We start from the raw sequence: 57,671 nt of genomic DNA on the forward strand, positions 1-57,671 counted from the left end.
CAGCTCGACTTAACCGGCCCGTGGGAGGTATTTGCGCGCACGCCTGGTGTCGAATGCCATCTCATCTGGAAAGATCTTCAGCCGGTGCGTTCCGATCGCGGCCTGTCGATATTGCCGACCACTACGTTTGCAGGTTGTCCGCCACTGGATGTGATCTGTGTGCCTGGCGGGCCGGGACAGATCGCCCTGATGTCGGATGACGTCACGCTGAATTTCCTTCGTCAGCAGGCCGAACAGGCGAAGTGGGTTACGTCGGTCTGTACCGGTTCGCTGGTGCTGGGGGGCCGCCGGACTGCTAAAGGGATATCGTGCGACCTCGCACTGGAGTTCCATCGATCAGCTGGCACTGCTGGGCGCGGAGCCGGTCAGTCAGCGGGTGGTGCGCGACCGCAATCGTATCAGCGGCGCAGGCGTGACCTCTGGTATCGATTTTGCCCTGACGCTGGTGGCAGAAATTGCGGGTGACGCGGTGGCGAAATCGGTTCAGCTGCAGATGGAATATGATCCTGAACCGCCGTTTACCAGCGGTTCGCCGCATACCGCATCGCCACAGGAAGTGGAGCAGGCGCGGGCGAAAATGGCTGAGTTTCTTGCCACTCGTCGTGCGGCAACCGAACGAGCCGCCCTGCGACTACAGGCTGATTAGCTTACTGACGCCGGGGATGCGCAACAGCAGCAGTGACAGCGCCATTGAGAAGATTAACGTCAGGGCGATGACCAGCAGTTTATCGCCCAGCGTCTGGATGCGGATTGCCGCCGCCAGCAGGCCAAAAATCAGATAGTGCAGGATATAGACGCCGGTCATGGTCTTCCCCAGGGTCGTCAGAAACGGCGTCAGCCACTGGACTTTTTCCGGCAGGCGAATGGCGTTAATGCTGATCACAATCAGCACCACCAGCAGATAAACCTGCGAGCCCGTCAGCACCACATCGTTATGGGTCGCCAGAAAGCGCGCAAGAAAGTAATGACGCTCATACAGCCACGTAAAGAGATAAACCGCGGGCAGCAGCAGCAGGCTGATCTTTATCACTCTGGGTGATGTCAGCAACTGCATCACGCGCGGCGCGGCCATCAGCCGACCCGTGAGGTAGTAGAGCACCCAGGTCCAGATTCGGTATTGCGGCAGCAGCGAAAAGGCCCGCTGGCCCGGGTAGAGGCTGGCGAGCAGGTCATAGGCAAAAGCTAACACCAGCAGCAGTAAAATCCCCGATGCCATCAGCCCAGGCCGCTGAATGAGTCGGTCAATCAGCGGATGCGACACATAAATCACAATCAACGCAATTACAAACCACGGCTGAATCAGATAGCCCTTATGATGCATCCCGGCAAACCAGAAAAAGCTGAACCAGAAGATAAAAATCAGCAGAATGCGGCGAATTTTGCCGAGCTGCCACGCGGGCGTATGCAGCTCACCGGCGTCGATATAACCGCTGAGCAGAAAATAGAGCGGCGTGGCGATCGTCGAAACAAAACTCAGCACGTTCAGCGTCAGATTAATGTCGTAATGGTAGCTGTCGTAGCTCTGGTAAAGCGTGAAAAACGAGACGGCGGTGATACAGGCCAGCGTCTTCAGCATTGCCAGTCCGCTCTTATTCACCGTGCGCCTCCCGACCATGGAAGCAACGATAGATGACCGGCAGCACCAGCAGGGTCAATACTGTCGCGAACCCGAGGCCAAAAATAATGACCACCGCCATGCTCTGGAAAAAGACGTCGCGCAGCAGCGGCAGCAGGCCCAGCACCGTGGTGAAGGCGGTCAGCAGAATAGGACGCAGACGTGAGGTCGCCGCATCAATAATCGCCAGCTGCAGCGATTTCTCCTGCCGGAACAGCCTGATCTCCTCAATCAGCACGATCCCGTTACGGATCAGCATGCCCGACAGGCTCAGCAGCCCAATCAGCGCCATAAAGCCAAACGGAATACCGGTGAACAAAAAGCCACAGGTGACGCCAATCAGCGCCAGCGGCACGGTGATCCAGATAGCGACGGCGTCGCGCAGCGAGTTAAACATCAGCACGGTAATGATGAACATCGCCAGGAATCCCACCGGCAGCGAACTCAGCAGCCCGCTCTGCGCTTCACGTGAACTCTCCAGCTCACCTCCCCATTCAAGCCGGTAGCCCGCCGGGAGTTTAAGCTGGTCGATCTGTGGCTGAACCCGTGCCACCACCTGTGCGGAGGTTAACCCTGAAGCGGGATCGGGATCGGTCTGCACTGTCAGCACGCGCGTACGATCGCGGCGCATAATCAGCGGATTCTCCCACTCCAGCCGGAAGTCAGAAATCACATTGCTCAGTGGCACAAAGTGCTGCAGGGCGGCGCTCCACAGCTGAATATTCTCGATGTGATCGACACTCTGCCGCTCTTCATCAGCCGGATAGAGCATCACCGGCATCAGCCGCGAACCGTCACGGAAAATGCCCACCGCGTCACCGCTGAAATTCATTCTCAGCGCCTGATCGATGTCACGTTTATCGATACCCAGTTCCTGACCACGCAGCGCCGAATAGGCCGGGCGGATCACTTTGCTGCGCTCCTGCCAGTCATTGCGAACCGGAAACGTTGAGCCATCCGCCAGGAAAATGGCATCCAGCTGGCTGCCGATGTGGCGCAGCACTTCGGGATCGGGGCCGATCACCCGCAGGGCAATGGCGCTGTCACTGGCGCTGCCAAACTGGATACGTTTGATGCGCTGATTCACCTGTGGGAAGTTCTGCTCAATATAGGCCTCGGTTTTCAGCGCCAGCGCATCAAGCTGTCGGCCATCCTTAACCCGCACCATAATCTGGGCGAAGTTGCTGTACTGCCGTGCCGCGTCGTAGGTCAGGGTAAAGCGCAGAGCGCCCTGGCCCACCGTCGTGACCGTGGCTGCGACCTCAGGATCCTGATTAATAAACCGGGCAATGTCCGCCGCCGTATTCGCGGTGTAATGAATATCGGTGCCATAGGGCAGCCAGAGATCGGTGAAAAAGACCGGCGTGCTGGAGGAGGGGAAAAAGTTCTGCTTCACGAGTGTAAAGCCATATAGCGACAGAGCCAGCAGTGCCACCATTACCGTCAGCGTGGTCAGGCGGAAACGCAGCAGGCCGCCCAGCGCCTGACGATAGAGCCGGAATACGATGCCCTGATAAGGCGTGGAGGGTTCGGTTTGCTCAGGCTGAGCCGTGCTGCGGCGCTTCTCACTCCAGTTGATAAACACCGGCGTTAAGGTCAGCGCCGTGACCCAGCTCAGCATCAGTGAAATCAGCAGCACCTGGAACAGCGATTTACAGTATTCGCCGGTCGAATCCTGCGACAGGCCAATCGGTGCAAAGGCGAGAATCGCAATCACCGTGGCACCCAGCAGCGGCAGGGCAGTGCGCCGCACCATGCGGGTAATGGCCTGCTGTAAAGGGTGCCCGCGCTGATGATCGATTTTGACCCCTTCGACCACCACAATGGCATTATCCACCAGCATACTGAGCGAAATAATCAGCGCGCCCAGCGACACCCGCTGCAGCTCAAGTTTAAACAGGTACATGATCAGGAGTGTGCCAAGCACGTTAAGCGCCAGCGAGGCGGCAATCACCATGCCGCTGCGCAGGCCCATAAACAGCAGCAGCGTTCCCACCACAATCGCCAGCGCCATCAGGAAATTGAGGATAAAGCCATCAACCGACTGTTTCACCTCATGGGCCTGGTTATAGAACACCTTCAGGCTGATACCGGCGGGCGTATCCTGCTGGTAGTGCGCCATTCGGGCGGAAAGCGCGTCGCCAACATCAATCACATTGACGCCGGGCGCGAACGAAATGCCGATAGCCAGAGCCGCTTCACCGTCTGCAAAGTAGATATTGGCGGGATTGTCGGTAACGCCACGCGTCAGGGTGGCGATATCGCGCAGATGCACGTTCTGTGGGTTGCCAGCGGGCAGAATCGGCAGATTAGCCAGATCGTCCAGCGTCTGCAGTTCGCCGGTGGGATGAAAACGGATCGATTCGCTGTCGACCCTCAGCGTTCCGGCACTGGCAACGCTGTTATTCCGGCTCAGCAGATCGGCGACGCGCTGCGGCGTCATACCATAGGCGGTCATTTTGCTGGCGGAGAGAGCGATGCGGATCTCCTCCTGCTCGACGCCCGCTACTGCAACTTTAGCCACACCCGGCACCAGCACCAGATCGCGCCGCAGCTGATCGGCATAGTTGCGCAGTTCGCTGTTGGTAAAGTCTTTACCGTGAATGACGAAGAAGTAGCCGTAAACATCGCCGAAATCATCGTTAACCAGCGGGGCCTGAACGCCAGGCGGGAACTGCCGGGCCGCATCGCCGACCCGACGACGTAACTCATCCCAGATTTGCGGCAGCTGATCGGCCAGATAGCGGGTATGAATATTAACGGTAATCTGCGACAGGCCATTGCCAGAAATGGAGGTGACATTGTCCAGCGACGGCAGGCGCTGCAGCGCATTCTCCAGCGGCAGCGTTACCTCCTCTTCAACCTGCTGTGCGGACGCGCCGGGATAGTGGGTGACAATAACCGCCGACTTAATGGTAAACAGCGGATCTTCGAGGCGGCCAATGTTGAGCAGCGCATAGATGCCGCCCACGCCCAGCAGCAGAATGACCATCCAGATGCGAATGGGTTTATCAAGAAAATGCTCCTGAATACGCATTATAAACCCCGCTCGCGCTGCCAGATGCGCACCGCTTCACCGTCGCGCAACTCACCCACACCGGCGGCAACGATACGGTCGCCCGGCTTCAGCCCGCTGATGATTTCTATGCCCTGGGCGGTGAGACGGCCCACTTCGACAGGTCGATCTTTGATGCGCAGCGCCTCACCATCCTGCTCAACCAGCCAGACGTGCGGTTGATTGGTGGGGCTGCGATCGGGATTGAACACTGCCGCCGCAGGCACGACCAGACGCGGCTGGGCAGGGGCATTCGGCAGGTTATGCAGCCTGACGCGCACCGATCCGCTGAGGCCGGCAACGCCAGGGAGATCAGCCGGACGCGGCATGGTCAGCACCACCTGATAGGTCAGCGTGGCGGCATCCGTCTGGCTGGTATGCTCTTTATATTGTGCGGTGAAAAAGCGGCCTGGCAGGGCGTTAAACTGCACCTCAGGCTGATAGTCAATATTCTGGATATCGAGGCTGGTGAAGAGGGTTTCGGGCAGCGTAAAGATGACGTCGAGCAGATCGGCACGGGTCAGCAGCGCAATGGGCTGTCCGGCGGCCACGACCTGATGATTACGCGCCTGTACCCTTGCAATCACGCCATCAAACGGCGCGCGAAGGCTAAGAAACTGTAACTCCTCCTGTGCGATTTTCAGCGCAGTCGCGGCGGCATCGCGATTAGCACGCTGCACATCCATTTCAGACTTTGAAACGGCGCTGCGCTGGGCCAGCGTATTGAAGCGCTGAAATTGTCGCTCCGCCAGTTGCAGTGCAGTCTGGCGGTCGCGTACCCGTAGTTTCGCATCTGCATCATTCAGGGTAGCGAGAAGCTGTCCCGCTTTCACGGGCGTTCCGTCACGAATATCAAGCTGTACCAGCTGGCCTGCCCGTTTAAACGCAAGATCGGTATTATCACCCGCCTGAATACGCGCAGGAAATATCCGGATATTTTGAGCGATGTCCGACTCAAGGGTGAAAACTTTAATTACGCGGGGCGGGGGGAGCATCCGGTTCTTTTTTTTCATCGCACGCTGTCATAAAAAAACAACAGAGCAAAATGAGGATAACCTTGCGTTTAATCATTTTCTTCGCCTTAACATCAGCTTTTAAACTGCGGTTTGATAAGCATTAAGGCGTAATAAACCCTGATGCTTATCGCGACCGGGATAAACTTATTTTTAATCTTCGTCATATAAGTTTAACGAAGCGGCAGGGCCGCTTCGCCTGAATCGGCTTACGCCGCCATCTGAGAGACCACCAGCCAGGTCAGTAAGCCCACCAGAGTCGTTGCGGCGACCGCGAGAATAACGAAACCGCAAAGCATGATAATGCTCTGTTTTTTCATCAGAGTTTCCTTTTGCGAGCCAGAGTATAAACCGATGCACACTGCATCAGCATACTTAAACCTTAGCTAAACAAAAACAACGTTGTCATTCTCATAATATAGGTTAGATTTAATTTAGCCATTTTATGTTATTCGTCAGACGTTTCTTACGTAAATATGATATCGGTCATTACCTGCAGGAGGGGCTGCCTGCAAAATGCATGTCTTTTAATTGCGCCTTTATTTCATCGCTAAATGGCACGAGGTTTATATATGCTAAATAATGATAAGCAGGATAAAGCGTTAGCTTTATCTGAGCGCCCCTGGTATCAGCGTAGTGTGGCAGAGATATTCTCCGAACTGCAGAGCTCATCAGCAGGATTATCCACCGCCACTGCGCAGGAACGCCTGCAGAAACACGGTCCCAATGCCCTTCCGCAAAAAGCTGAGAAATCGGCTCTGCTCAAATTCATCGCGCATTTTAAAGATGTGCTGATCTATATTCTGCTGGCCGCGGCGGTGATCACCGCGATCATGGGTCACTGGGTCGATACCTTTGTCATTATCGGCGTGGCCGTCATTAACGCCCTGATCGGCTTTATTCAGGAGAATAATGCCGAGAAGTCACTGAAAAGTATTCAGAACATGCTCGCCAGTGAAGCGATGCTGGTGCGGGATGGCAAACAGGTCACGGTCGCGACGCGCGATATTGTGGTTGGTGACGTGGTGATGTTACGCCCCGGCGACAAAATCCCGGCTGATTTGCGACTGTTTGAGGTCAATAATCTTCGGGTTGAAGAGGCGATTCTCACCGGGGAGTCGACGGTGGTGTCGAAGAACACCGATACGCTGAGCGGTGAAAAATCGCTGGGCGATCGTCTGAACCTGGCTTTTTCAGGCACTACCGTCAGCTCCGGCACCGCCGCAGGCGTGGTGATCGCCAGCGGCGGTGATACTGAGCTGGGCCATATCAACGAAATGATCAGCGGCATAAAAGAGGTTAAAACCCCGCTGCTGGTGCAGATCGACAAACTCGGTAAAGCGATCTTTTTCATCATCCTGCTGATGATGGTCGCCCTGTTTATCTTCGGCTATCTGCTGCGTGACATTCCACTGGGCGAGCTCTCGCTGTCCGTCATCAGCCTGGCGGTTGCTGCGGTTCCGGAAGGTCTGCCTGCCATTATCTCTATCATCCTGTCGCTGGGCGTGCAGTCGATGGCGCGGACCCAGGCGATTATCCGTAAGCTGCCGACTGTTGAAACCCTGGGCGCGATGTCGGTGATCTGCTCCGATAAAACCGGCACGCTCACCATGAATGAGATGACGGTGAAAGCGGTGGTGCTGGCGAAGAGCCGCTGGCGCGTCAGCGGAAACAGCTATGAACCCAAAGGGGAGATTGTTGCTGAGAAGGGCGACGCAAGTGGACTCTCTGCGGCACAGGATCCGCTGTTTCAGCAGTTCCTGCATGCGGTAGACACCTGTAATGAAAGCCACTGCGTCAGGAAAGTCAGGGACACTGGACGATTGTTGGCGGCCCGACTGAAGGCGCGCTGAAGGTGCTGGCGGCGAAGGGTCAGACGACACCTCAGCCGGTTGAGGTGGTGAGCAAGCTGCCGTTCGATTCCCTCTATAAATATATGTCGGTCAGCTGTGTTGCAAACGGCGAATCTTATGTGCTGCTGACCGGTGCGCCAGACGTGCTGCTGACGCTATGTCAGCAGCAGCAAACACCGGAGGGTGCAGAGCCGATAGACCGTACGTACTGGGATGCCGCCATCACCACCTACGCCAGCGAAGGGCTGCGCACCGTTGCCGCCGCCTGGAAGAGAACCTCTGCACCCGTTACCGCGCTGGATCATGCCGATCTGAGAAGTGACATGGTGCTGCTGGGTCTGGCCTGTATGATGGATCCCCCACGTCCCGAGGCCATTGCCGCCATTGACGAGTGCCAGAAAGCGGGCATTCGCGTCAAAATGATCACCGGCGACCATCAGGAAACCGCTATGGCGATTGGTCAGATGCTGGGAATCGGCAACAGCCAGGCTGCTATCACTGGCTACCAGCTTGAACACATGAGTGACGCCGAACTGGCGGACGCGGCAAAAACCTATGACATTTTTGCCCGCACCAGCCCGGAACACAAACTGCGTCTGGTGAAAGCGCTGGAAGCGAGCGGCGAGATCGTCGGCATGACCGGCGACGGCGTCAATGATGCTCCGGCGCTGAAACAGGCCAACGTCGGTATTGCGATGGGTATCAAAGGCACCGAGGTGACAAAAGAGGCGGCCGATATGATTCTGGCCGACGATAACTTTGCCACCATCGCTGCGGCAGTCAAAGAGGGACGTCGGGTTTACGACAACCTCAAGAAAACCATCCTGTTTATTATGCCCACCAACCTGGCACAGGGTCTGCTGATTATTATCGCGATTCTGATGGGCAATCTGCTGCCGTTAACCCCGGTACAGATTCTGTGGATGAACATGGCAACATCCGCCACGCTGTCGTTTGGTCTGGCGTTCGAGCCTGCTGAAGCCAATGCGATGCGCCGGCCACCGCGCAATGTTAAAGCGCACGTGATGGACGCTTACGCTATCTGGCGCGTGGTGTTTGTCGGTCTGCTGATTTCAATCAGTGCCTTTGTGCTGGAAGCCTGGCTGCAACCGCGTGGCTACACTGCCGAGTTTATCCGTACCGTGCTGCTGCAGATGCTGGTGACTGCGCAGTGGGCCTACATGCTTAACTGCCGTAACTCTGATGGCTTCTCACTGGATCGCGGTCTGCTGAAAAATCGCGGTATCTGGCTGGTGACGCTGGTACTGATTGTCCTTCAGGCGATCATTATTTATGTGCCATTAATGAACACGCTGTTTGGTACCCGTCCACTGCCGATCAACTACTGGCTGATTTCGCTGATTGTCAGTATCGCGATCTTCATCATAGTTGAGATTGAAAAACGCCTCACCCGCGCATGGCGGGTGAAGACGCCATCACTGAGTTAATTCTGTCTCCGGGTCCTGCTGCGGATAGCTCGCCAGTAGGACCTTTTTTAATCAGATAGGTCAGTGGAATAGCCAGTATCCCGCCCGTAATCCCCAGTAACGCCTGCCAGAACAGAAACGCCAGCAACTGCGTGGTCAGCGCCAGATTGAGTCGCTTCCCAATCAGCAATGGTTCGATCACCGAACTCAGGCAGAGGTTCAGCACCACAAAGAAACCTGCTACCGCCAGCGCGATCTGTAAATCAAACATGATGTAACTCTGGATCACCGGCGGAATCGCGGCCAGAAAGGAGCCAAGCACCGGCACGTAATTAAAGATGAACATCAGTACGCCCCAGAAAAAGGCAAACTTCAGCCCGATCAGATGCGCGCCGACGCCCACGATTAACCCGCCCAGAATACTGGTCAGCGTTTTCACTCTGGCATACACAATCACGCTTTGAATTCCCTCCTGCAGCGCCAGATAAAAGGCCTGATGTTTTCCCTTTACCCGCTGTTGCAGTGCAGCTTTCAGCAGCGGCATCTCATAGAGCATAAACAGCAGCATCAGGAACACCATGATCCACCATGAGATGACGCCAGGGATTTGCGTCAGAAATGCAGTGACAATGCGCACTATCGCACCCGCATCCACAAAGGTCAGCAACTGGTCGGGCGTCATACCGATATCAAGCCGGGCAAAGGCCAGCGTCAGCTGTTCAAGCCGTGCCGCCAGCAGCACGGGCGCCTGGCGGCTGAGTTGCATCAAATCGGGCGTCAGCACGGTTAACTTGAGGATAGTGACCACCATGATCAACAGCATCAGCATAATCACCAGCAGTGACGAGACGATGCGCGGTATGCGTTTGTTTTCCAGCCGGGTAATCAGGGGATCAAGCATGATGGCCAGTAACATCGCCAGCAGAACCTGATTGATCAGCGGTGCTGCCAGATAAAGGCCGGTCAGAATAATGGTCAGACAGGCGAGGATAAACAGCACGCGTGCCAGTGGCAGCCAGAGGGTGAACCAGCTCAGTCCCATGATTGGGCTCCTTCAGCAAAGATAAGCTGCAGTATAGATGAGGCTTAAGCTTCAGTGCCTTGCGTCAGGTCAGATGGGGAAAGGCTTCTCGCAGGGCTTAAGAGACGATCATCGGTGGCTTCCGGCCCTTGTTCAACGCACGAATGCGCGACCAAAAGCTATCCGGATAGTTTATGTACGATCCGGTTTCAGCCGACGATCAAACCGGAACGGAATGGCCTCAGCCTGTTGAACTATCCGGAAGAACTCGGGATGTTCAGGATTTAACAGATAGTTATATTCTACAGGGGAGAGGGCACTGGGAACACGCAACGCAACCGCATCGCAGGCAGAGCACCAGGCGTCTCCATAGTCAGCCAGTTCTGCCGGTGCGTCTTCATCGGCCCAGTTTGCAGGCAACTCAGTGATATCAGCGGTCTGAATCAGCACATCGGGAACATCGATGCGCAGAAGTGTGAAAGCATCCAGGATGTGTGCTGAGTGCAGATGGACCAGTGTTTCCAGCAAAGTCAGCGATGCTGTTTCAGAAACATAAACCATGGATATGCCGATGCTGTTCCAGCGGCCGCCCGCCTCTTTTTGCGCCAAATCCCGTCCAGGCTGTCGAAAGATACTTTGTCTTGGTCAGCCTGTAGAGAATCAAGAGTAAACTCCGTGCTCCAGGCGCGTGATTAATTTCATGACCTCGTAAGCCCCGGTTTCAGACGCCATCAGTTCTGCGGGCATTTTCCAGCTCAGCGCCCTGTTAGGCTCATTCAACCATTTTAGCGCTTCATCCTTATCACCTTCGAACAGTTCAACTGCGCGATCAATGACACGGATAATACGTACCAGTCGTTCACTTTGTTCAGCGCTGAATTTCGCTTTGACGCTTCGGCTGAACGTCGTGGAGGGAATACCGGACATTTTGCGCAGATCGTTTTGCGTAATCTTCGCCCAGTTGACGATCAGGTGAGCTACGTTGCCATCAAGGCCTTCATTAATCTGGGCAAGCAGGGCGACACCATCAGCGTTGTTCAGGCCTGCGACCTGCCATAAGCGTGGCGGCCTGGTTTTATTCGCAGAAAAACTGAATGTCTTCATCTGTCACCTCCAATTGGTCATTTAACTATAACCATTTGGTGGGTGGTGGCGCAAATTTCAGGCTCTGATAAATCAGGAAAACCGGTCACTCTGAACCATTCAGAGTCATGTGTCAGAGCAAGTCGCGACTCACACATATTCATGAGTTTCATTCATATCGCGTTATTGATCTGAATAATGTGCAGATTGTCGATCTCATCAGCCAGTTTCTTAAAGAGCGAAATCTGCAATAGCGGGCAGGCAAAGATCAGGATTAATCATCATTGATGAATAAAAGTAATAAGCCCTAGCTAATTACCCTACTTAATCCAATAAATTATTTTACGTTATGATTTTCACACACAACGGCTGAAGGATAACGCCATGCCAACTGTAAAACTCAACAATGGTAGAGAACATCAATATCCTCGTTTTTGAACGCAGTTCTGAGGATATGTTGCAAATTGCGGCGCTTGATTCCGCAACCAGCACATTCTTCTCTCATTCCTATCCGGCGATGATGGAGTGGCTGACTGGCCGCAAACCTGACGTTTAAAACGCAACAGAAGAGGCTTTCAATAATGCAAAAACGCTATCTCGGAAAATCAGGGCTTGAAGTGTCAGCACTCGGTTTGGGCTGTATGGGCCTGAGTCATGGCTATGGTCCGGCGACCGACACCCGTCAGGCTGTTGAGCTGATTCGCGCCGCGGTTGAACGTGGGGTGACATTTTTCGACACAGCCGAAGTTTATGGCCCATATCTTAATGAAGACGTGGTGGGTGAAGCGTTACAACCCTTACGCGACCGGGTGGTTATCGCTACCAAATTTGGTTTTACCTTTGGTGAGGACAATAAACAGCAGATTTTAAACAGCCGCCCGGAACATATTCGCAAAGCGGTTGAAGGCTCGTTGCGTCGTCTGAAAACCGATGTGATTGATTTGCTGTATCAGCACCGCGTCGATCCGGAAGTCCCTATCGAAGATGTTGCGGGAACCGTGAAAGACCTGATTTCAGAAGGTAAGGTCAAACATTTCGGCCTTTCTGAAGCGGGTGCACAAACCATTCGTCGTGCACATGCCGTACAACCTGTTACTGCACTGCAAAGCGAATACTCAATGTGGTGGCGCGAGCCCGAGCAGGAGATCCTGCCATTGCTGGAGGAGTTGGGGATTGGTTTTGTGCCATTCAGTCCATTAGGCAAAGGATTTCTGACGGGCGCGATTAAGTCAGGAACGACGTTTGGCAGTGACGATTTCCGTAGTAAGGTGCCGCGTTTTGCCGCTGAAGCAATTGAAGCTAACGAAAAGCTGGTCACATTACTGGGTGAACTGGCTGCCGGAAAAGGGGTTACGTCTGCACAAATAGCACTGGCATGGTTGCTGGCACAAAAACCGTGGATTGTTCCCATCCCCGGGACTACTAAACTGCACCGGCTGGATGAAAACCTGGGTGCTGCCGACATCACTCTTTCACAGGACGACGTGCGGCAGATAGAAGAGGCGCTTGAAACGATAGAAATCGTCGGCGAGCGTTACTCCCCTGAGCATCAGGCTCGTGTGGGCCGTTAAGATTCAGGCGGGTCTGCATCGAATTGCAGACCCGCTATTCCAGGTGCCGAAGCGCATCTATCATCAGCACAAAAGCGGGCGGATGCTGTTTACGGCTCGGGTAACAGAGATAATAACCGGGAAATGCAGGGCACCTATCCTGCAGAATCTGAATTAGCTTTCCGGATTTTACATGCTCCCTGATCGTATCTTCAGGAACACAGGCAATACCAAAACCCGATAATACGGCATCGATTCTTTCTGACAGAAAATTAAACGTGACCTGTCCTTCAACTCTGACACGTAACGATTTTCCTTCCTTCTCAACCTTCCAATGATAAAAGTTTTAATTTCGGCCATACGAGAGTTTGAGCTGCATGCTCCCCTGCGGATAAGCGGATATTGCCAGAGAGCGTTCCATTAAGTTGAACCTGAAATTCATGCTCCTGCTCAAGATCGGCAATACGTGGCTCAGATAGGCCTGATTACATAACGCGAGATTAAAACGGCGTACCTGACGTGCCGAACATGTCTGGGCCTATGCCTTTCACGCGCCGTCGAAACGGTGTTTTATCTGAAAAGGTCATGGTGAGGGGCGGGTTCCATTTTAAGGCGAGCCCCAGGCATAAGAAAGCCTTTATCTGGCGGACAAATCAGTCTATCTTTAAGGAAATGATCATTCTCTAATGGTGTTTGCGATGAACGATAACCGTTATAAAGAGCGGGGACGACCGCGGGCGTTTGATACCGATGCGGCACTGGACAGCGCAATGCTGGTATTCCGGCAAAAAGGGCTATCACGCCACCTCGATCGGCGATTTGGGCCAGGCTATGCAGCTCACTACCGGCAGCATCTATAAAGCTTTTACCGACAAGCGCACGCTGTTTGCAAATGTCTTCGCTCGCTATCTCTCAATGCGTAACAGCAGTTTAGCTGCGCGGCTGGCGCAATGTGAAAATGGCCGTGAGCAACTGGCGGCGCTACTCAATTTTTATGTGGATTCAGTGCGCGATGTCGAAGGTGAGCGCGGCTGTCTGGTGGCTGTCAGCGCCTTAGAGCTGCAAACTCTGGATGAGGAACTTGCCGGAGCCGTCAGCGCGGCGCTGATACGCAACCAGCAGAATCTGCAGCAGATAATCAGCCTGGGTCAGCAGGATGGTTCGGTCAATCCTGCACTGGACAGAGAGGCCACCGCTTCGCTGATGCTATGCATTGTTCTGGGGATGCGGGTAGCCGGTAAAGTTGCTGCTACCCGGCCCGATGCCAGCATCATCCCCCTGGCGCTAAAGATACTCGACTAAATTTTTTACACATTAAGGAATCGATCGTTTCCTTATTATCCGGAGGTTATATGCGCGTATATCCACTCTACCAGCACCACTTTATTAACATTGACTCGCAGCGGCTGCACTACCTCAGCGCAGGCAGTGAACACGCTGAGACTGTGGTTCTGCTCGCGGGTTTCCCGCAAAGCAGTTATGCCTGGCGGGAGGTTATTCCCTTGCTTGCCAGCCGCTTTCATGTGATCGCACCCGACCTGCCAGGGCAGGGTGATTCTGACTTTCCAGCCAGTGGTTACGACACTGACAGCGTGGCAGAGCGCATACTGGCGCTGCTGAACCAGCTGGGTATCGAACGCTTTCATCTGGCCGGGCATGATATCGGGGCGTGGGTCGCCTGGTCACTGGCGGCAGGCCATCCCGAAAAGGTCAACCGTCTCGCGCTGCTGGATGGCGGCATTCCCGGTATCACGCTGCCTGACTTACTGCCAATGGTGGGTGATAGCGCCTGGAAAACCTGGCATTTTGGATTTCACTGTGTGGATGATTTACCGGAAGCGCTGATCACTGGCAGAGAGGCGATCTACCTGGACTGGTTTTTTAACCGTAAGTCAGCCAATCCACATCGCATAGATGCGGCGGCCCGTCATGAATATCTGCGCGTTTTTCAGCAGCCCGGGGCCCTGCGGGCCGGACTGGCTTTTTACCGCGCTTTTGCACAGTCGGCAGAGCAGAATCGACAGCGCGCGTTAAAAGGCAAACTGGCTTTACCGCTGCTGGCTGTCAGTGCCGACCAGGGATCGATACCCGATATGGCCACCCCGCTGCGCACCGTAGCGCATCAGGTAAGCATTGAAACTGTTCTCAACTGCGGTCATTTTATTCCCGACGAACAACCCGAGAAATTAGCGGAAATACTGGCAGACTTCTTTATTACCTCTCCGGATAAAAGCGAAATATCACCTCAGTGACAGTAGGGAAAGTAATGTCGTGTGGCGGATTATTAATATTATTGCTGATCCGCTGTTATCTCATACAGGTTTCCAATAAATAACACTATCTTATTGATTTTTAAGTATGTAGAGCAGGCTGTTGCGCGTTGCTTTCTGTCGCGTGCTGTGAATAAATAAACGGTCATCAACGTCCGCCATCAGGATGAGATTAAAATAGCGGTCGGCAGCAGAGTGCCGATCGCATATTGCCGGGGCTGCTATGAATCAGGAAAAAGCACGACTGGCCGGGGAAATAAAAGCCAGAGTTAATGAACTTGAATCGCAGTTAGTGGCGATTCGACGTGATATCCATGCGCATCCGGAATTAGGCTTTGATACGCTGCGCACCGCCAGTCTGGTCACAGAGTATCTGCAGGCGCTGGGACTTAATCCCCGCACCGGCGTTGGCCGCAGCGGTGTTGTGGTGGATATCGACGGCGCAGAGCCGGGTAAGACGCTGCTGTTGCGCGCCGACATGGACGCGTTGCCGATACATGAGCAGACCGGTTTACCGTTTGCCAGCCGCTATCCCGGAAAAATGCACGCCTGTGGGCATGATATTCACACCGCAACGATGCTGGGTGTCGCAACGATCCTGCCGCACTATCGTCAGCAGCTCAAAGGTCGGGTCCGGCTGATATTCCAGCCCGCGGAGGAGACGCCAGAAAGTGGCGCTGAGGCGATGATCGCGGACGGCGCGGCAGATGGCATCGACTGGGCCGTGACCCTGCATAACAAGCCTGAACTGGCTGCGGGGGGAAGTCGCCCTGACGCGCGGGGCCAGCACTGCCTCCAGCGATGAATTCGACGTTACAGTGCATGGTGTTTCGACCCACGCGGCACGTCCGCACATGGGCACCGATCCGATCATCGCGACCGTGCATCTCATCAGCCAGCTACAGACCCTCATCTCGCGTGAACGCGATCCCGCTCACTCCGCCGTATTAACCATCGGGCACATTCAGGGTGGTACCACCCACAATATCATTCCCGATAGCTGCCTGTTTCAGGGCACCATCCGTACTAAGTCGCCGGAAGTACGCGCTGCTATGGAAACCTCGTTTAAACGGATGTGCGAAGGGGTGGCGCTGGCGCAAAACGTGCGGGTGGAGGTTAACTTCCAGCGTGGCGTGCCGCCTCTGATGAATGACGATCGTCTGATCGATTCACTGGAACAGATTCTGTCGCATCAGTTTGATAAGCCCATCATCGCGCAGCCCAGCGCCAGCTTTGGAGCCGAAGATTTTTCACTGTTCACGGAACGGGTACCGGGCTGCCAGATTCATATTGGATCGGCCACGCCGGGCCGTGACGATCACCTGCATAACTCCGACTATCAGCCGGACGAACGCAGCATTACCGCCGGGACGCAGGCGCTGACCCGCCTTGCAATTGATTTACTCTCTTAATAATAAATAAATGAGGTTTATATGATGATGCGTAACCGCCTGTTCACGGCTTCTCTGACCGTGGCACTGCTCGCCACTTCCGCGTTCAGCCAGGCGAAAGATTTCGGCACCCTGAAGTTTGCGACTGAAGCGGCTTATCCTCCGTTCAACCAGACCACACCGAGCGGCAAAATCGTCGGCTATGAGCCGGATATGGTGGCGGAGCTGGCTAAACGTGCAGGTTTTAAATATGAAATCATCGCCCAGAAATGGTCGGGCATGATCCCGGGTCTTATCGACGGTAAATATGATGCGGTGATCGATGCGGTGACCGTAACGCCAAAACGTGCTGAAGCGATCGATTTTACCCATCAGTACACCGTCAGCGTCTCCAGCTTTGTGACTGCGAAAAAAAGCCCGCTGGCCACGCTGCCAGGCAGCGGCACGATTGTGACGGCGGATGATGACGCCGGCATGAAAAAAGCGATCGACGATCTGAAAACCACCTTCAAAGGGAAAACCATCGCGGTGCAGGTCGCCACCATTCAGGCGGATTTCCTGCAGAAATACCTGGGCGACGTTGCCACTATCCGCACCTATCAGGCGGGTCCTGAAACCTTCGCCGACCTGATGAATGGCCGGGTGGATGCTGTCATGGCGTCTCGTACCAACCTCAACGCCTTTGTGAAAAAACATGCTGAGGCGATCAGCAGCAGCGGCTATGGCTTCTCCGGTGGCGTGCTGGGCGCAGGCTCGGCGATTGGTCTGCGTAAAGGCAACAGTGAGCTGCAGCAGGTGCTGAATCAGGCGCTGGACTCCATGATCAAAGATGGGACGCTGAGCAAACTGTCGATCAAATGGTTTGGCGAAGATGTCGCGCCGAAAGCGTAACCGCTGATGCTGATGAATATTGACTGGCAGATACTGGGCTTCGGGGATGAGGGCTGGGGTGGCGTGCTGCTTAACGCCGCCGCCGTCACCGTCAGCGTGTCGTTATGCGCCTGGCTGCTGGGTGCGTTGCTGGGCAGCGTGCTCTGCTGGATGCAGATTGCCGGTTCACGCTGGCAGCAGCGACTGGCGGCGGGCTATATCACACTGTTTCGCGGCGTGCCGGAACTGCTGGTGATCTACCTCTTCTACTTCGGTGGACGACAGGTGGTTTCCACCGTGGGCACCGCGCTGGGCTTCCAGGGACCGTTTGATGTGAACGGTTTTGTGGCGGGCGCGATTGCCATCGGGCTGATCTCCGGTGCCTATCAGAGCGGGGTATTCCGTGGCGCTTTCTACGCCATTCCCGGCGGAACGCTGGAAGCGGCGACCGTGACCGGCATGGGACGGCTGATGATGTTTCGCCGCATTATCGTGCCGCAGGCGTTACGCACTGCGCTGCCCGGCATGGGCAACCAGTGGCAATCGGTGATCAAAGAGTCGGCGCTGGTCTCGGTAACCGGACTGGTGGAAACGATGAACCAGGTCTCCACCGCAGCCAACTCCACCCAGATGTCCTTTTTCTTCTACAGCGTGGGTGCGGTGATCTACCTGATTATCACCACATGTTCCGATATGGTTTTCCGCTACGTGGAAAAGTTTGCGATGCGCGGTCAACAGCGCGTAAAGGGGTAAGGAGACCACGTGGATATCATGTTTTTACAGCAGACGCTGCTGGCGCTGCTGAAAGGATTGCCGCTGACCATCAACCTGGCGCTGCTCTCACTCTTTGGCGGCGGCGTGCTGGCGCTGCTGCTTAACCTGCTGCGCATGACGCGTGTCGGCAGCGTTTTCTGTCGCTTCTACGTCTGGCTATTTCGCGGTACGCCACTGCTGATCCAGATCTTTATGGTCTATTACGGCCTGGGCAGTCTACCGGCGGTGCGGGAAAGCTTGTTCTGGCCGCTGCTGCGCGATCCCTACTGGTGCGGCTTACTGGCGCTGATTCTCAATGATGCCGCCTATACCTCGGAGATCCTGCGCGGCGGGCTGCGTGCCGTCAGTCAGCAGTCGCTGGAAGCCGCTAAAGTCTCAGGCATGTCGTCGTATAAGATCTTTACCCGCATCACCTTACCGATTGCGATTCGACAGGCATTGCCGGCCTACAGCAATGAGATCATCTCGATGATCAAAGCAACGTCGCTGGTCAGCACTATCAGCCTGATGGAGATGACCGGCATTGCCGACTCGATAGTCTCTTCCACTTTCCGGGCGCTGGAGGTGTTCCTGAGCGCGGCGGTGATCTACCTGATACTCACCATGCTGGTCAGCAAAGGCGTATCGATGCTGGAACGACGCTTATCACCTTACTATTTTGGAGCACGCTCATGACCGCACCTACCATCATGCTGAGTCATCTCAGAAAGAGTTATGCGGGACACGAAGTGCTGCACGACATCAGCCTGACCGCGCAGGATGGCGATGTGATATCGCTGATTGGTGCCAGTGGGTCGGGAAAAAGTACGCTGTTACGCTGCATTCCGTTTCTTGAAGTGCCGCAGGCAGGCGAAATTGCGGTAGGCGAGGTGAACGTCACCCTGGATAACGCCGACGAAAAACTGAGCCGCGAGCAGCGCCGTCGCATCAAGCTGATGCGAATGCAGCTCGGCTTTGTATTTCAGAGCTTCAACCTGTGGCCGCATAAAACGGTGATGCAGAACATCATTGAAGCGCCGGTTCATGTGCAGAAGCGCAGCCATAAAGAAGCGATTGAAGAAGCAGAAGCGCTGCTCCATAAAGTGGGACTCTATGCAAAACGCGACGCCTGGCCGTCGCAGCTTTCCGGCGGACAGCAGCAGCGTGTGGCGATTGCACGGGCGCTGGCGCAGCAGCCGAAAGCGATACTGTTCGATGAGCCAACTTCAGCGCTGGATCCGGAGCTGGTGGGCGAAGTATTGCGGGTGATCCGCAGTCTGGCGGAAGAGGGACGTACCATGATTATCGTCACCCATGAAATGGGCTTTGCGCGCGACGTGTCGAACAAAGCGGTGTTTCTGCACCAGGGCATGATTGAGGAGTCCGGTTCGCCGGAGCAGGTGTTTCTCGATCCGATCTCGCCACGCTGCCGCGCCTTTGTAAATAGCCACTTTGAGCGCAATGCAGGCTGAAGCGTCGTTCTGATAAGGCTGACGCACTGAGATTTCGTGTTTTGAGATCAGAAAACCCCGGAAGATTTTCCGGGGTTTTTTTTACATCAGCCAGACCACGTTATGCAGAACTATCAGCGCGATCTCACGCCCGGTCCTGAGACTACGCATCCGCTGTTACACTGAATTAAAACGACACCGCGCCTGAAAGAGTTGCATGCGTCAGCACTCGGAGCTTCAGGGCTATCAGTGAAAGCAGCAGTGATCATTCAGGATTAAATCGCACTATGGCGCAAGCCGCCTGCCAGTTGTGTGAACACGTCGATCATCTTTGGCAGCGCCTTTTCCGGCTCGCTGCTGGAAGCGACCCACAGTGCGGCATTCAGCGCCGCGCTGTTCAGCAGATGAGCGGCGGCATCGGCGTCGACCGGCTTCATTATCCCGCTGTCGATAAGGCGGGTAATCGTTTCACGCGTGGCTTCCAGGCAGCTGTTCTGGCTGGGCCATTGCGAAGGATCTCCCAGAAAAGCCGGGCCATCGCGCAGCACAATACGTTGCACTTCGGCATCCATTGCCATGCGGATATAGGCGATGCCTTCAGCCACCAGCTTCTCCCACGCATCGCTCACCCCAGACGCTGCCGCTTTAGCCTGCTGGGCCATTTCGCCATCAACCTGTGCGACGACCGCCGCAAGCAGCCCCTTTTTTGTCACCAAAATTGTGGTAGAGCGCCCCGCGTGTCAGACCTACGCTGGCCGTCAGTTCATCCATTGATGAGGCGGCAAAGCCTTTTTCGGCAAAGGCTGTGCGTGCTGCTGCAATCAGTTTTGCCCGGTTCTCTTCCATTGTTTCAGCGCGACGTTTAGCGGCCATACACTCTCCTTTCACATACGCGAGGTATATTAATTGACATACGCGGCGTATGTGTGATTAATGTGACATACGCCGCGTATATTAAATCAAACTCGTGTGCGCTGCATCCTGCAATCCCCTAAAGGCTATTGAGGAAATTCTATGATCACACGCGAACCCATTTTTCCTGCCAATCGTCACGCTCTCTATGAGCAGCATGGTTATTCAGCGGCTATCCGCTCAGGCGATCTGCTGTTTGTCTCAGGTCAGGTGGGCAGCCGTGCCGACGGCACGCCGGAGCCTGATTTTGCTGCTCAGGTAGAACGGGCATTTGAGAATCTGGCAGCCACGCTCGCTGCGGCAGGGTGTACCTTTGACGATCTGATCGATGTCACCACATTTCACACCGATCCGGAGCATCAGTTCGAAACCATCATGCAGATAAAGCAGCGCGTTTTTCCGCAGCCTCCTTATCCTAACTGGACAGCGGTGGGTGTGACGTGGCTGGCGGGATTTGATTTTGAAATCAAGGTGATTGCACGCATTCCCGATCAACGGGACCAACGGAGCCTGTCACAGAGTGCATAAAGCATGAGTGGCAATCTGCCTGTCAGGTACTTTACACCGGAGACGGGCGCTGCGATGACATGCCGGACGTTAAATAAGCTGGCATCACAGACAGGGATGTCCCGCGCTGCATTTGCAAAACACTTTGGTCAGACGGTTGGAATTACGCCCATAGAATCTCTGACGCAATGGAGGATGCTGCTCGCCAGCGATCGTCTGCAAAATTCAGGCGAAACGATTTCAGGCGTTTCTGCCGCACTGGGATATGAGTCTGAGAGCGCCTTCAGAAAAGCATTTAAGCGTGTTACTGGCGCTCCACCAGGAAAGTAAATTCGTTCGAAAAAGTTTTGAAGGTTAATCGAAAACCCCATTAATTACGGCGGTCACGACAGCGGTGCTCAGGGCTATCAGCACAAGATTATCTCCGACAGCTCGCCATTCGTAACCAGGGTAATAGGGCAGCTCATTTAGCATTGATGCTGGCAAACTTTTTTTGGCGATACCCGGAGGCAAAGGTTTACCACGCGCAACTTTTTTAGCTATTCCTGGCGGCAAAGACTGATAGCCGACAAGGCCATAATTGACGGCAAGTTTACGTGCAAGAGAGTAGTTGATATCTGACTCGACGTGATCGGGCCGTCCAGCGTTCTTACGATTTCCATGTTTTTCTTTCGGACCCGCATTACCATGCCCCTTGTTTCCGTGCTCTCCGCTTTTGCCGTTATTACCCGGGTTTCCGCTATTACCATTACCCTGACCGCCACCACCGTTGCCGTTGCCCGGATTTGCGAAAACGGGCGCAGCAAGCACGGTACAAGATATCACCACCGCAAATGCGGCTTTTAAAGCGCGAGATTTGAGCATGTGATCTTTCCTTAATATTATTCAGTAATCTGAACCAGAAAATATAAAGCGATGTAAGGAGGTAACATGAGCTCAACCTCTTCACATTATTATGTCACCTGTTAGTTATTACCCAGCATTAAACGGCCGACAACCACATAGCAACCTTAAGAATTATCTCAAACTAATCAAAGAAAAGCTGTACGATGTTTTGATATTTCGTATAAATTTAATGCTGAAGCCCTTGCTAACAATAGATAAATTTTCGGCTTTAAGCGAGGCGGAATACATTTTCGTTATTTTTATGCTGCTGCAATGCATTGTTTATACTTGCGATTACCTGACATTACTACAACGCTTAATAACTCTGCTACGTAAGGTACCTTAAGCGAGACAGAAACCATGTCGACTCATGAGACGGAGCAGGTAATTTTGAGCAGAACTTTTCTGATATCGGTCTTCCCATAATATTCAGGATTACAAAATGAAAAATAATAAAAGCTATAAAGGATGGCTGGCTATATCAGCCGTCGTCGCTCTGTGCAGCACTGCCACCGTACAGGCTGAGACGCAGACAAGCGCCCCGCAGGGCGGGAATACACCGCAGACCGTAAAGAATGACAAGCTCAGCCCTGGTGATGAAAAAGCACTGAAGGATATGGCGCAGGCCAATATCAATGAAATTGCCGCCGCCAAAATTGCGCTGAACAAAACACAAAGCGCAGAAGTTAAAACCTTTGCACAGAAGATGGTCGAAGATCATGGCAGTGCTCTGACAAAAGTTCAGGCGGTTGCTAAGCAAAAAGAGGTGACATTACCGACTGCGCCAGACGCTAAACATAAGGCCATGGCAGACAAGCTGGAAAAGCAGAGCGGCGCTGCCTTTGACAAAATGTATATGGAAAATGCCGGAATAATGGATCATAAGAAGGTGCTGTCGACGCTGAAGAGTGACGCGACGAAGATAAAGGATGCGGATGTGAAGGCGCTGGCCGACGCGCATACCCCTGTTGTAGAACAGCATCTGAAATCCGCCCAGCACATGGCGATGTAACCGGGCTGGCCGGTTCCGAATTATCCGCAAGCGCTGTTACGGGATCATCGGGACCAGCCAGAAACGACATAATCCACCATCAGCTGGAGTTTCTCTCTCGTTACGCCAGCCTTGGCCTGAACAGCCATGCCCTGCACTCAGCCACATCGGTATAACTGGGTTGAAATGCGAGCTTCAGTCGCCATCAAGCCCCAGCGTTTCACGACGTAGTAAGGCCCAGTCAATCAGAGCAGTCATTGATGGCCCAAGCGCTTTACCCAGATCGGTAAGTGAGTACTCAACACGCGGAGGGACTTCGGGATAAACCGTGCGAGTCACGATGCCATCCTGTTCCAGTTGTTTAAGCTGCTGGATCAGCATTTTTTGATTTACGCCCTCAATCCGGCGCTCCAGCTCTGAAAAGCGCAGCGGGCCTTTAGCAGCGAAAAGCTGACAGATGATAATTGTCTTCCATTTTCCTTCAATAATCTTCAGCGCCTCAGTAGTAGCCTGAGCCCACACCATTCGCTGCTCCGGAATATCACAACGCCAGTCTCTTTCCATACTTACCTTCAGGTTAGTAACCCACTATTTTGTCGGTTCTTGTTGTTTATTCAGTGAATATGTAGGGTATCTCACTCACCACAGAATCAGGAGCGAAATATGAAAATCGGCGTAATTGGCACAGGTAATATCGGTAGCACCCTGGCACGGAAGCTCAGTGAAGCGGGGCACAAGGTAAAAATCGCTAATTCACGCGGAGTTGATGGCGTGCGTGGTTTTGCGGGTGAAATTAATGCAGAACCCACAGACATCAGGGGAGCGGTTACAGACGTCGAAGCCGTGATTCTCTCCATTCCGCTGCCGGCACTTAGCAGCCTGCCTGATGGGCTTTTCGATCACCTGCCACCCCATGTCCCGGTGATCGACACCAGCAACTACTATCCTGGCCTGCGTGACGCACCGATTACTGCACTGGATAATGGGCAGACCGAAAGCGAATGGGTTCAGGAGCAAATCGGACACCCTGTGGTTAAAGCTTTTAATAATATCCTTGCCGACTCGCTCGCCGATCTGGGCCAGCCGCAGGGAAGTCGGGGTCGTCTGGCGGTTGCCGTAGCGGGAGATCATCCTGATGCTGTGCAGACGGCCATGTCACTGGTTAACGACACCGGTTTTGATCCTGTGTTCTCTGGGACTATCGCTGAATCATGGCGTCAGCAGCCCTGCACACCTTGTTACTGCTGTGACTGGGAAGCGCCCGTGATGCTGCGAGCTCTGGCGTTGGCCAGAAAGGGAGAAGGCCAGGCTCGGTTGCCACAGCTTTATGCCAGTTTCGCGACGCTGGGTGATGCACCCTCTCATCAGGATATTATCGAAAACAACCGTGCCATAAACTGGCCGGTTTAAATCGCTACGCAAGGATAATCTGTCTGCATTGAAGTTCTGGATAAAGATTGTTCTGAGAATATTTTTGCATAGTGGCTCTGGCTCAGGCTCAGGCATCTGGTCCACGGTATTGCTCTGCAGGCTTGTCCTTAAGCCTGAGAGATCCAGATTACTCTCCGGGAAGTGTGCTAATAAAGTCACGATAGGTATGCAGTGGGCGGCCAGGCAGGGTGACCAGACGTTCCCGGTCGCCCTCTTGTGGAATCATCCCATCACTGACGTAACGTTCAGCCATCAGCCGCATTTCATACGCCATTCAGCGCGGCATAAACTCCGCCATATTGGCTTCGAATGCATCCGGATTATCTCCTCCATAAATTACCGGACGGCCCAGAAGCTGTTGCCAGGCTGCTGCTGCCTCTTCTCCGTTGAGCGTATCCGGCCCCACGAGATTGAGCGTTTCGACCGGTAATTCTTCGCTGGCCTGGTCGCGCCTTATCAGTTCAATTGCCGCCACTTCAGCAATATCCAGTGTGTCGACCATTACAGTTACGGATTATCAGACCTCTTTACGGCCCAGATAACGCTCTTTAATCAGTGACAGTTTTATGCCGATATCCAGCGCCGGCGATGGCGGCATGAAACTGGCCTTGCCCAGCGACAGCATATCCGCGATATGCGGGTTGTCCTGTTTCATCATGTAATCTGCCAGCAGACTGCCCGCTACGGTCTGTTTTGAAACACCTGCGCCGTTACAGCCACCCGCCGTACAGATAAATTTGTTCAGCATGCCCCATTCAGGCGCGCTGTTTCGCGTAACGCTGATGGTGCCGGACCAGGTGTGGGTTATCTTTACGCTGCTGAGGGTCGGATAGACTTTATGAAATAAGCGCTGATGCAGCTGGGTTGCCTGCCAGGTCTCTGCGGCATTTACCTGACCGCTGAGTGCGGGTATCACGTGCTGGCGAATCAGGAAACGGCGGTCTGAGGTAAAACGGAAGGTAGCACCGGCAATCGCATTAACCGGCGTAAGCCCCCAGCTCTGCATGAGGGGCAGAGTAGCCAGTTGTTCATCGGTCAGCGGATCGGTAATGCTGGCGAAGGTCGCCATTGCAGCCTGCCGCGAAAGTCCTGGTCGCAACTCTGGCGATAATGCGTTGGTGGCCAGCATCACCTTTGGCGTTTTGATGATGCCAAACGGTGTCAGCACTTCAGCCATGCTGCCGTAGCGAATCCCCAGCACTGGCGTGTTATCGAAGCGTTGAACATTTTCAGGTAAAGAGTGGTTTAGCCCGGCGATCAACTGCGCCGGATTAACCAGCACACAGCCAGGCGTATATATCCCTTTACTGTAAAAGCGCGTGCCGAGTTTAAGGTAAAGCTCCTCGCTGTCTGACATCTGCCATGGCTCATCCATTAAATCGAGCTGGCTGGCGTACTCTTTTAAAATACGATCACTGCCACGTTCAGCCTGGCAGTGATATTTACCGACCTGTTCCCAGTCGCAATGAAGATGATGCTGAGAAATAACCTGCTCCAGCTGACGAATGCCTTCCTGAAGCAGGTTACGGTAAGCGTTGGCCTTTTTTAATTCAGCGGTCGAACTGCCAATATTATGAGGCAGACCGATAACAAACCCGGAATTACGTGCCGATGCGCTTTCCCGTGTGCTGTGCGCGTCGACGATGATAATTTTCAGGCCAGGATTAATTTCAGCCAGGCGGCGCGCAAAGGCAACACCTGCAAATCCCGCGCCGACGATAACCCAGTCGGCAGTGATATCCTCTCGCAGCATGGGCTGCGGTGTAAAACAATGCTCACCCGCAGGCCAGCCCAGTTGATTGTGATTAAATGGTATCGATGCGTAGCGCAATTCCCTGTGCCCTTATCTGAAAAATAAAGCAATTTTATAAGTTAAAGCGGGATATCTGTGCCAGCGGTAATCTGATTATTGTTGATTTCAGACAAGTAAAATTCAGGTGGATGATTTTTGAGTTAACAACCAAAGGTGGCACGAATTTTCGAAGAAGAGATGATAACGCGACTGTTATGTGTTTTATTTGCTGGTGTCAAAGACCGAAACCAGTGATATGCAAAGCGGTACTCATAAAGCGCGAGCATGGGAGAGCGAAACGGAACAGGTCGCGCTGTTAACTGGCAATTTCGAGTAGGAATCAGCCCCTGAAACGGATAACTGTAGGGCATCAAAGCGTTTTATAGATTTCAGCAATGACCTGCATCGTTGCCTCTTCTATGGTTCCTTCATTGCGACATAAAAACCAGCCGTGGTTAGTCATCTCCTGCTCGAACGCTCTGGTGCAAGCGACATGCTCTTCCAGCCTGTGAATCACTGTACTCCCCAGCCCACGCGATCGTGCCGCGGCTCGTTCCCATGAAACTTCAGGTGCCGTGACCACCCCGACATGCAGATCTGGCGCTCGCACATTGAGCTTAATGTTTCGCTGCAAAATCTCTGCAAAGGGCATCATCCGCCGAAATGCGGCATCAGACGGATACCAGCGATCCATCAGGATAATGCAGTTCCCGGGCTGTTTAGTGAGTACATTCTGTGAAATCCAGGCTCGGCTAACGGCAAAACGTTCACAAATTTCCCGCTCCAGTTCGACGGAGGGATTTCTGGCGAGCCTGTTAACCAGCGCCATTGTTTCCGACCTGAAGGGATCGCTTTTTTTGCTCGCTAAGTCGGATCACCTTCCTGTTATCTGCTCTTAGCACTTGCGTAATGGACTCCAGCAGGGTGGTTTTACCGGTTCCCTTGGGCCCATCCAGAGAAACAAACAGCTGACAACTCATGCCTGGAATGAGAAGTGAGGAAAGATTTTTGTGAATCGTGCATCCGGTAAAAACATCTTATTTTCCTGGTTTAATAGCTGAAGTTACATCGTTCTCTGTAGCAGTATGGCATGTCAGCGTGAGCATGATTTTAAACAAACACTGATAAACACGCTGGTAACGGTTCTGACTCACGAGTTTATAGAACAGGATGTTAGTCAGATAAGCTTAATAGTTGAGGCCTGTGCGGTGTAGTTTAAGGGAAGCGTCTGGAAAACGGAAAAGATCGTGCCTGTTCTGCCATTCACCCATTCAAACGCATGTCCTTAATCGCAATAACGAGCCCTCAAAGGCAATCCTCCGGTACGTGCAGGAATCTGGCGAGTAGAAATTATCTGTATTATGCTCATAAGCCCTTGTTAAATTGATCCTAATCCAATCCTGCCTAAGGTGGTTAAATGTCTGATGAAAAGGCAATCAAACTGGAGACTGCTTTAAAACTGGCGGCCGATCATCCAGCAGAACGACCTGAGTTTTACCGGGTACTGTTAGATTCATCGCTTTACGTCCTGGGTAGTTCCGGAGGGGCAACGGGTGATGGTGAGGTCGAACTAAAGGCGGGTGAGAATATCTCGATTCAGCACTGGGAAAAACCGGATGGAACGCCTGTCATTCCGGTATTCAGCTCGCTTGCCACCCTGCAGCGCGCCATCAGCCAGGAAAGTAAATACATGAAGTTGCCTGCCAGAGCCTTTTTTGAAATGACGCGGGGAGAGGGTGTGTTTCTTAATCCAGGGTCGGATTACGGAAAGGAGTTTGTGCCGGAAGAAATAGAAGCCATGCTGGCGGAAGGAACGGGTCGCCTGCCGCAGACCAGGGTGGTTGAGGAAGAAACACAGGTATTAGTGGGAGTACCTGCCGTTGTTCCGGACAGGCTTCTGAAAGAGTTATCTGCCTGGTTTGCAAAATGTCCCGGGGTCAGCCGTGCATTCCTGGTTTTAATGCACGACCCGTCAGTCGATGATAAACCGCATTATCTGGTGGGGGGTGGAAATGAGCGGTGATGTGCAAGAGGTGATGCGTGGTGCGGGTCTTGTCGCAGCGGATACCTCTCCGGATGGGGAGGCGGTGGATCTGATGCGCCTTGGCCAGAACGACAAAGGTCTGGACTCACATATCAGGTCGCAGTTTACGCCATTCTATGTTCGGAGCATGAAGCAAAAACTAAAGGGCATGTTTGGACGCTGAGCGCTGAACGGCTTCTGAATGTTGTCTTGTAACCAGCGTAGTAAATCGGGGGGTGACTTTGATCTCCGGTTTCAACAGTGCCGGTGATAGTGACTGAAATACGTGATCCAGGGCGGATTTATCTATGTCCGCTATGAGTGAGAAGGGGACTTTATGCTTCGGGCTTAATCAGGCGTAACAGAGCGGCCCTGCACATGCGCCTCGTCTATCTAAGTACGTGCGTGAAAGCTCACGCATCAAAGGCTCAGGCCTCGTTAAACCCCTCAATTCGTAAAAATTCTTATCAGCAGTTACCGATCACCGGGTAAATGAAAATCAAAAAGACCCACATTAATTGACGATTAGTGCGCTTAAGCACAGGATAATCCCTTTATAACTATACGGTGATTAAACAACATTAATCTTTCTTAATACATTCAAGTATCTTTACTATTTGCGTGAAAATTGCACTCTTTCCACAGTGTTACAAAGTTGTTTTTCCCTCCGCATTCAGCCCGTTTATAACTTTATGGCGGTAACAAAAATAATACCGTTTATAAAAGATTCTTAAGAGGGATGAATATGAAAACACTGACAAGAAGACATTTTATGGCTTTTGCTGCAGGAGGAACGGTCGCGCTTGCGGCGGGTCAGGCCATGGCACATGACAACGGCGTAAAGACGTTTCCGGCAGGGAGCGGAGGACGAGATCCCGGACCACATGATCCTATTCGTGAGGCTGAAAGTCCGGACATCGTAAATCCGCCCGTTACCGACAGCGGAACGCTGCCAAACCTTCACTTTTCTTTCAGTGATGCGCACGTACGCAAGGGAAGCGGTGGCTGGACGCGTCAGGTGACGCAGCGGGAGCTGGGCATATCTACGACGATTGCGGGTGTGGACATGCGCCTCAATGCCGGAGGTATTCGCGAACTGCACTGGCATAAAGAGGGGGGAGTGGGCTTACATGACTTATGGCAACGCGCGGATTACCGCTTTTGACGCCAGCGGAGGATGGTTTGTTGATGATATCGCTGCAGGTGACCTATGGTATTTTCCGCCCGGTATTCCCCATTCGATTCAGGGTCTCGGTCCCGACGGCTGTGAATTTTTACTGGCTTTTGACGACGGAAATTTTGATGAGGATAGCACTTTTCTGCTGTCAGACTGGTTCAGGCATATTCCCCCGGAAATTCTCGCCAAAAACTTCAGGGTTCCGGTATCTTCATTTTCTCACCTGCCTTCACCTGATGATGAGTACATTTTTGCCGGCAACGTTCCGGGCAGCCTGGAATCAGACAGTATAAAAGGCGGGGTGAAGTCGAAAATCCGCTTTACCCACAAGATGCTGGCTCAGGATCCGGTACGCGCGCCGGGAGGAACCGTCAGGATTACGGATTCATCCAATTTTCCGGTTTCAAAAACGATTGCTGCCGCACTGGTAGAAATTGAGCCAGGCGGACTGCGCGAGCTGCACTGGCATCCTAACAATGATGAATGGCAGTATTACCTTGAAGGAGAGGGACGGATGGGGGTCTTTGCATCATCCGGTCAGGCAAGGACTTTTGACTACCGCGCCGGCGATGTGGGATATGTTCCTTTTGCTATGGGACACTACATCGAAAACACCGGTAAGGGACCACTGCGTTTTCTTGAGCTTTTTAAAAGTGATTACTATGCCGATATTTCGCTTAACCAGTGGCTCGCCAGTACACCACCTGAACTTGTCCGGCAACACCTGCATCTGGATGAAGAGTTTATGAACATGCTTTCACTTAAAAAGAACCCGGTGGTGAAGTAACTGGTTCAGTCGTTACCTGATTAATAAGGATTGACGCTGACTTATTCCTGTTTAAATTAAAGTGTCCGCTTTTAGCATAAAGCGGACACGTATATCGGTAATGCAATTTCCCACCTGCCACTTAAAATGGTGCAATAGCATCATCATTGCTCTTACAGGGATGGGGAAGTCGTTACTAAACTGAGACAGCAGGGCAGTTAAATCATCAGGAAGCATCTGCTATTAACAGGGGACATTTCCAGATTTTACCTGGTAGCCAGACATGAAAACGAAGTTTAGCTTATGTCTATCCAGCATCAACTATTCACTTTTCCTGACGATACGTCGTTGAAGTCAGTAAAGGTTAATTGAGCCGATGCCCGGACTCTTGCAAAGAATGGTACTTTTTTATTTTGCCAGCAGAAATAATCTGTTTTCAAAAACGAATATTTAATCTGGCTGTGGTTATGCCCTTTATTGTTGCTACGAATTGCGTTTAATGCGTTGAGTGCCGGCTCTGCCTCAGCACCTTTATTGGCGCTGGCCGTTGCGTGCCTGAAATAAGTAAAGCGTCGCTTTATTTCCAACGGCATTGCCTACTTAATAACTGGTATATAAGGAGATTTCCATGGCATTTTCAGGAACGGGCCGCGCCACGGTCATATCGCTGAAAAGCGGTCACCCATTGTCTCAGTCCACTGAAGGAAAATCACAATCTATTCTGAGCGAACCCGCTCTTATCACGCTGCAAAGCTCACCTTCTCAGATTTCTTCTTTTCAGAAACAGGGTGACGATCTCATTCTTAACCTGCACGAGAGCGATACGCTTCGCTATCAGAATTTCTTTACTGAGGTTGCAGGCCAGCAGAGTAAAATGCTTTTCCAGCAGGGAAGTTTATTTCAGGAGGCACAGTTCAGCACAGACGTTTCCGGCGATGCTCAGACTGTCACCACGCTGACACCTGTCTGGCAATCTCCAGCTTCTGCAACATCTCCAATGCCATTCCCTGCGAGTCCAGAGTCAGATCCCGCGTTATCAGTCGTAGAGTCTTCCCAAAGCAAGATTCTGATCCCGTCAGGCACGCCGTTAAACGGAGCAGCTGTCGCCCTGAGGGCGACGACCAGCGAAGCCGATTCAACCTTAACGCTTACGCCCCAGGTTGAGTCAGCAACAGCTTCAGATGCCCCCGCCACCTCCGACGCTATGAAGGCCAGCGCCATTCCATTACCGGCGCTGACTCTTGATCCGGTTACCGGCGACAATGCGGTCAGTTACCAGGAGGGGATATACGGCATTATCTTCACCGGCTCCGCCGCCCATCTCCCCTCCGGCACGCCGGTTGAACTGACCCTTGACGGCAGAACCTGGCAGGGCAGCGTCTACCAGGATCAGTGGCAGGTTCAGCTCTCTGACAGCGACGTGAAAACTATCAAGGACGGCAACCACACCATTCAGGTCAGTGCAACGGATCTGAATGGAAACAGTACCAGCCTCAGCCAGAATCTGCTGCTGATTACCCACTACAACAGCAGCAACCCAAAAGTCACCGTTAACGACATCACACTGGCGGATGCGGTCCAGCATGACGGTCAGACCTGGTACGTTATCAGCGGCACGCTTGAAGCGCCGCTGCCGCTTAAGACTTTTGCGGTGCAGGTTTCTGATACCTTCCACTGGAATTATGCCGTGGTAGAGGCAGATGGCAGCTGGCGCGCGGAAATCAGCGCGTCGGAGCTTTCCCAGGGCGGCAACTTCCTGTCGTTTGGCGTGCTGGATGGTGCCGAAAACTGGTTTGAGCAGAGTGGCAATGTCACAGCCGACCTTATTACGCCCGTTGAAGGCGGCAATGGGGTTCCGCCGGTTATCGATGACAATCCAACGGATGGTGGCAATACGCCACCCGCCGATGGTGGCACGCCGATTCCGCCTGTCAGCACGCCCCCTTCTTTAACCATTAACAGTTTTACTGGTGACGGCGTGTTAAGCGCTGAGGAAAAGCTCTCCCCACAGACGTTCAGCGGCACCACAGCGAACCTCGCCGCAGAGAGCACGCTGACCATAATGCTGAACGGTCAGACCTATACCACAACCCTGGCCGCTGACGGCAGCTGGAGTGTTACCCTGCCGTCTGCCGATCTGCAGGTGCTGCCGGTAGGGTCTAACCACATCAGCGTAACCTTTGAAAACAGCGTTGGCGGTACGACCACCGCAAACAAAGTCATTACCGTAGAGGCGTCAGCACCGCCATCAGACGCTATCCCGCCACAGCCGACTATAGACACGCCGTTTGTCGACGGGTTTATGAACGCACATGAACGCTTCGAGCCTGTTACGCTGAGCGGCTCCACTGGTGTGACCGGGGCGGGCCAGAAGATCGATCTGATCGTAGATGGTGTTCACTATGCGGGCGCTGTGGACAGTCTGGGCAACTGGCTTGTCTCACTCTCCACCGGGCAGCTGATGGAAGCAGATTTAGCCGAGGGGAGTCATTCCGTTACGCTAACCGCCACCGATCGCTGGGGCCAGTCCGGTATCACGGAGACGACGTTTATTACCGATACGCAGGATCCTCTTGTCACGATTAATACCCTGGCAGGGGACGGGGTGATCGACAGTCATGAAATCAGCAGCCCGCTGGTGATCTCCGGCAGAGGCGAAGCCGGCAGCACGATTGAGGTTAGTTTTGGGGCCTCCCACTGGAGCGGCATCGTCGATCAAAATGGCCAGTGGCAGTTCTCAGTTCCCGCGGAAACGCTGCAGGGAATGGAGGAAGGGAGCTACCGTGCCATTGCTGAAACAACCGACGAAGCGGGCAACAAAGGTTATGCCTCAGCAGGTGTGCAAATCTTCGCTACTGAGGCGTTGCCGCAGCTGACCCTTGATCCGATCACCGGCGACAATGCGGTCAGTTACCAGGAGGGGATATACGGCATTATCTTCACCGGTACCGCCGCTCATCTTCCCTCCGGCACGCCGGTTGAACTGACCCTTGACGGCAGAACCTGGCAGGGCAGTGTCTATCAGAATCAGTGGCAGGTTCAGCTCTCTGACAGCGACGTGAAAACTATCAAGGACGGCAACCACACCATTCAGGTCAGCGCAACGGATCTGAATGGAAACAGTACCAGCCTCAGCCAGAATCTGCTGCTGATTACCCACTACAACAGCAGCAACCCGAAAGTCACCGTTAACGACATTACGCTGGCGGATGCGGTACAGCATGACGGTCAGACCTGGTACGTTATCAGCGGCACGCTTGAAGCGCCGCTGCCGCTTAAGACTTTTGCGGTGCAGGTTTCTGATACCTTCCACTGGAATTATGCCGTGGTAGAGGCAGATGGCAGCTGGCGCGCGGAAATCAGCGCGTCGGAGCTTTCCCAGGGCGGCAACTTCCTGTCGTTTGGCGTGCTGGATGGCGCCGGAAACTGGTTTGAACAGAGTGGTTACGTCACAGCGGATCTGACTTCTCCGGTCAGTGATAACAGCGGCGATCCGTTGCCACCGGTCACCCCCGATAATCCCACCGATGGAAGCAATACTACGCCAGTGGTCGATATTCCAGGTCAGCCTGCACCTGAAATTGATACGCCATTTGGTGACGGCTGGCTGAACCGTGCGGAGAAAAAAGAGGGCTCGATGCTGACCGGCACAACGGGCGTCACCGGCAGCGGTCAGACGGTATCGGTGATTATTGGTGGTAAACATCACAATGCGGCAGTAAGCGACGATGGTCACTGGAGCCTGCCACTGGCGCCGGGGACGATGAAAACAGGTTTCGGCAAGGGGCAGCATGACATTGTCGTGACTGCTAGCGACGCGGCTGGCCATACGGCTACGATAACGACCAGCTATCAGGTGGATGTCTGCGCACCCAAAATCGCTTTTACTCACCTCACAGAGGGGCAGCAAATCAACCTTGCCTCCAGCCATGATCAGCATGTATCAGGTACGGGTGAAGCCGGTGATATTGTTACTGTCAGGCTTGGCGACCACCAGTGGCAAACCAGTGTGACCAGCAAAGGCACGTGGGCCGTGCAGCTTGAAACGCTGGACGCACTCACGCCTGAACCGGGCGAGCACAGGATAACCGCAACTATTCGTGATGCTGCCGGAAACGTTAACCACGTTTCGCAAAACGTCGAGCTTTATATGGCCGAGCCGCAACCGAAGCTGAGTATTGCAACCGCAGCGCAGGACAACCTGATCAATGCCACAACTGTGATCAGCAGCAACACAGAAGATGGCAGCAATTCGGAAAGCCATAGTGCTATCACACTGGAGCACGCGTCTCTTCATCCTGATATGGCTGACAATCTCCATCTCTCTGAAACAGTAAACATTGAAACGCTCTCGCTTTTATATTCAAATCTGCACACCAGCCTGAACGGTGCTGCCGATGACGATTCGTTTCAGCTGAATGGTGCGCATGAGGCGTTTGATTTTGCCACGCTTGGGCTGAGATCAGGCAACGCTGAGGTCATTAATCTGGGCGCTTTCAGCAGTAATAGCGTCAATCTGGGGCAAAAAAGAGCCGTTGCCAATGAACGACAATGCGAGTGAGGCGCCGACGATAAAAGACGCGGACGGCAATGTGGTTACGCTAAGTAACATTGAAGGCGGCGTCTGGAGCGAGGATGGGCAGCGTATTAGTAACGTTCAGCAGTACGACCTGTATCACAATGCCTCTGCCAGCCATGAAGGTTCGCTGGCTGATATCCTGATGCAACATAATCTTCACTTACAACTGGCTTAAATCAGATGGCCGGGGCGGATTTTCTTCCCTGGCCATTTTCCGCAATTAAGATTGCCAGTGAAGCGCATACGAGTGCCCAGCGTAGCTATTCTCTAATGGCGTGCGAACCTACGCTGCTGGTATAGGGAAGACTGACGTCAGGCTAATTTCCGCTATGAGCGAAAAGCGGACATTATGGCCAGATAAAATTCTGCTATCCCAATACATTGATAACTACCAGATATGTTGAACGATGCAGTTCAGATCTTTAGGTAAATAATCAAAAGCATAACCTGTTGAGAATCGATACTATATCTCGGTATCACTTTCTTAAGATGTTGATAGATGGGCGCGTGTAAACAGGAGAAGGATGATGATTTCAAAGGAAAATGCAGAGCATTATTTCTGGGGCGACAATTGCGATGGTTGGTATCTGGTAAACCGTCAGGATATGCTGGTTATTCATGAGAAAATGCCTGCCGGCACTTCTGAAAAGCGACACTTTCACTCCGTTTCCAGACAATTTTTCTTTGTTCTCGATGGTGTTCTTTCAATGGAACTGGAGGGTAAGATGCATAATATTAAAGCCCTGCAGGGGCTAGAAATTCCACCGGGGTCAAAGCATCAAGCCAGAAACGACACTGAGTTTCCTGTAGAATTTATTGTAATTTCGCACCCAACGACGCGAGGAGATCGTTCTGACCTTCCTTCATCCTGCTGACGAATTATGAACACCGCTATGGCTTGTCTTAAGGTAAGGACTGCGCGCCAGATGTTAACTTAACTGAGTATTTGCAACGCCTGCTTCAGGCACAAACCTGACCTGCATTCCGGTAGGTCCGCTATGAGCGAAAAGCGGAACATTAAAAATAATGACATTATTCAGACCCCATATCCGCAGTTGACTAAAGTGAAAATAAAATGAACAAAAGCAGTCTTAAAGCGTTTTCCCTGTTACGTGTTCTGACGTTGACGTGTGTGCCCATGTTTTTACTGGGTTGCGCCAGTGCACTTTGCCCTTTTGGCACCACCGAAGGCACGATTCCGGACTTGAAAAATAGTTACTGGAGATCTACTGAAAAAAATCCGGCTAAGACTAATGAACAAGTCCTGGAGGAATGCACCCATGCTGCCGATGCTGAGGAGCAACGCCTTTCGCAGATCTATATGCAGATGTGTAAAACCGGACGTTTAACCGCAGAAAATCAACGATTTGCACAGAAATTACTCGGCAATCCAGTCTATTCTGGCCTGGAACCAGTAAAAGCCGTCCCCCCAGCATCAATCAGATGATTCAGTTGAAGCTCAGCTGAAATGGTCGATGTCTTATAGCGATAATCCTCAGGAGTTCAAAGAAAATTGTGGCTCTTACATTGAAAATAACGCAGCGGAGCGGTCCAGCACCATGCTGGGTTTGCAGGCGGGCCGTTACAAAGAGCAGGTTTTTAAACAGTGCATGGCAGAAAACCATATGGCGCTCATTGTACCAAGGACTGAATTCAGTCAGTGCAAGTTGATAGGGTGGTAATTTACTGGACGAGTAAAAGTAATTATGAGTACGCTCTTTGCATCTGTGGCACGGAAGATACTATAGGTTTAATTTATACTATTATCTTCTGGGGTTTTTTAACGGAAAAGCCGATGTAAATGGGGTGAATAGAAAAGCGCTATCTTTATTCAGTGGCAAAATACTCCTCAAGTTGGGAATGGTGTCATCTTTTTTACAGTCCGAAGTGATAAGTCGCTTCTCAAATATGGCTTCACCAGACATGTTTATGTTTGCGTCATCCGAGCGTATTTATCTGTATACTTACAGTAAATTTTACGAAGTGGCTGAAGGGGAGTCAGGATTACAAAAGAAATTTGTCGAGATGGATAAACAGTATTTCGAGCAGAATCCATGATTATCTGGCAGGCAAAATGTGATCACGTGCTGTCACGTAAACATTATCTAATTAACATCCAGGTGAGTCTGTAATTGAAACTGCTCTCAGGGGGGGGGGAACATCCGTATTCCGACACTCTGGACTCACCTGTTTCTATATGTCTGGCTGAAAAGTGATACCATTAGCTCTTTTCATTAACGGTCCTTCTGCCCAGTTGCTGATTGATATGATACGCATTAATCCCAGTAAACCAGATAAGCAAGTGCGGCAGCTGAACAGAAAGCATAGGGGCTTAAAAGCAAAATATCCGAATAAGGCGTTTCACATATTCTGATAACAGGCCATGCCAGTACAACCAGCCACATGAAGAGCGCAGAGCACACGATAAAAAAGCTCCCCTTAAGGGCAGCGTCAGGATAAAATCGCTTTGAAATCATCGCTAATGGCATGCCGATTAACATTGAGGCCATCGTGGTGCCAATAATACTCACCATAACAATGAAAAAATAAGTAAAAATTAAACCCACTACGGGTGTACTGCTTTTTCCCAAGGAAAGATAGGTTAAAACCAGTAATGAACCCACGACACTACTAAATAGTGCTGATATCACAGATATCCTAATCCAGTTGTCGTCAATAATGTTCGGCATAATTTTCTCTATGTCTGAGCAGCTATATTGATGTAGCTTACTCGCTTAAATTTTCGGCACGAGGCTTGATCGCAAAACAGGCTTCCGGCACAGCATCCTTTTGCTGACCTGTGACGGGCATCCGGCAATAAGGACATTAAGGCCGCCTGTCAGGGTATTTAGCGCCAGGCCAGTGAGCGTCTCGCATCCTTAAGGCTGAATCGCTTTACCCTGCTCATCAAGCAGATCCGTCAGGAGTGCTGTGCCATCGCTTCCCACCCGAAATGCCCCATAACGTGCCTGCGCGAATCTGTCGGCATGACCTTCCTGAAAGAAATAAGCGTTGGTGCCGACGGTCAGCGAGCCATAATGTTGATGGTATTTTACCCGCAGCTGATTCGGCTGCAGAGGTTCACCCTGATCAAAACGGGCCTGAGTCGCATGACGCTGCGCATCGAGGTCAACAATCAGGGTTCCGCTGGTGGGCAGGCATGGCGCTGACAGGGTCGCGCCACAGGACTCAGCCTGTTGATACAACGCCAGTTCCAGTGGGCGGGTGAGGGCATAATTCAGCGCCATGTAATCACCCTGCATCAGGGATCGCGGGTCAACCGGGGCAAGAGGTAAAATCATGACCGCGCCTTGCTTCAGCAACTGCTCTTTTTGCCAGATACTGACATTGACGGCTATCAGCGCCAGCGCTATCACAGCGCCAGCCAGCCATCGGCTCTGTTTATGCATTTTCACTGGCACCTCCGATTTGTGCAGGTAATACTTTTTTGACTCCCCATGCCAGCCCCAGTAAAACCAGACCGCTGACCAGCAGCAGCAGGGATTTCTGCAGCAGAATTACCTCCAGGAAGTAATACCAGCCAATGACATACAGCACCATGAAACCGCCACTGGCCACCAGCAACCCCAGACTTCCCTGATAACGTGCCATCAGAATTAACCACAATCCCAGCCCTATACCTGGTGCATAGAGGGCGGCAGCCCCGCAGATAAGTGCAGCGGGCAGAGTGATAATCGAAAACAGCGACTTGCTGTGTCTTTTCTGACTGAGTGCACTCAGCACTAAGCCAGCCGCGATCCCTGTGCCTGTCCCAGACTGCAGCGTGGAAAATTGCGATGCTGACCAGAGGAAATCCGTGAGATAAGCCGCGTTTATCCCAAGGAAACTCAGCAACATCAGACCACACGGGATGCCATGCTGCAGAGGATGTACCGCGTCAGCATACGGCCCTGCCTGTAACCTCAACTGATGACTGACAGTCCACATCCACAAAAATATAACCGCCGCCACCAGTACGGACACAGCAAGTCGTGCAGCCATCGGAGACAGGCAGATCCGGGCCAGAGAGTAGCCCGCCAGCACCAGGAAAAAGGTCAGGGCAGTGATGGCCATAAACCGATAAGTGCGGTCGGGCATCGCCATCGCCATTGCGGCCAGAATCGGCAAGGCAGTCAGTGAACTCAGCATAATAAAGCTGGCATCATTGCTCTGGATTTGCAGCAGAACGCCAGTTATCAGCCCGCACGTTGCCGCAATCGCCCATGCCAGCCCGAGGTGATGTTTACCGTCACGCTGACTGCTTAACAGGCCACGCGCAATGGAGGCAAGCAGCAGCGAAGGAATAATAAGGGTGGCAGCATTCGGGTCTTCCAGCAGATCAGTGGCATAGAGCATCAGTATCATCAGTAACAGAATGATGATCGCTGCCACCCAGCCTCCGACGCTTAGCGCCAGCCTGAGATACCAGGGCAGGTCGGATGCGTGACCGCGTTGCTTAATTTCCTCAACCTGCGAGGCGCTCAGCAAACCCTGCTGACGCAAAGTGTCTGTCAGTAAGGTCAGCCTGGCCGGAACCAGATCGATTGGCCCCTTTTCAACCAGTTTGCGTTGCCACTTCAGCAGAATTGAACCATTTACCGCCACCCAGAATGCCAACAGGATGCCAGTCAAAAACAGATCACCCGTATCGTAGGCTAAAAGAAATAACTGCATAATTAGCGCACAGCCAACCACGGCCAGGCTGGCGATGCCCAGCGTCAGCATGCAGAGATCCGGATAGCGGTAACGGTACAGGTAATAACCTGCCAGCAGGGTGATCACCCAACCGCCCGTGATATTAGGAAGGTGGTCACCGCCACCCCAGTCAGAGAGGTTCCCGGCCACAATGGCGGTTAGCTGAAGCAGTAAAAATCCCGCCATGACTCGCGAGAACCAGCGGCTTGCCAGCCAGCTCTCGGGATGATGCGTTATCGCGCGCCACGCCAGCGCTTCCCTGACAATCAGGCAGGCTGCCAGCAACGCCAGATATGCGTAGAGCACAGTGGTCGGGAGCCTGGCTAAACTGTCAGACGCGGCGAGATCCAGCAGTGACGACGGCAGGGTGTTGTAATAGAGCTGGAACGCCAGGTTAGCGACCAGCCAGCTGCAAAACCACAGGCTGTTTTGCCGGGCAATCAGCGCCAGCGGCAGAAGAACGTATAACCAGGCCCGGAATAGCTCCCAGCTGTCAGCACCGGTCTGATAGATCTGTCCATACAGCGCAAAAAGGGCACCGAAGCTTAGCCCTGTCGCCAGTAATGCGTTGCGTGCCAGCGTGCTGTACCAGCGCCACCAGACAATCACCGCTAGCGCGACGATCAACAGCTCAGCCAGGGCAAATTTCGCCATTTTCGGCAGCCAGGCCCAGTTCCAGGCAATAAAGAACACCGCTCCGGCAACCAGAGACAGTAATCCCAGACAGGAAAGAACCGGGATAAGAAACTGACGCCACTGAGCATCTGACGGTCTGATTCCACAGAAAGCAAAGATACGCTGGCAGGTTTCCGGGGTCAGGCTTCCTCCTTTCAGCAGGCGTGCAATCTGGCGACAAAGATACTCTGCCGTCCGTGACGGCATCCCGGTGATGCCATCGGGTGCAAGCTCCCTCATTCTTTCCCTGCCTCTGTTAGCGGTATGACTTTGATGATGAAGTTAACGGCTGTTCTTCCCTGCGTTCAATCCGCGTGTCGGTCAGTGACGCTCTGCTAAGCGGCCGATAATTTTGCTGAACAAATGTAAACATCTTTTCCTGGATATAACAGCGTAAATCAAAGGCGAGGGGGGGGAACTCTGCGCAATCTGCCGCATTATTGTGATCAAGTAGTGTCGCGGCCGTATTTGTGCTGCATGAACATGACATCCGCCCCCGATGAACGCGATCCCCGTAGCCAGGCTTTACTGCTGTACTCTCAGGGGTACCGCATCACCCGCATTGCTGAAAGGTAAGAAGCGTAAAGATTATCGGGTGACCGAGCAGGGGACGCTTACGGTTGATGATAAGCTGATTGCCACGACTATTGGCCTGAAGCCGCTAAAGAAACCGCAGTCGGACAGCAAATTGTGGATTGTTAGCTGCCTGAACCGCTGAAATAAACGCTTTCCTGAACCGAGGTTTCACTCCTTTATCGCAGGTGATGATGAGACACGGCGTAATACTTTTACCCTGGCCCGTCGCGCATTGATTCAAAGGGGTGAGTTCCTGAGTGGAAAAGCACATACGCTACCGGACGCCGCGCCGCATTGGGCGCGCGTGCAGAAAACCGCCCATTCATTGAATCGGATTGCGTGCAGTTGCTATGCTGGCAGAGGTCCGAAGGCGCGGTATGAATCCACCAGTGAATCAAAAAGCGAGATATCTGAGCGACTTCTGGCGATAAGCTGGGCACCAGCAATGGCCGTGAAAATTGCACGTGCTCTGGATTCACTCTCACCTGAATCGCACACCTTCGCAGCCACCAGCAGTCTGTTCAGCCATGCAATGTTCACATCAGCAAACTTCTGTATTTCTGCATTCATTTCAGGAGGTAAGGTATCTTTTTCAGCGCCCATGAAACTGCCCAGGCAGAGACGATTTTCGGCCTCAAGTGATCTTCGGAAGATTTCAGGAAAGCGACGCAGCGCGTCAATGGGTGATGGGCTTTCTGATTCGATCATCTCGAGTGCGAGCGCACCGTCCTCCCAGTATCGTCTGGCAACGGCAATACCCAACTCGGCTTTGCCTGGAAAATAGTAGTAAATACTCGCCGCTTTGATACCCACATCCTGCGCGAGGTCGCGGAAATTCAAACCGTTATAGCCCTGAGATTGGGCAATTTTCCTGGCCGCCTGCAAAATGGCTTCCCTGGTGTTGACGCTCATCTTGATGCCTTTGGTATTGGGATGATCTCTTAAATAGAGAACGCTAATTTACAGCAAACGCTTACCGGGTGACAGGGTGATTGCCATGGAAAACAGTAAGTTCAATGCATCCAGGGTGCTCAGGCAGACGTCATTCCATCATGGTTTAGCAAGTAACATCAACAGCCGACGCAATCATAAGCACTCTGGTCACCGGGAAAGTCAGTAGATAACGAACCCGGCGTACCGGAGTTTACATCGAGTGGTGCTATTACCGGGCTGGCGAATCCAGCTCAGGAATGCCGCTGTTGCGATCGGCGTAGGCCGCCTGGAAGGCAGGACGTTTTGTCCAGCGCTGCCAGTAGGCATCTAAGAACTCAAAACGCTCGTCCAGTGGAGTGGCATTGACCGGGAATTTCGAGAAGGCGATCGCGGTCGCCAGAGTAATATCCGAGAAGGTCGGCGCATCGCCGCCGAGCAGCCATTCGCGGCCGTCTGACAGATGGCGATTAACCAGCGCGGCGTGAGCCAAAGCTTCTTTACGGCAGTGTTCTCCCCAGGCCTCATTTTTGGTCAATTCCAGCCTGAAGCCGAGGCCGGTGTGCAACACGTGGAACGCTGTAACGATGCGGTACAGGATATGCACCCACACCCGGTTATCCCACATATTATCCAGCCCCTGTTCCAGTGCTGTTTCTCCCATAATCTTGCGGCCCGGATACTCCTGATCAAGATAGCGAACGATGGCAGCCGTTTCAGAAATATAACTCCCGTCAGCCAGTTGAAGGGTAGGCGTTTCGCCCCACGGATTCATATTCAAATGTCGCCAGCCACGCTGCTCTCCTCCAGGGGACATGTCATAGATGGTCTCGGCAAACTGGTCAGCGATGCCTTTTTCGTGCATGAAAAGCCGCAGGCGCTGTGGATTAGGAAAGGCCGAAGGTGATGTAAAAAGCTGAAGTTTAGCAGTCATGGTCGATCCTACAGGTTGATGGTTGGGATGTCTAACTAACGTTAGGTAGGCAAACATTAGCGGGCAAATCAACACATGTCAACATCTGTCTAACACTTGTTAGGTTAATTTTTTGGTGACCTTCATGCTTGATACGATATTTCAGCGGAGGCATAGCTGAAGGAGGGGGGACAATGACGCCCGAGGGTTGAAAAATGCAAATGAGTGGAGAGGCTCGATTCAAACGGGTTTTCAGGTGAGTTACATATTGGCAATTGCTGCCGACTGGTTGCTGGCCAACAGGAAGAGCCGGCTGATAGTCCGGAAGCGCAAGGGCCACGGGGTGAGGTAGTAGCGGTCAGATCAGCCCATGAAGCCGACTGGTGTCGGCATCATTACTGGTCACAAAAATGAGCGGCCGCTGTGAGCGAGGAGCGGACGTGGGGATTTCAAATACCTTAAAACTGCATGTAAAAAGTAACAGGATCGGAAAAAGACTGTTTCATACAGCAAGCATTCTGTATTGACTCACTTAACTCTGATTTCTTTCATGTTTGTCGGGAATGACTATTTTCACCTGTGACAATCCTGGCGTTAAGTAAACGCTGGATATCGTGAAATTCCGTCTCTGACATTCGGTGATCGGTAAACTCCAGCAGGCACACTCCCTCCTGCTCTTTGGCACAGACAAACATAGGCCCAGTGTAGTGGTTAACCGGTGAATGACTATAATCTGAGTGGGAGCTGCGCCAGTGAGCCGCTTGTAGATGTAACCAAAGCCGCTCAGGGATTCGTAGCCATTGTCCAGTGCTACGTCAGTCGCCGCACGTCCGCTTTTCAGTTCCTGCAGGGCAATATTTACCCGCTGCATTCGCTGGAAGGCCTGAAAAGTGATGCCGTGATGTTGCAGGAACCATCGCCGCATCCGCTCCGGGCTGATTCCATGCTGACGAAGATCCGCGTCGGATATACGGGATTTGATATCGCGCCTGACAAGCGCAAGCGCCTGTTCGACAAACAATGGCGCGCTGTGCCGTGGTTTTTCACATTATTGATTGTCAAACCCCTTACGATATCAGAACTCTTCGACTGCCCCGCGTAATGTCTCATCTTCTTTAGATGAAATTAAGCATTGCTTTCTCATAAATCTACTAATGATAATTTGCTATAAGCCAGATTGTTTCGTTGTTAGACAGGGTGCGGTGCGGCTTTTATCTTTCGTCATGATTTGTAAATTCCACACAAACATTTGATGAGGGAGCCATTTTGTCCATCCTACTGAAAAGCATAAAAACAAAACCCACGCGTTTTACTCTGGCGCTTAAAATCGCGTTACTCAGCAGTATGGTGGCTTTCTCTTCAGCCTCTTTCGCCGATGTACCCTTAAAAGAGGGCATTACACCAGCCACCGATGCCAGCCAGATTCCGGCAGTGGCTAAGCTGCGTAAAGACACTGTGGTGGCTGGTATCTCTGAACCGCAGGGTATTTTTAACCCTTATTTCTTTGTTAACGGCTGGGACGAAAACGTCACCAACGTGATTTTCTCACGTCTGATTGACTGGGATAGCCACGGTAAGCTGGTGCCAGGCCTGGCCGAAAGCTGGAGCGTTAGTCAGGATAACAATGTCTATACCATTAAGCTGCGCCCACACCTGACTTTCAGCGACGGCTCGCCCCTCACCGCCGAAGATGTGGCGTTTACCCTGACCGTGCTGCATGACCCGAAATATGATGGCGATACTGACATCACCCTCGCCAACATTGTGGGCGGCGCGGAGTATAAAGCCGGAAAAGCTGATAGCGTCAGTGGCCTGAAAGTGATCGACCCGCTGACATTACAGGTCACCACCGGGCAGCCTGGCGCGACAACGCTGGCGAAAATTGGCGGCCCGGTGTTGTCGAAAGCGTATTATGGGAAAGGGTATCAGCGCGGCAATCTCGACTATCTGCGCATGTTGCACGGTAAACCGCTGGGCAACGGACCGTATGTCTATGACAAATATATTCCGGGCCAGGAGATTCGTTTCCACGCCAATACCCATTTTTACCGTGGCACACCACCGACGCCGCGCTTTATCTACCGCGTAACCAACCCGTCCACTAACTTCCAGTTGTTCCAGACCGGCGAAACCGATTACGACTCGTTTACTTCTCGCCCTGATGATATCGAACAACTGAAAATGCTGGGCTTCGCCAATATCAACCTGTTTGGCTCCAGTGACTACAGCAAAGTGGAATTCAACGTACGTCGCCCGGCGTTGCAGGACGTGAAAGTGCGACAGGCGCTGATTTATGGTCTCGACCGCCAGAAGTTGATTGATGTGGTTTATCAGGGCTATGGAAAAGTGGCAATTGAACCTATTGCCCCGATTTCATGGGCGTATAACACAGATGGCGTGAATCCATACAAATTTGACCCGGCACAGGCGAAGAAACTTCTTGATGAAGCGGGCTGGAAACCGGGGCCTGATGGAATCCGCGTGAAGGACGGTAAACGTCTGGAGTTGACGCTGCTGGTGAGCAAGAAAGTGCTGAATGATGCGCTGATCCCCATCGCCAAAGAGAACTGGCAGCAGATTGGCGTGCTGTTGAAGCCGCAGGTGGTGGATTTCAACGCCCTCATGGCACAGCGTAAAGCCGGTAACTATGACCTGGCCTCTTTCAGCACCAGCACACTCAACGATCCACATGATGGCGTGTGGGATTACTACAGCACGGAAGCGAAAGAGTCCGGCTATAACAATCCGCAGGTTGATAAGCTGATCAACGAAGGTAATGCTGTGCTGGATGTGGAAAAACGCAAACCAATTTATCACCAGCTGTATAAAGTGCTGGCGGACGATCCGCCGGTGATTCTGCTGGGTAACCGCGAGATTTTATCGGCCAGTAGTGCCCGCGTCACCGGCTTTAAACCAGATATCTACAACGGGCTGACCGGTAGCCTGCCGGATGTGAAAATCATTAAATAACAGTAACAACTGCCGGGTCTCCCGGCAGTTGTCATGAGAAAGCTATGCGAAATTTTATCCTCAGGCGACTGCTGCAAACCCTGCCAATGCTGCTGCTCGCATCACTGATTATTTTTATGCTTTTCGCGAAAACGCCAGGCGACTTTATCGACGGTAACATTACCCTCACCGCTGCCCGCGCCGCCGAACTGAAAGCTATTTATGGACTCGATCAACCGATCCTTACCCGCTATCTGCATTGGCTCGGCCAGTTGCTGCGCGGCGATTTGGGGTTCTCGCTGCAATACCAAATTCCGGTGAGTCAGCTACTTAACCAGTACATCTGGAACTCTTTCCTGCTGGCAAGCGTTGCGCTGGTGTTTTACTGGAGCATCGGGCTTGCGGTGGGCATTGCCTCGGCGCTGAAACCCAATTCGCTGTTCGATCATCTGGTGAGCGTGTCGGTGTTTGCTGCCATGTCTTTCCCGACCTTCTTTCTCTGCCTGTTGCTTATTAAGTGGTTCGCAGTCGATCTGCACTGGTTGCCAGTGGGCGGCATGACCAACACCGGCAGCGACGATAACGGCTGGGTGTGGGTGATGCAGGTTGCGGCGCATCTGGTGTTACCGGTCATGGCGCTGGTGATGTTGCAGGCGGGCAGCCTGACGCGCTATTTCCGTGCCAGCATGCTTGACGTAGTCAAGATGGATTTTATCCGCACCGCGCGTGCTAAAGGGTTGCGCGAACGTACAGTGATCCTTAAACACGCGCTGCGCAATGCGTTGCTGCCAATCATCACCCTGTTAGGTTTTGAGCTGCCGGGGTTGTTTTCCGGCGCGATCATCACCGAAAAGGTGTTTAACTGGCCGGGCGCAGGGCATATTCATATTGATTCTCTGGCCGCCCGCGATTATCCGGTGCTGATGGGGTTCACCCTGTTTCTTGCGGTATTAACCATTGTGGGCAACCTGATTGCCGATATATTGTACGCGTGGGCCGACCCGCGCATTCGCGTGAGGTCGTGATGTTCGGTTCCCTTTTCTCTACGAATCGCCGCTTACGCAAGGCGGTAATTCCGGCGATGGCGCAGGCCACACCTTCTCCGTGGCACCAGGCGTGGAAAGCGCTGCGCCACAATCATCTGTCGATGCTGTGCCTGGTTCTGCTGGTAATCATGACCATCTGGTGCGTGCTGGGCCCGGTGTGGTCGCCGTGGAAAGATGACGCCACCGATGCGCTGATGATCAACAAACCGCCTGGCGCAGAACACTGGCTGGGCACCGATTTTCTTGGCCGCGATATTTATACCCGCCTGCTGCTTGCCGGTCGTATCTCGCTGATTATTGGCCTGATGACCATGCTACTTTCGGTGGCTCTGGGCTACCTGCTGGGTGCGGTATCCGGCTATGCCGGCGGCTGGACGGACAAACTGATTATGCGCATGGCGGATCTGGTGATGACGATCCCCAGCCTGCCGCTGCTGATTGTTGCCGGAGCGATGTTGTCTGAGCTCGATTTTTCGTCTGATTCGCGCATCTACATGGTAGTAGTGATGCTTAGCTTGCTGGAGTGGCCGAAGCTGGCGCGGCTGGTGCGCGGGCAAATCCTGTCACTGCGCGAACGCGATTTTATGCTGGCGACGCAGGTCCTGGGCCTCTCTTCGCGCCGCCGCCTGTTCGGTCATCTGTTGCCGAACACCATACCCATTCTGGTGGTGATGGCGACCATGGCGGTGGCCAACGCCATCCTGATGGAATCCGCGCTTAGCTACCTCGGCCTTGGCGTCGTACCGCCAACGCCCTCATGGGGCAATATGATGGACGCGGCCAACAGCCTGATCGACTTTCAGCGTCGCCCATGGCTGTGGATGCCGCCGGGCATTGCCATTTTTCTGACCGTCATCGCCATTAATGTGCTGGGCGATGGCCTGCGCGATGCGCTGGATCCGAAGATGAAACGGAGCCTGAAATGAGCGAGCCGCTAATTACCTTTAATAACTTATCCATCTCCTTCGCCAGCGAGCAGGGGCGTGTGCGCGCTGTACAGGATGTCTCCTTTACCATTCAGGCAGGGCAAACCATTGGCGTTGTTGGTGAATCTGGCTGCGGCAAAAGCGTTACCGCCATGTCGCTGATGGGACTGTTACCGCCGCAGGTTGCGCGTATCGACGGCGGAGAAATCCGCTTTGAGGGCACCGATCTGCTTGCTCTGAAGCCGTCGAAAATGGCCGATCTGCGTGGTAATCAATTAGCGATGATCTTTCAGGAGCCGATGACAGCGCTCAATCCGGTGCTGACCATTGGCGAGCAGCTTTGTGAACCGCTGATACGCCATCGCGGCGAAACACCAAAAGCGGCCTGGACGCACGCCACGCAACTGATCACCGATGTCGGACTCGGGCGTGCGGAGAGTCTGATGGGTTGCTATCCGCATCAGCTTTCCGGCGGCATGTTGCAGCGCATCATGATTGCCATGGCGTTAAGCTGCCAGCCGAAGCTGCTGATTGCCGACGAGCCAACCACGGCGCTGGATGTCACCGTGCAGGCGCAAATCCTGCGCTTACTGCGCGACCAGGCGCGGGCGCAGCAGATGGCGCTGATGCTGATCACTCACGATTTGGGGGTTATCGCGCAGATGGCGGAACATGTCGTGGTGATGTACGCCGGGCGCATCGTTGAGCAAGGCCCGACTGCCGATGTGCTACACAACCCACTGCACCCTTATACCAAAGGGCTTATCGCATCGCGCCCTGTTCCGGGCGAGCGCCGACGCCGCCTCTACTCCATTCCCGGACAGGTGCCTGACCTGGCCGAACTGCCGCCGTACTGCGCGTTCTATGATCGCTGCGAACGCAGAACCGCGCAGTGCCACACGGTCATTCCGCCGCTGATCGGGCATACGCGGCAAGCCGCATGTATTCACAGTGAGTTAGCGGAGCCGATCGCATGAGCCAGCAATATGTTATTGAAGTGGACGAGTTGAAAAAGCATTTCTCGCTACGCGACGGGCTTTTTGGTCAGGAAACAGGACAGCTACGCGCTGTGGACGGCGTCAGTTTTAACATTCGACCTGGCACTATTTTTGGCCTGGTGGGCGAATCCGGTAGCGGTAAAACCACCGTAGGACGCACGCTGCTGGGGCTTTATGACAAAACGGCAGGTAGCGTGAAGTATCGTGGTCAGGAGTTGCAGGATCTGACGCCGAAACAGATGCGCGCGCTGCGCCCGAAAATCCAGTTGGTATTTCAGGATCCTTACAGCTCGCTGAATCCACGCATTCGAATAGGTGATGCAATTGGGGAAGCAATGCTGGAACACACGCTGTGCAGCAAAGAAGAACTGCGCGACAAAGTGCTGGAGGTAATGAAAATCTGTGGACTGGCGCCGCAGCATTACAATCGCTTTCCCCATGAGTTTTCCGGCGGCCAGCGCCAGCGTATCGGCATCGCCAGAGCGCTGATTCTCAACCCGGATTTTATTATTGCCGACGAACCCATCTCGGCGCTGGATGTCTCTATTCAGGCGCAAATCATTAACCTGTTTTCCGATTTGCGTGATGACCATGGCGTCACCTTCCTGTTCATCTCTCACGATCTCGGTGTCGTGGAGCATTTGTGTGATGACGTGGCAGTTATGTATCTGGGGAAACTGGTGGAAACTGCCAGCCGCGATGCGCTGTTCAGCCAGCCGCTTCACCCCTACACCCAGGCGCTGCTGGCGGCGGTGCCGACGCTTGCCCCTGGAAGCTTATCCGTGCCGGTGGTGCAGGGGGGAAATTCCGGATCCTTCGCGCCCGCCCTCTGGCTGTCGCTTCTCTTCCCGCTGCCCGCAGGCAACAGTACGCTGCCGCACAGAAATTCCAGAACTGCGCGAAATGCGCCCCGGCCATCAGGTGGCGTGCCACTGGGTGCAGCTGACGTAATAAAAAAGAGAGGATTCATTCTCCCTGGTTGATGGAGTCTGACGTTCAATGATGTAAAAACCACGCCTGTCAGTATCAGAAATTAATCCTGATACGACCCTGTCTGAAAAGGTCATAAAAACCTATCTGACCTGCTCCCAGCAAACTGACATAGCAATGTAAGCAAGTTCCGCTTCTGGTACAAAACTTCCTGCTGAAAAGCGCGGATGACCGCTATGAGCGAAGAGCGGACCTTTTTTTGGCAAAGATTTATATATTCCAATTGCTTTAAATATCACTTTCTGGCGAAGCGCCTTAATGGAAATCAAGTAGAGCATCAATTAATATCCAAAACCTATGGAAATAAACCTTTATGGCTTTATGCCAGCACTACTCCCTGTTGCACTGTCCCCCGGAGCAAGCTTCACTCTTGTTATGAATGGAGCTCTGGCTGGCGGTTACAAAGGACTATTCAGAACGCTTGCCGGAACAGCCTTGGGTATATACACACATGCGGTTCTCATAGGGCTAGGTATAACCGCTGTGATCATCTCGTCTCCAGCAACTTTTGCGGTGTTGAAAGTTTTCGGAACCGCCTATCTGCTCTGGTTAGGAGCAATGCTCATCCGCAGCGGGATAAGGTCAAATGCCAGCGGGCTTGCTGTTACGAAACATTCGGTGACTTTAAGAGAGGCCTGTATAGCTAATATTTTGAATCCTAAAGCCATCATTTTTTATCTGACAGTCGTTTCGCAGTTCGCAGGGATACAGGGAGGCGTCTACAACTATCTGACATTGGCAACAGTACATGTCGTGGTCATGAGCGTTTGGCTTTTCGCTGTCAGTCAAACACTTATATTTTCAGTAAAAAAAAACAAATCCATTAATGCTCAAAAAATACGTCAACATTGCCGGCGGGGTGTTGCTCATTGCTTTTACTCTGCACAGCCTGACCCAGTAACTCATTACCTTTAGCAAAAATGTCCGCTTCTGGCTGTGAGTTCAACTGATAGATGCAACACATTGGTTAAAACGCTCTGCGGGTGATTCATAGTCTAGCGTTTTTCTTGGCCTCTCGTTGAGCTGCCTGGCAACACTGTCTAGTCTTTGCTGGCTGTGAACCGATAAGTCAGTTCCTTTTGGAAAATACTGCCTAAGCAATCTGTTTGTATTTTCATTGGAGCCGCGTTGCCAGGGGGGATTGAGGATCGCAGAAGTAAACCTGGATATCTGTGGCTACAGTAAACCGGGTGTGGCTGGTCATTTCAGCGCCCCGGTCCCATGTTAATGTTTTATAAAGCTCAGCAGGTAATTCCCGGGCTTGTTTGATAAGTGCAGATATAACCGTTATGGTCTTGTTGTCCCTGATCCTGGCCAGCATAACAAAACGGGAATGACGTTCTACGAGGGTGACGATATAGGAGTTTTTAGAGCCCTGGATCAGGTCACCTTCCCAGTGACCGGGTATGGCTCTGTCAGCGGCTTCAGGTGGTCTTTCGCTGATAGAGATCGTATCCCGGATTGACCCTAATCCTTTCCCTTTAAGCGATGATGTTCTGGATCTACGCACGACTCTTCCGCTTCTGAGGCATTGCTGCAGTTCTTTTTTTAATGCACCCCGGGTTTGTATAAAAAGCGTTTATATATCGTTTCGTGTGACACATGCATTTCCTGATTATCCGGATAACAGCGTTTCAGCCAACCGGCGATTTGTTCCGGCGACCAGTCCTGATGCATCTTCTCTGCGATGATTTTACACAGTGTGGGTCTTTCAATTAGCTTGCAAGGTTTTGGTCTCAGAGCATTTTCCCACGCAGCAGTATCCGCTTTTGATGCACGGTATTGATTTGCACCACCGTGCCTCTTTATCTCCCGGCTAATCGTTGAGGGGGGCTCTCGATAGTTTGTTTGCGATCGCCCTGATGCTGATTTTGCTATCAGCGCTCTGGATATTTCCTCTCTTTCATCAAGTGAAAGCGCTAACGGATGCCGCTTTCGGACAGGGGGGCGGTATCCATCAGTCTGGTGGATAGTGGGCATAATAGAAGAATGATATCTGTCGAACATTCTGGCGATATCATGCAGGGAATCACCTTGCTTATATCTGTCCCAGATAATCGCCTTCTGCTCTGGCGTGTAGTTAATCCGAGTTCTTCGTTTCATGGAAACGCCCCCCCTTGATTAAGGATAGCGTTGCATCGACCCGTTGAACTCACAGCGAACAGCAGACTTTGACTGATGACTACTCAGTGAATTCATCGTTATTGAACATACCCTCCCGGCAACGAACTCAATCTCAATCGTTCTCAGACAGCTAGCGCTAGTTGTTGATGACGCTCTATAAATTTCGCTTTGAGGGCGCTATAGCGATGAGCATCGTTCCTGCTGACTAATACAGCTGCGTGTTTTATCTCAGCATACTCTTCTGCAATGTCTTTGTTTCTCCGAAGATAATCACGGAAAGCAAGATGTCTCAATACCTGCATATCTCCGACTGCAAACGCATGGACTTGATGACTACGCTGATCACCACCTTTAATGAAATATCTGCGCCCCGCAATCCCGTTCTCACCGCGAGCAACATACCCGGCGTGGGCCATTGCTGAATGGTACTTATCCAGTTCATTGATGTCGGAAACTTCAAGTAGCATATCAATTACAGGCTTTGCTGAGAGACCAGGAACTGACGTGCTTCCAATATGATGGACATCCTTAGCCATTCCACCGAGCAATGTTTTTATCAGTAAACTTTCAGCTTCAAACATCTCAGGCCATCTATCAACGTATGGCACAACAATAATCTTCCGCATAAACACATTCTCTCTGTCCTAAGTGTGCAACTTAACCCTGAACCCCGGCATTGCCTGCAGCCGGCGTTCCCTGGTGAAAAAACAGAGTCCACTGGCCCTCATCCGAACAAATCCAGCAAGAGGAACGTAATGCATGATGGCTGCCATCAGCGTAAAACGTCCGATAGTGAAGCAGAGCGTAACCGCAGCCCATCTCCGTAAGACGGAAATCGCTGCTGAGAATATAAGGTGCAGCCTTTTCACTTAGCAGCGACGCAATGGTCTCTGACCGGTCGACCGTCACACCTGACCGGGTGATTTCACGGAATTCAGGATGAAGAATCAGTTCCAGCCACTCCGGATCATTGCGCCTGTCGCCGTGAAGGCTGCACTCAAGCAATCTGAGCTTCTCCAGAAGCATTCTGCTTATCCTCAAGTGATTAAGCCGGACGTTCAAATTTACCATAACAGTTCATGCGCTACTTCCGCTTCTGGCGGTTTTGCCTTCTTGACTGAAGGGGTAATTATCTAAGAGCCTTCTCAACTTTTTTAGACTAACGCCCTACAATCGCTTTATCATTTTTAAACTTATCGGGCCGTAAGTTTAGCAACGCTCAGGTGTGGAAAAGCGTAAAACAAGCAAGATACATAAGGAATGAAGATAAGGGACAGGCATGACTGCATATTCAAACTCTGATGCGGCAAGGGACTTACGCCCGGCATTAGACAAGGCATCCATTGGCGCTGTGAACGGTGAATGGTTCTTTATTACGGAACAGGCTGGTGTTTCCTCGCAATATGGAGGTTACATGCATGCTGATGGGAGTCACGTTACTGCTGGTGACCATGTTTTTCAGAGGGTCTGCAACGTTGTCGATAAACTCGAAGCATTACAGATACAGTCCTTTAATAAGGTTATTGTTCGCTGGACTAAGTCTAAAATACCGTTCATGCGCGGGCGCGTTACGGTTGACACAATTTTCGATGAGACAATAGTGCCGCGCGGTCCTCTGAGTCCGATGTATGAGGCTGCCGCTGTCGCAAGGCGAGCATTCTGGAAAAGGTATGGCGACGTGTCAGATAGCTTTATTGCTGAACGAAATGACGCAAACGTACACAACCAGACGAAGTGGTTCGGGCCCCATCGCCGGGTACTCAGTACCAAAAGCAGCACCAAATTAACGCTGGCTACCGATGGTCTCTCGACGCCCTGGGCCGGCATTTCAGACCCGGAAAACGGCGTAAAATGCGAACTTTTCATGGAGCTGGATGCTTCAGATAATACCAGCCAGCAGATTGATGATTGGGCTCATTTGTTAATTAGCTTGGGGGATCTCGTTGCCGACGGCTATCAGGTCGCTGCCGATGTTGAAAAATATAGAGCCATACTGTTTTGCTCTCTTACCGACGACTATAAACCTATGTCCCGCATCATTCTCAGCCGTGATGCTCGTCAGATTGAAGGTTTGCCTTTCGGTTCAGTTCCGCTGATCCGTGTAACGCCGATAGCAGAGGCAGAGATTGAAAATCATGACCAGTCCGATGGATGGGCATCAAACGCAGCAAGGCATGCACTCGCGGAACGGCGGATAGAAGCGTAGATAATTATCATATGGTTATTCACGTCTTCTACAGAGAAAGGTGAACCGGTCACCTTTCTTGAGGAAGATCAGCATCAAATTATCAAAATTTGTTCTGCTTTAAGTAAAGAGCAGACGTTTCACTTTTGACAGCCGAAGGTTTCCAATAGGTTGAACATAACTTCACTGTTGCGAATTATTGCTAATAAGCTTATAAAATCAGAAACCTATATGGAAATGAAGGCACTATGAACATTTCAATCAGAAAGTTACTGCCGCTAGAATGGGATCATGCTTACAGTCTAATTTCACAGCTACGGAACATTTCCAAAGAAAAATTTATCGAAAGCGTCAGAATTCAGACGTTGAACGGTTATGAACTTGTTGGCGCATTTGGCAATGAGAAAATGCTTGGCTTGATGGGTTTCCGTCCCGTTCATACTCTGGCCAGAGGATCACATCTCTATATTGATGATTTGATCGTAGATGAGGCTTTAAGAAGCAAAGGGATAGGGAAAAAATTGCTGGATTTTGCCACTACTGAATCAGAAAGCAGGGATATGAACTTCGTGTTCCTTGATGCCCGACAGCAGGCGATACCCTTTTATGAACGGAATGGTTTTGTGGCACACACATCACCTTCAATGAAAAAGCCTCTCCGATAAAACCAGATAGCCTGTTCATAGGTGGGGGTGCGGACATTATAACTTTGCATCTACACCCTTTAGCAACATAAAAACATGAAGTTAAGGAAGTTTTTTGCACATAAAAACACTCAACGGATCTGTTGCATAAGGTGGGAATGAATTGCATATCTCATAACCGCATCTACGATAAAGTGCTATAGCCGGTTGCTGGTGAATCCCTGTTTCAAGCTGCAATAAGCTCAAATTCTTTTCTGAAGCAATCTTCTCGATTGCGTTGACTATCTCTTCTCCGAGCTTCCTCCCCCGATATTCCGGTCGAATATAAACCCGCTTAATCTCAGCTGAGCCATTTTTATGAAATAGCAAAGCACCACAACCTGCAGGTAAGCCACCTTCATCACGTACGATAATGCACCGGAGCTGCTCATCAGTAACTGTTGAAAGATCCAGGCAGTGATTGCTTTCTGTAGGATATAGTTCGTTCTGAAAGGCATCGAGTTCCCTTACCAGCCACTGCAGGTCAGAATCACTTTTATCTACTTCTGAAATGCTGAACATTCGCTATCCTCGATTCAGTTTTAACTACTGAATCTAACATAATGTTCCATCTATGACTGCTTTCAGTATTTAACATAGGAGTGCAAGTGCAAGTGCAAGTGCAAGTGCAACTTCCGCTTCTGGCTCAAAGCGGACTTTTTTGACATTAACTCAACACTTATTCTATAAGGACTGCTCATAAAAAAAGGAGTTTTGAGTTGAAAATCTATACCTACCCAAAAAGCAGATCCCTTAGGGTGCTGTGGGCGCTTGAAGAAATTGGGGCAACTTACGATAACATCAGAGTAGAGCTTTTTAATCCAACTTCTGACGTGAAATCACCCCATCCTTTTGGAAAAATCCCTTTTTTTGGTTGACGGAAAAATATCAATCAGTGAAACCTTAGCTATATGTATTTACCTGTGTGAAAAACATCAAAATTGTACTCTTTACCCCACTAATCCAGAAGAAAAAGCCTCCGTTAATGCGTGGTTGAGCTTTAGTCTCACCGACTTAGAAGCGCCGGTCTGGAGTTTACTGAGACAAAATGTATTCATTCCAGAAAACCAACGATCCACTGACTTAATGAATTCCCTTAGAGACGAAGCAACCGAGGTCATCTCCCGGATCCGCTTCAATCCGTCCCATACGTGGATCGCCGGGGACAATTTTACTCTGGCCGACATTTTCCTCTCTCATTCGTTGCTGTGGGCAAAACTATGCGGATTAGAAATTGGCAAAGAAACTGACAGCTACATAGCCAGAGCCATGAGCCGACCAGCATTCGTGAAAGCTCAGGAAATGAATAATCTCTAACAAGTTTGTAATATCATTGAGATGCATTCACGGCAGTAAAAAGCGCAACGTCCGCTTCTTGGACAAAGCGGACATCTGCATCAGGCAATGTCCGCTATTAGCGAGAAACGGACGTAGTAATCGCATTGATTGTAATTGGGTCAGATACCGTTAGTTATGCTACTGAGCATGTCCAAAATGAGCTTTGCTGCTGTCCCTTCATGATCTAAATCAGGATCATAAATGGTCACTGTGATGCCACAGCATGAATCGCCACGGATAATCTAGACACTTCCGAGCCGTTGATAATACTGGTTTTCATATTCTGTCGGTGGCATCTGATCGCTAGAACCATGCCGACGCTTACTGTTATAAAACATTTCGATGTAATCAAAAATATCGCTGCGGGCTTCTTCCCGCGTTCCGTAGATCTTTTTCTTTATCCGTTCGCGTTTCAACAACTGGAAAAAGCTTTCTGCAACCGCATTATCATGGCAGTTACCGCGACGGCTCATGCTGCCCTCCAGGCCGTGTGATTTCAGGAACGACTGCCACTCATGGCTTGTGTACTGACTGCCCTGATCCGAATGAACCAACACCTGTTTTTGGGGATTACGCCGCCATACAGCCATCAGCAGTGCGTTCAGGACAATGTCCTTTGTCATCCGGGATTGCATGGACCAGCCGATAATTTTGCGTGAGAACAGATCAACAACCACGGCAAGATACAGCCAGCCTTCGTGGGTCCTGATGTAGGTTATGTCCGTTACCCAACGCTCATCCGGAGCATCCGGATTGAACTGTCGCTGGAGCCTGTTGGGCGACACGATACTGGCCTCGCCTTTACGTGCCCGCGGGCTCCGGTATCCGACCTGAGCCTTTATCCCGACACGTTTCATCAGTCGCCAGACTCTGTTCACTCCGCACTGTTGCCCGCTGTCCCGCAGATCCAAATGGATTTTGCGATAACCATAGACGCATCCCGATTCCAGCCAGAACTGTTTAATCTGTCCTGTCAGTCTTAGGTCTGCCTGATGGCGTTGTGAATGCGGCTGCTGAAGCCAGGCGTAAAAACCACTGGGATGAACATCCAGCACCCGACAGAGCAGGCGAACAGGCCAGCAACAGATGTTGTCACGGATAAAGGCGTACCTCAGTCGGACAGCTTTGCGAAGTACGCCGCGGCTTTTTTTAATATGTCCCGTTCGTCGGTAACCCGCTTCAGCTCTTTCTGGAGACGGCGGATCTCGGCCTGAGCATCTGACTCTTCTTTATTAGTGGAAGAATCTGGACCGTACTTCTTTATCCAGGCGTAAAGGCTGTGGGTGGTGATATCGAGACGTGTTGCAACGCTGGCAACAGAATAACCGCGATCAACAACCTGTTTGACTGCTTCAATTTTAAACTCTTCGGGATAACGCTTACCGCTCATGGACACCTCTCTTTAAGCCATCTTAAATGACTCTGAGGTGTCTGTTAAACCCGTGGCGATTCAGCAGCGCATATTTCTGAAAAGTTCGCGACAGAGATTTACAAGTGTTTCAGAAGACAAACCGGGATTGCCGGGACAATCAACTGCAGACATTTCAGAACTGTCCAGGACATCCATATCAAGATGAATCCAGTAGGGCATTTCAGGAAAAAAGTTGAGCCGCTCGAATATCACATTGATGAGATCATGATCAGGCAACTTAAGCGCGTCAAAAATAGTTATACGCCGGATATCAGTGCCAACAATGTCAGGCCATTCATAATCTTCAAGGAGCGACTCACGCTCTCCCAGCTGAATCACTGCGTCATCCTGAACCAGGGATCCTTCGATACCGGGCCATGCAGTCAGTAATGGCTCTCCCCGACCGGTAACGAGTGCCAAATCCATTCCGGCCGCAGCGCCTGGTCGTGCTCCTGGTTCTCGCTTCCAGTTGCCGGGATGACGGAAATCGCTGTGGCCGTCAATATGCACAAGTGCAAGTTGCCCTAACTGACGCCTGCTGCCCAGCAAGGCTCCGGGCAGGATGGCGCAGTCGCCTCCGATAACAACGGGCTTTAAGTTGCGATGATGCGCCGCCTCTACTTCATCAGCCAATCGTAGATTAAGTTGTCTGAGCTTGTGACCGTTCAGGATATCAGTACCTGGCTCACATTCAGGACTGTATTCAGGGCAGGGAACAGTAACAAAGTTACAAGAGGGAAACATTTTATCGAGTCCGTGGTGCATGAGAACTGCTGGCGCACGGAATGTGCCCGGTATGTGCCCTTCATAAAGAGGG

General features: G+C 52.2%; 43 protein-coding genes and 17 pseudogenes (2 of these 60 cut by a window edge). 33 read left to right on the plus strand and 27 right to left on the minus strand.

Annotated elements, in window-relative coordinates; genetic code table 11:
• Positions 1 to 646: pseudogene (locus JNO11_RS22300) on the plus strand (DJ-1/PfpI family protein) (it extends 48 nt beyond the left edge of the window).
• Here the strand turns inward: JNO11_RS22300 and JNO11_RS22305 are convergent.
• From JNO11_RS22305 to JNO11_RS22315, 3 genes and pseudogenes are all read right to left on the minus strand, one after another.
• Positions 632 to 1,597, minus strand: a complete 966-nt coding sequence (locus tag JNO11_RS22305; protein ID WP_010670598.1) for an acyltransferase family protein — start codon at positions 1,595 to 1,597, stop codon at positions 632 to 634. The pseudogene JNO11_RS22300 and the gene JNO11_RS22305 sit on opposite strands and share 15 nt — an antisense overlap.
• The gene (locus JNO11_RS22310) at positions 1,590 to 4,652 is read right to left on the minus strand and encodes an efflux RND transporter permease subunit (protein ID WP_325177939.1); all 3,063 of its coding nucleotides are present in this window, start codon (positions 4,650 to 4,652) and stop codon (positions 1,590 to 1,592) included. Before JNO11_RS22310 ends, JNO11_RS22305 begins: the two co-directional genes overlap by 8 nt.
• A pseudogene (locus JNO11_RS22315) lies at positions 4,652 to 5,741 on the minus strand (efflux RND transporter periplasmic adaptor subunit). The gene JNO11_RS22310 and the pseudogene JNO11_RS22315 overlap by 1 nt, the downstream one beginning before the upstream one ends.
• Positions 5,742 to 6,255: 514 nt before the next feature.
• On the opposite strand from JNO11_RS22315, the pseudogene JNO11_RS22320 reads away from it, so the two are divergent.
• Positions 6,256 to 8,984: pseudogene (locus JNO11_RS22320) on the plus strand (cation-transporting P-type ATPase).
• Here the strand turns inward: JNO11_RS22320 and JNO11_RS22325 are convergent.
• The 3 genes and pseudogenes from JNO11_RS22325 to JNO11_RS22335 form a co-directional block, all read right to left on the minus strand.
• Positions 8,944 to 10,005, minus strand: a complete 1,062-nt coding sequence (locus JNO11_RS22325; RefSeq protein WP_325177940.1) for an AI-2E family transporter — start codon at positions 10,003 to 10,005, stop codon at positions 8,944 to 8,946. The pseudogene JNO11_RS22320 and the gene JNO11_RS22325 overlap by 41 nt on opposite strands.
• Positions 10,006 to 10,176: 171 nt before the next feature.
• Positions 10,177 to 10,648 (minus strand): annotated as a pseudogene (locus JNO11_RS22330) (RES family NAD+ phosphorylase).
• Positions 10,645 to 11,088 carry an antitoxin Xre/MbcA/ParS toxin-binding domain-containing protein gene (locus tag JNO11_RS22335; protein WP_061703327.1) on the minus strand — a complete coding sequence of 148 codons (444 nt, stop codon included), beginning with the start codon at positions 11,086 to 11,088 and terminating at the stop codon, positions 10,645 to 10,647. Before JNO11_RS22335 ends, JNO11_RS22330 begins: the two are co-directional and overlap by 4 nt.
• 385 nt (positions 11,089 to 11,473) lie before the next feature.
• On the opposite strand from JNO11_RS22335, the pseudogene JNO11_RS22340 reads away from it, so the two are divergent.
• Together JNO11_RS22340 and JNO11_RS22345 are read left to right on the plus strand one after the other, a co-directional pair.
• Positions 11,474 to 11,623: pseudogene (locus JNO11_RS22340) on the plus strand (aldo/keto reductase); the annotation flags it as partial.
• Positions 11,624 to 11,648: 25 nt separating this feature from the next.
• Complete coding sequence (locus JNO11_RS22345; RefSeq protein ID WP_325177941.1) at positions 11,649 to 12,638, plus strand: aldo/keto reductase; 990 nt, start codon at positions 11,649 to 11,651, stop codon at positions 12,636 to 12,638.
• A 34-nt stretch (positions 12,639 to 12,672) separates the two neighbouring features.
• Here JNO11_RS22345 and JNO11_RS22350 read toward each other — a convergent pair.
• Positions 12,673 to 13,090, minus strand: a pseudogene (locus JNO11_RS22350) (LysR substrate-binding domain-containing protein); the annotation flags it as partial.
• A 213-nt stretch (positions 13,091 to 13,303) separates the two neighbouring features.
• Between JNO11_RS22350 and JNO11_RS22355 the strand changes: the two are divergent.
• The 7 genes and pseudogenes from JNO11_RS22355 (at position 13,304) to JNO11_RS22390 (ending at position 19,373) form a co-directional block, all read left to right on the plus strand.
• Positions 13,304 to 13,919 (plus strand): annotated as a pseudogene (locus JNO11_RS22355) (TetR/AcrR family transcriptional regulator).
• 50 nt (positions 13,920 to 13,969) lie between these two features.
• Positions 13,970 to 14,869: an alpha/beta hydrolase gene (locus tag JNO11_RS22360; RefSeq protein ID WP_287061020.1), complete on the plus strand. Its 900-nt coding sequence runs from the start codon at positions 13,970 to 13,972 to the stop codon at positions 14,867 to 14,869.
• Between the two features lie 241 nt (positions 14,870 to 15,110).
• Positions 15,111 to 16,299 (plus strand): annotated as a pseudogene (locus tag JNO11_RS24895) (M20 family metallopeptidase).
• Positions 16,300 to 16,320: 21 nt separating this feature from the next.
• The gene (locus tag JNO11_RS22375) at positions 16,321 to 17,169 is read left to right on the plus strand and encodes a transporter substrate-binding domain-containing protein (protein ID WP_022624593.1); all 849 of its coding nucleotides are present in this window, start codon (positions 16,321 to 16,323) and stop codon (positions 17,167 to 17,169) included.
• A 6-nt stretch (positions 17,170 to 17,175) separates the two neighbouring features.
• Positions 17,176 to 17,901 (plus strand): ABC transporter permease subunit, encoded by a 726-nt coding sequence (locus JNO11_RS22380; RefSeq protein WP_010246779.1) that lies wholly within the window; start codon positions 17,176 to 17,178, stop codon positions 17,899 to 17,901.
• A 9-nt stretch (positions 17,902 to 17,910) separates the two neighbouring features.
• On the plus strand, positions 17,911 to 18,597 hold the full coding sequence (locus tag JNO11_RS22385; RefSeq protein ID WP_010246777.1) for an ABC transporter permease subunit: 687 nt from the start codon (positions 17,911 to 17,913) through the stop codon (positions 18,595 to 18,597).
• A complete protein-coding gene (locus tag JNO11_RS22390) occupies positions 18,594 to 19,373 on the plus strand; it encodes an ATP-binding cassette domain-containing protein (RefSeq protein ID WP_010246775.1) in 780 nt (259 codons plus the stop codon). Before JNO11_RS22385 ends, JNO11_RS22390 begins: the two co-directional genes overlap by 4 nt.
• Positions 19,374 to 19,627: 254 nt before the next feature.
• Here JNO11_RS22390 and JNO11_RS22395 read toward each other — a convergent pair.
• A pseudogene (locus JNO11_RS22395) lies at positions 19,628 to 20,225 on the minus strand (TetR/AcrR family transcriptional regulator).
• Between the two features lie 141 nt (positions 20,226 to 20,366).
• Here JNO11_RS22395 and JNO11_RS22400 point away from each other — a divergent pair.
• Complete coding sequence (locus JNO11_RS22400) at positions 20,367 to 20,792, plus strand: RidA family protein (protein ID WP_033768711.1); 426 nt, start codon at positions 20,367 to 20,369, stop codon at positions 20,790 to 20,792.
• A gap of 3 nt (positions 20,793 to 20,795) precedes the next feature.
• Positions 20,796 to 21,101 carry an AraC family transcriptional regulator gene (locus JNO11_RS22405; RefSeq protein WP_072101261.1) on the plus strand — a complete coding sequence of 102 codons (306 nt, stop codon included), beginning with the start codon at positions 20,796 to 20,798 and terminating at the stop codon, positions 21,099 to 21,101.
• Between the two features lie 24 nt (positions 21,102 to 21,125).
• Here the strand turns inward: JNO11_RS22405 and JNO11_RS22410 are convergent, their stop codons facing one another.
• Entirely contained in the window at positions 21,126 to 21,635 is a 510-nt protein-coding gene (locus tag JNO11_RS22410; RefSeq protein WP_050679224.1) for an anti-virulence regulator CigR family protein, read from the minus strand.
• 463 nt (positions 21,636 to 22,098) lie between these two features.
• Between JNO11_RS22410 and JNO11_RS22415 the strand changes: the two genes are divergently transcribed.
• Positions 22,099 to 22,668, plus strand: a complete 570-nt coding sequence (locus tag JNO11_RS22415) for a DUF4142 domain-containing protein (protein WP_325177943.1) — start codon at positions 22,099 to 22,101, stop codon at positions 22,666 to 22,668.
• Positions 22,669 to 22,842: 174 nt separating this feature from the next.
• On the opposite strand, the gene JNO11_RS22420 is transcribed toward JNO11_RS22415, so the two are convergent.
• Positions 22,843 to 23,172, minus strand: coding sequence for a helix-turn-helix domain-containing protein (locus JNO11_RS22420; protein WP_198346862.1), 330 nt, complete (start codon positions 23,170 to 23,172; stop codon positions 22,843 to 22,845).
• A 96-nt stretch (positions 23,173 to 23,268) separates the two neighbouring features.
• Between JNO11_RS22420 and JNO11_RS22425 the strand changes: the two genes are divergently transcribed.
• Positions 23,269 to 24,057: an NAD(P)-binding domain-containing protein gene (locus JNO11_RS22425; protein ID WP_325178062.1), complete on the plus strand. Its 789-nt coding sequence runs from the start codon at positions 23,269 to 23,271 to the stop codon at positions 24,055 to 24,057.
• A gap of 148 nt (positions 24,058 to 24,205) precedes the next feature.
• On the opposite strand, the gene JNO11_RS22430 is transcribed toward JNO11_RS22425, so the two are convergent.
• The 4 genes and pseudogenes from JNO11_RS22430 to JNO11_RS22445 all read right to left on the minus strand — a co-directional run bounded on the left by JNO11_RS22430 (position 24,206) and on the right by JNO11_RS22445 (position 26,850).
• Positions 24,206 to 24,352, minus strand: coding sequence for a hypothetical protein (locus tag JNO11_RS22430; RefSeq protein ID WP_325177944.1), 147 nt, complete (start codon positions 24,350 to 24,352; stop codon positions 24,206 to 24,208).
• On the minus strand, positions 24,353 to 24,580 hold the full coding sequence (locus tag JNO11_RS22435) for a hypothetical protein (RefSeq protein WP_223566029.1): 228 nt from the start codon (positions 24,578 to 24,580) through the stop codon (positions 24,353 to 24,355).
• Between the two features lie 15 nt (positions 24,581 to 24,595).
• Positions 24,596 to 25,909: an FAD-binding oxidoreductase gene (locus tag JNO11_RS22440; RefSeq protein ID WP_325177945.1), complete on the minus strand. Its 1,314-nt coding sequence runs from the start codon at positions 25,907 to 25,909 to the stop codon at positions 24,596 to 24,598.
• A gap of 331 nt (positions 25,910 to 26,240) precedes the next feature.
• Positions 26,241 to 26,850: pseudogene (locus JNO11_RS22445) on the minus strand (dTMP kinase).
• A 437-nt stretch (positions 26,851 to 27,287) separates the two neighbouring features.
• Here JNO11_RS22445 and JNO11_RS22450 point away from each other — a divergent pair.
• The 3 genes and pseudogenes from JNO11_RS22450 (at position 27,288) to JNO11_RS22460 (ending at position 29,857) form a co-directional block, all read left to right on the plus strand.
• A complete protein-coding gene (locus tag JNO11_RS22450) occupies positions 27,288 to 27,893 on the plus strand; it encodes an enhanced serine sensitivity protein SseB C-terminal domain-containing protein (protein WP_325177946.1) in 606 nt (201 codons plus the stop codon).
• Complete coding sequence (locus JNO11_RS22455) at positions 27,883 to 28,077, plus strand: enhanced serine sensitivity protein SseB C-terminal domain-containing protein (RefSeq protein ID WP_325177947.1); 195 nt, start codon at positions 27,883 to 27,885, stop codon at positions 28,075 to 28,077. The genes JNO11_RS22450 and JNO11_RS22455 overlap by 11 nt, the downstream gene beginning before the upstream one ends.
• A gap of 561 nt (positions 28,078 to 28,638) precedes the next feature.
• Positions 28,639 to 29,857: pseudogene (locus JNO11_RS22460) on the plus strand (cupin domain-containing protein).
• Positions 29,858 to 30,153: 296 nt separating this feature from the next.
• Here JNO11_RS22460 and JNO11_RS22465 read toward each other — a convergent pair.
• Positions 30,154 to 30,429 (minus strand): hypothetical protein, encoded by a 276-nt coding sequence (locus tag JNO11_RS22465; protein WP_325177948.1) that lies wholly within the window; start codon positions 30,427 to 30,429, stop codon positions 30,154 to 30,156.
• A gap of 35 nt (positions 30,430 to 30,464) precedes the next feature.
• Between JNO11_RS22465 and JNO11_RS22470 the strand changes: the two genes are divergently transcribed.
• From JNO11_RS22470 to JNO11_RS22485, 4 genes are all read left to right on the plus strand, one after another.
• Positions 30,465 to 34,397, plus strand: coding sequence for a BapA prefix-like domain-containing protein (locus tag JNO11_RS22470; protein WP_325177949.1), 3,933 nt, complete (start codon positions 30,465 to 30,467; stop codon positions 34,395 to 34,397).
• Complete coding sequence (locus JNO11_RS22475; RefSeq protein ID WP_325177950.1) at positions 34,378 to 34,590, plus strand: hypothetical protein; 213 nt, start codon at positions 34,378 to 34,380, stop codon at positions 34,588 to 34,590. The genes JNO11_RS22470 and JNO11_RS22475 overlap by 20 nt, the downstream gene beginning before the upstream one ends.
• Before the next feature lie 352 nt (positions 34,591 to 34,942).
• A complete protein-coding gene (locus JNO11_RS22480; protein WP_033761129.1) occupies positions 34,943 to 35,290 on the plus strand; it encodes a cupin domain-containing protein in 348 nt (115 codons plus the stop codon).
• Between the two features lie 200 nt (positions 35,291 to 35,490).
• Positions 35,491 to 35,862, plus strand: a complete 372-nt coding sequence (locus JNO11_RS22485) for a hypothetical protein (RefSeq protein ID WP_325177951.1) — start codon at positions 35,491 to 35,493, stop codon at positions 35,860 to 35,862.
• A gap of 829 nt (positions 35,863 to 36,691) precedes the next feature.
• Here the strand turns inward: JNO11_RS22485 and JNO11_RS22490 are convergent.
• The 3 genes from JNO11_RS22490 to JNO11_RS22500 form a co-directional block, all read right to left on the minus strand.
• Entirely contained in the window at positions 36,692 to 37,105 is a 414-nt protein-coding gene (locus tag JNO11_RS22490; RefSeq protein ID WP_325177952.1) for a hypothetical protein, read from the minus strand.
• A 189-nt stretch (positions 37,106 to 37,294) separates the two neighbouring features.
• Positions 37,295 to 37,825: a GDYXXLXY domain-containing protein gene (locus JNO11_RS22495; RefSeq protein WP_325178063.1), complete on the minus strand. Its 531-nt coding sequence runs from the start codon at positions 37,823 to 37,825 to the stop codon at positions 37,295 to 37,297.
• Positions 37,818 to 40,025: a DUF2157 domain-containing protein gene (locus JNO11_RS22500; protein WP_325177953.1), complete on the minus strand. Its 2,208-nt coding sequence runs from the start codon at positions 40,023 to 40,025 to the stop codon at positions 37,818 to 37,820. The genes JNO11_RS22495 and JNO11_RS22500 overlap by 8 nt, the downstream gene beginning before the upstream one ends.
• 237 nt (positions 40,026 to 40,262) lie before the next feature.
• Here JNO11_RS22500 and JNO11_RS22505 point away from each other — a divergent pair.
• Positions 40,263 to 40,355 (plus strand): annotated as a pseudogene (locus tag JNO11_RS22505) (hypothetical protein); the annotation flags it as partial.
• The gene (locus tag JNO11_RS22510; protein WP_191920357.1) at positions 40,348 to 40,503 is read left to right on the plus strand and encodes a hypothetical protein; all 156 of its coding nucleotides are present in this window, start codon (positions 40,348 to 40,350) and stop codon (positions 40,501 to 40,503) included. The pseudogene JNO11_RS22505 and the gene JNO11_RS22510, both read left to right, overlap by 8 nt.
• Positions 40,504 to 40,709: 206 nt before the next feature.
• On the opposite strand, the gene JNO11_RS22515 is transcribed toward JNO11_RS22510, so the two are convergent.
• The 3 genes and pseudogenes from JNO11_RS22515 to JNO11_RS22525 all read right to left on the minus strand — a co-directional run.
• Positions 40,710 to 41,273 (minus strand): TetR/AcrR family transcriptional regulator, encoded by a 564-nt coding sequence (locus tag JNO11_RS22515; RefSeq protein ID WP_033768693.1) that lies wholly within the window; start codon positions 41,271 to 41,273, stop codon positions 40,710 to 40,712.
• 250 nt (positions 41,274 to 41,523) lie between these two features.
• Positions 41,524 to 42,225 carry a glutathione S-transferase N-terminal domain-containing protein gene (locus JNO11_RS22520; RefSeq protein ID WP_061703343.1) on the minus strand — a complete coding sequence of 234 codons (702 nt, stop codon included), beginning with the start codon at positions 42,223 to 42,225 and terminating at the stop codon, positions 41,524 to 41,526.
• A gap of 530 nt (positions 42,226 to 42,755) precedes the next feature.
• A pseudogene (locus JNO11_RS22525) lies at positions 42,756 to 43,234 on the minus strand (helix-turn-helix domain-containing protein); the annotation flags it as partial.
• Between the two features lie 236 nt (positions 43,235 to 43,470).
• On the opposite strand from JNO11_RS22525, the gene JNO11_RS22530 reads away from it, so the two are divergent.
• The 6 genes and pseudogenes from JNO11_RS22530 (at position 43,471) to JNO11_RS22555 (ending at position 50,014) form a co-directional block, all read left to right on the plus strand.
• Positions 43,471 to 45,174, plus strand: coding sequence for an ABC transporter substrate-binding protein (locus tag JNO11_RS22530; protein ID WP_033780025.1), 1,704 nt, complete (start codon positions 43,471 to 43,473; stop codon positions 45,172 to 45,174).
• 44 nt (positions 45,175 to 45,218) lie between these two features.
• Positions 45,219 to 46,178: an ABC transporter permease gene (locus JNO11_RS22535; protein ID WP_033760938.1), complete on the plus strand. Its 960-nt coding sequence runs from the start codon at positions 45,219 to 45,221 to the stop codon at positions 46,176 to 46,178.
• Entirely contained in the window at positions 46,178 to 47,125 is a 948-nt protein-coding gene (gene opp4C, locus JNO11_RS22540; protein ID WP_033780026.1) for an oligopeptide ABC transporter permease, read from the plus strand. The genes JNO11_RS22535 and opp4C overlap by 1 nt, the downstream gene beginning before the upstream one ends.
• Complete coding sequence (locus JNO11_RS22545) at positions 47,122 to 48,102, plus strand: ABC transporter ATP-binding protein (RefSeq protein ID WP_325177954.1); 981 nt, start codon at positions 47,122 to 47,124, stop codon at positions 48,100 to 48,102. Before opp4C ends, JNO11_RS22545 begins: the two co-directional genes overlap by 4 nt.
• A pseudogene (locus JNO11_RS22550) lies at positions 48,099 to 49,074 on the plus strand (oligopeptide/dipeptide ABC transporter ATP-binding protein). The gene JNO11_RS22545 and the pseudogene JNO11_RS22550 overlap by 4 nt, the downstream one beginning before the upstream one ends.
• 336 nt (positions 49,075 to 49,410) lie before the next feature.
• Positions 49,411 to 50,014, plus strand: a pseudogene (locus JNO11_RS22555) (LysE family translocator).
• A gap of 41 nt (positions 50,015 to 50,055) precedes the next feature.
• Here JNO11_RS22555 and JNO11_RS22560 read toward each other — a convergent pair.
• The 3 genes and pseudogenes from JNO11_RS22560 to JNO11_RS22570 all read right to left on the minus strand — a co-directional run bounded on the left by JNO11_RS22560 (position 50,056) and on the right by JNO11_RS22570 (position 52,263).
• Positions 50,056 to 51,216 (minus strand): annotated as a pseudogene (locus JNO11_RS22560) (IS30 family transposase).
• Positions 51,217 to 51,359: 143 nt separating this feature from the next.
• The gene (locus JNO11_RS22565) at positions 51,360 to 51,863 is read right to left on the minus strand and encodes a GrpB family protein (protein ID WP_033760036.1); all 504 of its coding nucleotides are present in this window, start codon (positions 51,861 to 51,863) and stop codon (positions 51,360 to 51,362) included.
• A gap of 31 nt (positions 51,864 to 51,894) precedes the next feature.
• Positions 51,895 to 52,263, minus strand: a complete 369-nt coding sequence (locus JNO11_RS22570) for a DUF4440 domain-containing protein (protein WP_033768683.1) — start codon at positions 52,261 to 52,263, stop codon at positions 51,895 to 51,897.
• A gap of 253 nt (positions 52,264 to 52,516) precedes the next feature.
• On the opposite strand from JNO11_RS22570, the gene JNO11_RS22575 reads away from it, so the two are divergent.
• Positions 52,517 to 53,443: a hypothetical protein gene (locus JNO11_RS22575; RefSeq protein WP_325177955.1), complete on the plus strand. Its 927-nt coding sequence runs from the start codon at positions 52,517 to 52,519 to the stop codon at positions 53,441 to 53,443.
• A 227-nt stretch (positions 53,444 to 53,670) separates the two neighbouring features.
• Positions 53,671 to 54,087 carry a GNAT family N-acetyltransferase gene (locus JNO11_RS22580; protein ID WP_060678931.1) on the plus strand — a complete coding sequence of 139 codons (417 nt, stop codon included), beginning with the start codon at positions 53,671 to 53,673 and terminating at the stop codon, positions 54,085 to 54,087.
• Between the two features lie 81 nt (positions 54,088 to 54,168).
• Here JNO11_RS22580 and JNO11_RS22585 read toward each other — a convergent pair whose 3' ends face one another.
• Positions 54,169 to 54,627 (minus strand): GNAT family N-acetyltransferase, encoded by a 459-nt coding sequence (locus JNO11_RS22585; RefSeq protein WP_325177956.1) that lies wholly within the window; start codon positions 54,625 to 54,627, stop codon positions 54,169 to 54,171.
• Positions 54,628 to 54,824: 197 nt separating this feature from the next.
• Between JNO11_RS22585 and JNO11_RS22590 the strand changes: the two are divergent.
• A pseudogene (locus JNO11_RS22590) lies at positions 54,825 to 55,422 on the plus strand (glutathione S-transferase family protein).
• Positions 55,423 to 55,685: 263 nt separating this feature from the next.
• Here the strand turns inward: JNO11_RS22590 and JNO11_RS22595 are convergent.
• Positions 55,686 to 56,833, minus strand: a protein-coding gene (locus tag JNO11_RS22595; protein ID WP_088234235.1) for an IS3 family transposase whose coding sequence is annotated in 2 segments (ribosomal slippage) — positions 55,686 to 56,596 and positions 56,596 to 56,833 — 1,149 coding nt in all. Because the reading frame shifts where the segments join, the coding sequence is not laid out codon by codon here.
• 60 nt (positions 56,834 to 56,893) lie between these two features.
• Positions 56,894 to 57,671, minus strand: the 3' portion of a protein-coding gene (locus JNO11_RS22600; protein ID WP_325177957.1) for an arginase family protein. Its footprint extends 41 nt past the window's final position; only the last 778 of its 819 coding nucleotides appear in the window; its start codon lies beyond the right edge, outside the window; it ends in the stop codon at positions 56,894 to 56,896.

This window comes from Pantoea sp. 1B4, from assembly GCF_016925765.1.
In the GTDB taxonomy this organism is placed as follows: Bacteria; Pseudomonadota; Gammaproteobacteria; order Enterobacterales; family Enterobacteriaceae; genus Pantoea; species Pantoea agglomerans.

Bases quoted from the DNA above. Each gene is read 5' to 3' on its own strand.
- JNO11_RS22310 (WP_325177939.1), bottom strand. From the start codon at position 4,652: ATGCGTATTCAGGAGCATTTTCTTGATAAACCCATTCGCATCTGGATG.
- JNO11_RS22325 (WP_325177940.1), bottom strand. From the start codon at position 10,005: ATGGGACTGAGCTGGTTCACCCTCTGGCTGCCACTGGCACGCGTGCTG.
- JNO11_RS22335 (WP_061703327.1), bottom strand. From the start codon at position 11,088: ATGAAGACATTCAGTTTTTCTGCGAATAAAACCAGGCCGCCACGCTTA.
- JNO11_RS22345 (WP_325177941.1), top strand. From the start codon at position 11,649: ATGCAAAAACGCTATCTCGGAAAATCAGGGCTTGAAGTGTCAGCACTC.
- JNO11_RS22360 (WP_287061020.1), top strand. From the start codon at position 13,970: ATGCGCGTATATCCACTCTACCAGCACCACTTTATTAACATTGACTCG.
- JNO11_RS22375 (WP_022624593.1), top strand. From the start codon at position 16,321: ATGATGATGCGTAACCGCCTGTTCACGGCTTCTCTGACCGTGGCACTG.
- JNO11_RS22380 (WP_010246779.1), top strand. From the start codon at position 17,176: ATGCTGATGAATATTGACTGGCAGATACTGGGCTTCGGGGATGAGGGC.
- JNO11_RS22390 (WP_010246775.1), top strand. From the start codon at position 18,594: ATGACCGCACCTACCATCATGCTGAGTCATCTCAGAAAGAGTTATGCG.
- JNO11_RS22400 (WP_033768711.1), top strand. From the start codon at position 20,367: ATGATCACACGCGAACCCATTTTTCCTGCCAATCGTCACGCTCTCTAT.
- JNO11_RS22405 (WP_072101261.1), top strand. From the start codon at position 20,796: ATGAGTGGCAATCTGCCTGTCAGGTACTTTACACCGGAGACGGGCGCT.
- JNO11_RS22410 (WP_050679224.1), bottom strand. From the start codon at position 21,635: ATGCTCAAATCTCGCGCTTTAAAAGCCGCATTTGCGGTGGTGATATCT.
- JNO11_RS22415 (WP_325177943.1), top strand. From the start codon at position 22,099: ATGAAAAATAATAAAAGCTATAAAGGATGGCTGGCTATATCAGCCGTC.
- JNO11_RS22420 (WP_198346862.1), bottom strand. From the start codon at position 23,172: ATGGTGTGGGCTCAGGCTACTACTGAGGCGCTGAAGATTATTGAAGGA.
- JNO11_RS22430 (WP_325177944.1), bottom strand. From the start codon at position 24,352: ATGGCGTATGAAATGCGGCTGATGGCTGAACGTTACGTCAGTGATGGG.
- JNO11_RS22435 (WP_223566029.1), bottom strand. From the start codon at position 24,580: ATGGTCGACACACTGGATATTGCTGAAGTGGCGGCAATTGAACTGATA.
- JNO11_RS22450 (WP_325177946.1), top strand. From the start codon at position 27,288: ATGTCTGATGAAAAGGCAATCAAACTGGAGACTGCTTTAAAACTGGCG.
- JNO11_RS22455 (WP_325177947.1), top strand. From the start codon at position 27,883: ATGAGCGGTGATGTGCAAGAGGTGATGCGTGGTGCGGGTCTTGTCGCA.
- JNO11_RS22465 (WP_325177948.1), bottom strand. From the start codon at position 30,429: ATGCCGTTGGAAATAAAGCGACGCTTTACTTATTTCAGGCACGCAACG.
- JNO11_RS22470 (WP_325177949.1), top strand. From the start codon at position 30,465: ATGGCATTTTCAGGAACGGGCCGCGCCACGGTCATATCGCTGAAAAGC.
- JNO11_RS22475 (WP_325177950.1), top strand. From the start codon at position 34,378: ATGAACGACAATGCGAGTGAGGCGCCGACGATAAAAGACGCGGACGGC.
- JNO11_RS22480 (WP_033761129.1), top strand. From the start codon at position 34,943: ATGATTTCAAAGGAAAATGCAGAGCATTATTTCTGGGGCGACAATTGC.
- JNO11_RS22485 (WP_325177951.1), top strand. From the start codon at position 35,491: ATGAACAAAAGCAGTCTTAAAGCGTTTTCCCTGTTACGTGTTCTGACG.
- JNO11_RS22490 (WP_325177952.1), bottom strand. From the start codon at position 37,105: ATGCCGAACATTATTGACGACAACTGGATTAGGATATCTGTGATATCA.
- JNO11_RS22495 (WP_325178063.1), bottom strand. From the start codon at position 37,825: ATGCATAAACAGAGCCGATGGCTGGCTGGCGCTGTGATAGCGCTGGCG.
- JNO11_RS22500 (WP_325177953.1), bottom strand. From the start codon at position 40,025: ATGAGGGAGCTTGCACCCGATGGCATCACCGGGATGCCGTCACGGACG.
- JNO11_RS22515 (WP_033768693.1), bottom strand. From the start codon at position 41,273: ATGAGCGTCAACACCAGGGAAGCCATTTTGCAGGCGGCCAGGAAAATT.
- JNO11_RS22520 (WP_061703343.1), bottom strand. From the start codon at position 42,225: ATGACTGCTAAACTTCAGCTTTTTACATCACCTTCGGCCTTTCCTAAT.
- JNO11_RS22535 (WP_033760938.1), top strand. From the start codon at position 45,219: ATGCGAAATTTTATCCTCAGGCGACTGCTGCAAACCCTGCCAATGCTG.
- opp4C (WP_033780026.1), top strand. From the start codon at position 46,178: ATGTTCGGTTCCCTTTTCTCTACGAATCGCCGCTTACGCAAGGCGGTA.
- JNO11_RS22545 (WP_325177954.1), top strand. From the start codon at position 47,122: ATGAGCGAGCCGCTAATTACCTTTAATAACTTATCCATCTCCTTCGCC.
- JNO11_RS22565 (WP_033760036.1), bottom strand. From the start codon at position 51,863: ATGCGGAAGATTATTGTTGTGCCATACGTTGATAGATGGCCTGAGATG.
- JNO11_RS22570 (WP_033768683.1), bottom strand. From the start codon at position 52,263: ATGCTTCTGGAGAAGCTCAGATTGCTTGAGTGCAGCCTTCACGGCGAC.
- JNO11_RS22575 (WP_325177955.1), top strand. From the start codon at position 52,517: ATGACTGCATATTCAAACTCTGATGCGGCAAGGGACTTACGCCCGGCA.
- JNO11_RS22580 (WP_060678931.1), top strand. From the start codon at position 53,671: ATGAACATTTCAATCAGAAAGTTACTGCCGCTAGAATGGGATCATGCT.
- JNO11_RS22585 (WP_325177956.1), bottom strand. From the start codon at position 54,627: ATGTTCAGCATTTCAGAAGTAGATAAAAGTGATTCTGACCTGCAGTGG.